We start from the raw sequence: 56,967 nt of genomic DNA, 5'->3' as shown, positions 1-56,967 counted from the left end.
GCTCGTTTTGCCAGGTATCTTTCTCCACCACGGTCGGTTTGAGCATGATCACCAGCTCCACCTTCTTGGTGCTCTCGCGACGATTGGTAAAGGCTTCACCCACCCAGGGGATATCCCCCAGCAACGGCACCTTGCTGACGGTCTCCTGCTTGTCGGTCTTCATCAGGCCGCCAATAACGATGATGTCACCGTTATTGGCCTGCACCACGGTATCGGATTCGCGGATCGAGCTTTTCGCCAACGGCAACACCAGCGTATCGCTGTCTGTCACCTTTATGGTCTTGGTTTGCTCTTCAGTATCGATAACGGAGGGATGGATATGCAGCAGCACCTTACCCTCTTCATCGATCTGTGGTGTTACATCCAAAGAGATACCTGAGAAGAAAGGGGTCAACTCTACATTGGGAGTTGTTCGGTCACCGCTCGTCGTGCTCACGGTTGTTGTCGATGCATTGGTGACAAAATATTCGTCCGTCCCCACCTTGATCACCGCCTTCTGGTTGTTGGTCGCGGTGACACGGGGGCTGGAGAGGGTATTCACATCGCCCTGGGTCTTGAGCAGGTTGACCGCCACATTGAAGTTGCCGTCAGAGACCTTGAAACCGGCGCCGCCACCCAGTGCAGTGAAGATCTGATTAGGGGTGGTGGGTAACTGGGTATTGGCCAGTGAACCGCCACCGGTAATCCCCTTGTTGCCATCCCAGCTGGCAGAGAGACCGCTCCAGTCCACCCCCTGCTCATACCCTTCGTTGAGGGCAACTTCGATGATCCGCGCCTCCAGCACCACCTGCCGCTTGAGGTGACTATCGGATTGATTCAGGAATTCACGCACTGCCTTGAGCTCTTTCGGGTAGGCGCGAATGGTGACCAGACCCGCCTGCGGGCTGGTGATCACGGCGCGACCATCACCCGTGCCAATCAGGGTCTGTAGAGAGTCGCGCAGATCGGTCCAGTAGTCGCTGTTGGTATCGGTCTCGATACGGGTGCCATTGCTGCTGTTGCCGTTCGAGTTGTTGCCGGAGGAGTTATTGGTGCTGTTGTTGTTCGATGCACTGTCAAAACTGCTGTCGCTGCTGTTATTGCTGTCATTGGCCGTCACCCCGCCGGTGCTGACCGAGGTGCGGGAGAGGCCACGACGGGACATCATCAGGTAGTTGACCGGGATGGTTTCGGTGCGCAGACCCGCCGGATAGATATGGAAGACATTGCCCTTGCGCTGCACGTCGAAGCCGTACATGTCGCCCACCACCGCCAGCACTTCCGGCAGAGTCACATCCTTGAGCTCGACGGAGACCAGCCCGGCCACCCCGGGGTGCACCGCCACGCTGTAGCGGGAGCCCTTGAACAGGGAACCGAAAAACTCCACCGCCTCCACGTCGTGAGCCGCGATACGCAGCCGCTTCTCCGGCATGCCGACCGGTATCTGCGGCCGGTTCAACTGCAGCAATTCACTTTGCACCGATTTGGGCAAGGCGGTCAGAGGGGCAGCCTGTTTCTGCTGTTCGTTCATGGCCTGTTTGAGAGCATCCTTCGCCTGGGTCGGCTCGGGGTGCTGATACGTGGTACAGCCTGCAGCCATCATGGCCACGGTGATCAGACAGAGACGGTGTTTTTTCATGTAATTAGGGCACCCTGACTTGCAATTAAACTCGATAAAGCCGATTCACCTCTCGAGAGGCAAGCACGACTCAAACCCGGATCTTGCTGGCAAACAGTGTTACCGCATGGCGTTTTCCCGCTTTTTCCAGCACCACGGCATCGGCATTGATGGCCACCAGCGTATAGCCGTCCACCTGTTGCCCGACCCGATAACTCTTGCCATTGAGTACCGCCAGTGCCGGGCCATTGCCCAGCACCACACTCTGCAGCTTCGGCAAACCGGCACTGCTCTCGCCGGTCGCACGGGCGCCAACCGCCACATCAGCCAGCGGCGCAGTGGGATCCTGCAATACCTCGACCTGCTCCGCCTGTACCAGCAAGCTGAACAGGCAACAGCACAACGCAAACACTCTAGCCACGGATAAACTCCTTGCTGGTACTCAGGGTGTAGATCTCCATCTCCACCACCGCGCCGGGATAGGCCTTGACCTGATAGTCGAACTGCTTCCAGTAGAAGTGACGCGGCAAGGCTTCTAGCGCTTTAAGATATTGATACACATCGAAATAGCCGCCTTCAAGCTGAAGCCGGATACCATGCTTGTAGAGATTGACCTTCTGCTCCCCCGCCATCAGCGGGGTCGGCTCCAGCGAACTGAGGGCCAGCATGTGAAGGTTGGCGGAGCGGGAGAGCAGCGCCTCCAGCACCAGTGGCATCTCGTGCGCCGGGATCAGATCGACGGTCTGTGCCTTCAGCTCATCGTCGATCCGGGCCAGATCCGCTTCGACCTGCGCCAGCTGGTCGCGAACTCCCTGATTGGGATCCCGCTTGAGCCGGGCCTGTTTGCCGAGGTTTTCCAGCTCCATGATCTCGAGGTCGCGCTCGGCGGCGCTCAGGGCCATGCGGTCCTGCTGCAGGCGGGTATCGGCGCCATCGAGCCAGCCGTAGAGTCCGGCCGCGCCCAGTAGCACCAGACCAGTCAGCAGGATCAACACCCGCTCCCGCTGGCTCAACACGGCGATACGCTGGCCCCATGCCTGCCATTGTGTTTTCAGGTGCATCAGGGTTTCTCCCGCGCAATGCCGCTCAACTGGAAGGTCAGGCGACCCTCCTTGTCACGGCCGAGGGTCAGTTCACCAAACTCCTTGCCTACCAGACTCGGGGTCTGCTTGAAGCGGTTGACCCAGGCCGGCACATCCTGACTGCGTCCGGCAAAGCCGGAGAGGTTGATCCGCCCTTCGTTGATCTCGATGCGCTGCAACGAGAGGTTGCTGTTGCGAATGCGGGAGAGATCCGCCATCACGCTGGCGTAGCCCTGGGATTTTTGCAGGGTCAGGCTGCCCAATTGGCGCATCAGCCCCTGCTTGGCCGTCAGCTCATCCTGCTTGTTGACCAGTTGCTGTTGCAGCCTGGGATCTGCCTGATGGCGCGCCAGCTCGGCATCGAGCCGCTGCGCCTCGCTGCGCTTGAGTTCCAGCTCGGCAGAGCGCTGCGCCAGCGCCCGGCTGACCTGCTGCTGCTGCCAGCTGTAACCAACACCCGTCAACAGGATCAGCAGCAGCGCAAAGCCCCATACCAGCGCCATCTGGTTGAGGCTGGCCCACTGCCGCTTGGGGCGAAACTCGGCGCCATAGAGGTTTATCTGACGTTTCATCACGCATCCTCCCCGATGGCGGCTGCGTAGGCAGAAAGGTATTCGACGCCAGCCAGCAACATTGTCTTGTTGACCATGGCAGCAAGGGGGAATAACACTCTCATTGATCATCCCCCAATGCGGCAGCATAAGCCGAGAGGTATTCGACGCCGGCCAGCACCGCCTTGTTGGCCATGGCGGAGACGGCAAAGCCGAAGGTCTGCTCCATGTGGCGCACCAGGGTACCGATAAAGGGCGAGGCGACGGCGAACTGCATCTGCCCCAGCTCGGGCAATTTCAGCTGGCCCGCCAGATAGTCGAGGGAGCGCTGGATCTCCAGCGCCAGTGAATCGAGCAGCATGCTGTCCGGCTCATGTTCGCCAGTCAGGCTGGTAAAACCGCGCAGCTGGCGGGAGAAGCAGAGCCCGCCCTGATGGAAGACCAGCAGTTGCAGATCCTGCCCCTTGGGCTGCCACAGCAGCATGCGCACCGTCTCGTCAGCATCGTAGAGAGAGGTGAGCGCCAATTCGTCGCTGATGATGGATTGCAGGGTCGCGATGCCGTTGATGGCATCGGCCAGCTGCTGCACCCGGCTCTTGGGCAAGCAGATCACATTGATGCGCGGGCGACCGGCAGGCGGGGTGGGCAAGTCCACATAATCCATCGCCAGTTGCAGCACGGGTTCGCTGACATAATCCTTGATGGCCCAGGGGAGCGCCCCCGCCATCTCGGCGTCAGGCACGGCAGGCTTGTCGATCTGGATCTGTTGATAAAGGCTGGCGGCGAGGGCCACCCGCACCGTAGACTTGGCCAGCCCATGACGGCTGAACAGCTCGTTCATGGCCACAGCCCACTCCTGTGGGCCGTTGATGGTGCGCGTCGCGAAGACGGGGGGATTGCCCACCGCAGCCAGCATGATCCTGTCATTGGCCAGCAAGAGCCCGACCTGGCGGCTTGGCGTCGACCGTCTGAACAGTTGTTTCATGTAAGCCCGCCCATCAATAGTGATTAAATGTATGAAATATTAACATAAACAGCAGATTAGCCTCCAGATTAAAAGACGGACTCACCATTGCAAGCCAGCCTTTCCGCCGACTCAGAGGGTCAAGCCATCCTCCCTTCCCCCTGCAACGCCTCCACCATCCGTTGCTGACCCGCTATGGTGTCGAGCTGTGGTGCAAGCGGGATGATCTGATCCATCCGGCCATCTCCGGCAACAAGTGGCGCAAGCTCAAGTACCACCTGCTGCATGCCAAAGAGCATGGCAAACGGCATCTGCTCTCGTTTGGCGGCGCCTACTCCAATCATATCCACGCGCTGGCGGCAGCGGGGTGCCAATCTGGTCTTCGTACTACCGGTATCATACGGGGCGAATATGACGCCGTCAGTAACTCTACCCTGCGGGATGCCCAGCGCTGGGGCATGGATCTCGTTTTTGTCGACCGCCAGAGTTACCGGCGACGGCAGGATCCCGCCTGGCTGGCCCAATTCGATGCCCCCGATACCCTGATCGTGCCGGAAGGGGGTAGCAGCCCGCTGGCCATCCCCGGCGTGGCGGAACTGGTCGGCGAAGTGCCCTTCTCGCCGGATCTCTGGGTACTGCCCTGCGCCAGCGGCGGCACTCTGGCGGGCCTGATCGCTGGCAAGCAGGATCGGGAGCAGATCCTCGCCATTGCGGTACTGAAAGGAGGCGGCTTTATCGCTGACGAGGTGTGTCGCCTCCATCCCGCGGCTGCCCATATCCCCGGCTGGCGCATCGCGCTCGATCACCACGATGGTGGCTACGCCAAATTCAGCCCGGCCCTCTGGCAGTGGGTGCAGGATTTCAGCGCCACGACCGATCTGCCCCTTGAGCCGATCTACAGCGGCAAGGCGATGTGGGGTCTGTTTCGCGAACTGGCGGCGGGCCGTATCGCCCCCGGCAGCAAAATCGTCTTTATCCACACTGGCGGCATGCAAGGGCTCGCCGGGCTGCGGGAGCAGGGGCGACTGTGATCCCTGCCTTACGGCAACCGCAAACAGCATCGCAAACAACAGAGGGTCGCCCCAAGGCGACCCTCTGTTGTTTATCTCAATCACCAGCCGGTTCCAGCACCAGACGCTGGGGCTCGGCAAACCAGGGCCCCTGCCCGGCATGCACCCCGAGGTGGCGCAACATCTTCCACTCGTCGCCACTCTCCACCCCCACTGCCAGCACACGGGTGCGGGTATTGGCGCAGCCCCCCACCAGACTGCGTACCGCCATCTGGTTGACCTGACGGGCATGGATTTCCCGTACCAGACTTGGGTGCAGCTTGAGGAAGTTGATCTCGAACTCCTTGATGTACTGGGTGCTCACCACATCCTGACCGGCATGATCAATGGCCAGCTGGCAACCCAGCATCCGCAAAGAGCGCAGCGGCCGCTTGAGCGCCTCGAAGTGGCGGGTCACCTGGGATTCCGAGAGTTGCAGGATCAACCGCTCGTTGGTGCTGCGCGGCAGCTGGAACAGTGCGAAGAAGAGCCAGCGCTGGAACTCGCGGTTGAGCAGGCTCTGGGCACTGAGGGTCAGGCTGATGGGGCAGCTCTGCTCGGAGCGCTGGCGCAGCAGGGCGAGGGTCTGCTCCGCCACCAGCCGATCCAGTTGCAGCAACAAGCCCACCTTATCCGCCATCGGCATGAAGATCCCCGCCTGCAAAGCCCGTCCCTGCTCGTCGTGCAGATAGGTAAGCAGCTCCTGCTGCAACACCACCTGCCCCCGATCCTGCTGGATCGGCTGAGTGTAAAATTCGATGCCGTGCTCTTCGAGACGGCGGCTGATCAGGGTGCGCCAACGTACCGTGCCCTTGCTGCTCTGCTCCTCATCCAGCTGCTTCTCGTAGAGGAACCAGCCGTTGTGCCCTTGCAGACGGGCGCTCTTGAGGGCCAGCTCCGCCTCCTCCTGCACCTTGAGCAGGCTGTCTTGTGCCTGATAACAGACGGCGCCGAGATAGACCGCAGTCTCGGGGTTGACCTCCTGCGGCCAGTGCAGCCGTTGCAGGCTCTTGAGCAGCTGGCTGGCGCTATCCACCATCTCGCTCTCGGACATATTGGGCAGCAATACCGCAAAAACCTGACCGGCATAGCGGGCCTGCAGGGCACCGTTGTGTTTGCGCACGAAGGCACCGATGGTGGCGCTCGCCTCCATCATCAAATCGTGCCCCAGCAACTCGAACTGATCAGCCTCCAGCTCCTCCAGACAGGCGAGATCGATCAGCAGCACGCCGCCGCTCATCACGCTCGCCTCCATGATGGCGCTCTCCAGCCGGTTGTCGAAAAACAGCCGGTTGCCGATGCCGGTCATCTTGTCGACGAAGGCGTTGCTGCGAATGAAGTTGTCGAAGCGGCTGCGTTCCTTGCGGGCATCCGCCAGCTCGGCGAGCAGATGATCGAGGGCCTGACTGGCGGCCACCGGCCACTCTTCGGCGGGGTCATGACTCAGTTTGGAGAGCTTGTCATCGAGGATCAGCTGGGCGCGAATGCCCAGCAGCTCGGCCCCGCGCAACTGCTGGCGCAGCCAGCGGATGGAGTACCAGAGACCGAACACCACGATAAAGATGCCCAGCGAGATGCCGGACATCGCCTTGATAGAGTATTCCGCCTCCTTGAAGGGGCGCTCCAGTTTGAAGTTGGCCTGCATGCCGGCCTGATGGGGCAGCGGGTGGCTGTATGGCACCAGCAGCTGCTCGTCGACCGGATTGCGCACATCGCGGAACCAGTAGACCCGCTGGTTATTCTGGCGCACCTCCAGCTCTACCACATGGGCAGCCCGCAGCAGGGTAGGCAGCCAGTGGCTCATATCTTCCATGTCGTGAGCAACATCGAGCTGCTTGTCGATCACTTCGACCAGCGCATCGACCTTCTTTTGCTGCAACTCCATGCCCAGCTCGCGAAAGCTGAACACCCCGCCAATCAGCACGGTCGCCATGGCTGCGATCACGCAAAGGGTGATAAATGAGACAAGCTGTGTAGTGAGTTTCATGCGCCTTTCCGTATGCCCAGCATCATCCATGTCGCCTCATGGTAGCAGCGGCGATCGGGCCACAGCTATGGATGAAGATCCCGCTTCTGCAATTTAAGCGGGCAAGCATAACCCAAAGCAGAGGGAGAATACCAAGGATGACGGGCTACAGATGCGGGACAGGGCGGGATGACAGACAGAAAAATGGTCCCTCAAAGGGGACCAAAAGGAACACTCATATCAAAACTAACACTCTGTGCTACTGACAAAAAACAGATACAGGAGTATTGAACACACGGTGAGTCAAACCGCAGGGCTACTCTAATGCAGTTCGGATAAGCTGAGCAATTGTCATTTATGACAGGTCAGCGATTGAATCTAGCCAAAGTTAATAATAAACACATTTAAAATCATGCAGTTAAAAAATCAATCAACAAGTGTGACAACTCGGACTCAAATTGATTGCACTAATGCTCTATGATGGCTAAGTCCATTTGTGTCTCATGAAACTGGCAGGTACTTCCTTTGCGTAAATCACCCGTCTGGATCGCTCTGTTGCTGTTCGTCCTGCCTGTCGTGGGCAGCCAGTTTCTCGGCCTGTGGTTTGCCAAGCCGATGGCCTTTCATCTGCTGGAAGAGAAGGTTGTCGAGCTCAAGGGAGCCATGGCCGTACGCCACCGGGAGCTGGATGCCGCCATCAACAAACAGCTGGCACAATTTGAGTTCAACTGCGGCGCCAAAGACATGGAGCTGCTGCGCGATCCGCGCTTCTACAGCGCTCATATCCGCCTGCAAGGGTTGGAGCTCGCTTCCGGCAACAGCTGCTCCAGCCTGGGGGTGGAGATCCCGCTGATCAAAGAGCTCCAGAATAGCGGGCAGAAGTTCGGCAAACTGGGGATCACCGCCACCGTGGCCAAATACAATACCGAACAGGAGCTGGTGGCCTTTTACCGATCCGGTGACAACCTCGCCTACTGGGTGCTGGATAACAGCTGGAGCCACGACCTGCTGCAACACCCCTGCAGCCACTGCTTCTATCTGGAGTTCAGCCGACAGGATAACGATGCAAGCACAGTCCACTTCCCCCGTGGCGACAAGGAGATCAAACAGGAAGAGAGCAATATCAGCCTCAGTTTCTTCGATCCCAATGAACTCACCAAACAGACGGTCTGGGCGGGAAAAGCGCTGGAGCAATATGCCCATGATCAACTCAATCACTACGGTCTCTGGTTCGGTATCGCGCTCGGCGCCCTGTTAAGCGTCACATACTGGCTGCTGCGCAGCTATCGGCGCTCCCTCAAGGGACTGCTGCAAACAGGGTTGATACGCAAGGAATTTATTCCCCTCTACCAGCCGATAGTGGATGCCCGTACCCACCAAGTGGTGGGATTCGAGGCGCTGCTGCGCTGGCAGCGGGGAAACGAGCTGATCCCCCCGGGTACCTTTATCGAATATGCAGAGGAGCAGGGACTGATCCTGCCGATGACCGAACAGTTGCTGGAGCAGGTGATCACTGACCTGCCGCAGCTGGCACCGGAGCAGTGGGTCAGCGTCAATCTGGTGGCGGCCCATATCGAGCAACCCCTGCTGCGCACCCTGCTCGCTCACAGCCAAAACCCCTCACCCACCCGGCTCACCTTCGAGCTGACGGAGCGCAAGCCGATCCTCGACATCAAGGCGGCCACCGAGGAGATCACCCTGCTGCAACAGATGGGGTATCACTTCAAGCTGGATGATTTTGGTACCGGCTACGGCGGCTTTGCCTACCTGCAGAGCCTAGGGATCCGCCAGATCAAGATCGACAAGATGTTCGTCGATACCATAGGCACCAACGACCTCAAGCGCAGCGTACTGGATGCCATCATCGTCTTCGGTCGGGAATCGGGCATGGAGATGATCGCCGAAGGGGTCGAGAGCCAGCTGCAGGTCGACTATCTGAGCCAGCACGGCGTCTATCTGATCCAGGGCTACTTCTTCGGCAAACCCATGCCGCTGAAGACACTGACCCACTGGCAACGGGAGTGGCAGTCGCAACACCAGAAGGCCAGCTAACACAGAGATGGCAGGATCTGGCCGCGAAACAGTTTGGCCTGCGGCTCGACATCATCAGGTTGATGCTGGCGGTAGCGCCGTAACCCAGCCCAGCCCAGCCATCAGGCGGGTAAATCCCCCTGCAGACCCAGGTCCGGCTCCATGGTGAAATCGAAGCGGCTCCTGCCACCCCTTATTTACATTCAGCAACAAAATGATCTGCCCTGACGGGGATAACAACCTTTATCATAAGGAGCCGGTTATTGCGCAACCGATAACCGAGCAACCTGTTTATGTCATCCGGTCGTCAAGACCCCCAATAGAGAACCATTGCCTATGAAGACAGTTATCCGGCAAGAGATTGCCCTGCCCGTTGGCCTGCTGACCCTGCTCTTTTTCAAGACCCTGGGCAGTGACCTGCTGACAGAGACAACTCCGCTCGGGATCTATCTTCCTGTTTCGGCGGCACTACTGGCCATCGTCACCTGGGCCATCTTCTCGGTGGTGCGCCACTCCGATGCCCTCGCCATCAAGCTGGGCGAGCCCTTCGGCACCCTGATCCTCACCCTCTCGGTCATCTCGCTGGAGGTGGTGATGATCTCCTCGGTGATGCTGACCGGCGAGCCCAACCCCACCATGGCCCGCGATACCATGTTTGCGGTAGTGATGCTGGTGAGTACCGGTCTGGTGGGCTTCACCCTGCTGTTTGGCGGCTGGCGCTACCACACCCAGAGCTTCAATCTGGACGGGGTCAAATCCTATCTGGTGGCCATCATCCCGCTGGCCCTGCTCTGTCTGGTGCTGCCCAACTTCACCGAGGGCGGTGCAATCGGCAGTATGTCGCGCGCCATGTCGTGGATGCTGATCATCATCTCGATCCTGCTCTACGGGGTCTTTCTGCTGATCCAGACCCGCAGCCACAGCCACTTCTTCGTCGACAGCGATCACGAGGATTACGAGGAGCACCACGGCCCGCTGCAGAGCAACGTCTATCACACCATCCTGCTGCTCGCCTACCTGCTGGTGGTAATCCTGCTGGCCAAGACCCTGGCCATCCCCATCAACTACGGGGTGCATGTGATGGAAGCACCCGCCGCACTGGGCGGCTTTATCGTGGCCTGCATCGTGCTGGCCCCCGAAGCAGTCGGCGCCATCAAAGCCGCCTTCAACAACCAGTTGCAGCGGGCAATGAACCTCTACTTCGGCTCTGTGCTGGCCACCATCGCCCTCACCGTGCCTGCCGTGCTCTTTATCGGCTCCATGCTGGATCAGGAGGTACGCCTCGGCCTCTCCCCCGCCGATATGGTGCTGCTGGTCACGACCCTGATGGTCTGTAAAGTGACCTTCAGCAGCGGCCGCACCAATGTGCTCCATGGAGCGACCCATCTGGTGTTGTTCGTGGTTTATCTGTTCCTGATGTTCGAACACGAATAACCGCGTTCAACCAACGTCAGACACGCAAAGACCGCCCGATTGGGCGGTCTTTTGTCATCTGCTCCCGGCTCTCACCGGCGCCTGTGAAGCGGCTTCCCCCTCATCCCCCACCCTTCTCCCGCCAGGGGAGAAGGGTGATCAAGGCTTACAGGCTGGGCAGCACCCCGGCCGGGATCAGGTCGTTGTAGCTGGCACGGCCCAGCAGGGCGGCGGCCGCTTCGATATCCGGCGCGAAGTACCTGTCCTTGTCGTAGAAGCTCACCTCTGCCCGCAGTCGTCCCTTGGCCAGCTCGATCAGCTCGGTACTGCGCAGCGGCGCGCGGAAATCGAGCCCCTGTGCCGCCGCCAGCAGTTCGACTGCCAGAATGCCGCGGGTATTCTCCGCCATGTCAGCCAATCGACGACCGGCGAAGGTCGCCATGGAGACGTGATCCTCCTGATTGGCGGAAGTGGGCAAACTATCCACCGAGGCGGGATGGGCCAGGGTCTTGTTCTCAGAGGCTAGCGCCGCCGAGGTGACCTGAGCGATCATAAAGCCCGAATTCACCCCGCCGTTGTTGACCAGAAACGCCGGCAAACCGGACATCCGCGAGTCGATCAACAGCGCCATGCGCCGCTCGGACAGCGACCCAATCTCGGCGATGGCCAGCGCCAGGTTGTCGGCGGCGAAGGCCACGGGTTCTGCGTGGAAGTTGCCGCCGGAGAGGATCTCCTCGTCATCGGCAAACACCAGCGGGTTGTCGGAGACCGCGTTGGCCTCACACACCAGCACCTCGGCAGCGTGGCGGATCTGGGTCAGGCAAGCCCCCATCACTTGCGGCTGGCAGCGCAATGAGTAGGGATCCTGCACCTTCTCGCAGTTGTGATGGGACATACCGATCTCGCTGCCATCCACCAGCAGGTGGCGATAGCAGGCGGCCGCGTCGATCTGGCCGCGCTGACCTCGCACTTCGTGGATGCGGGCATCAAACGGCCGGCGGCTGCCAAGGGCGGCCTCCACACTCATGGCGCCTATGGTGATGGCACCGGCGTAGAGATCCTCGGCATGGAACAGCCCTTCCAGCGCAAAGGCGGTGCTCGCCTGAGTGCCGTTGAGCAGCGCCAGCCCCTCTTTCGGCGCCAGCGCGATGGGCTCCAGCCCGGCAATTTTCAGCGCCGTGGCGGCGTCGATCAGCTCGCCCTTGTGACGGGCCTTGCCTTCACCGATCAGCAGGCAGCTCATATGAGCCAGCGGCGCCAGATCACCGGAGGCACCGACGGATCCCTTCTTCGGCACAACCGGATAGACTTCAGCGTTGATGAGGGTCATCAAGGCCTCAAGCACCGTCAGCCGGATGCCGGAGAAGCCGCGCGCCAGCGAGTTGAGCTTGAGCACCATCATCAGCCGCACGGTAGCGTCATCCATGTACTCGCCAATCCCTGCCGCGTGGGAAAGCACGATGGAGCGCTGAAGCTCGTCCAGCTGCTCCACCGGAATGCGGGTGTTGGCCAACAGGCCAAAGCCGGTGTTGATGCCATACACCACCCGGTTCTGCTCGATCACCTTGGTAACCACAGCAGCTGAGGCGTGGATCCCCGGCAGCGCGGCCGGATCCAGTGAAACATGTACCGGCTCGCGGCTGACGCGGCGCAGGGTAGCAAGATCCAGCTCACCCGGAGTAATAGTCAATTCAAACATGGTGTTACACCTTTCCTTTGACACCGTTGGCGCCGTCAATCATCGGCAGATCCAGTTTCGCCTCATGAGCACAGTTGATGGCAATCTCGTAGCCGGCATCGGCATGGCGCATCACACCGGTGGCCGGGTCGTTGCGCAGCACCCGACCGACCCGCTTGGCAGCGTCATCGGAGCCGTCGCAGACGATCACCACGCCGGAGTGCTGGGAGAAGCCCATGCCGACCCCGCCGCCGTGGTGCAGCGACACCCAGGTCGCGCCACCGGCGGTGTTGAGCAGGGCGTTGAGCAGCGGCCAGTCGGAGACGGCATCGGAGCCATCCATCATCGACTCGGTCTCGCGGTTCGGGCTCGCCACCGAGCCGGAATCCAGATGGTCGCGACCGATGACGATGGGGGCTTTCAGCTCGCCGTTTTTCACCATCTCGTTGAAGGCCAGACCGAGCCGTACCCGATCCTTGACCCCGACCCAGCAGATCCGCGCCGGCAGTCCCTGAAACGCGATGCGCTCGCGGGCCATGTCGAGCCAGTTGTGCAGGTGAGGATCATCGGGGATCAGCTCTTTCACCTTCTGATCTGTCTTGTAGATATCTTCCGGATCGCCAGAGAGGGCCACCCAGCGGAACGGGCCAATCCCCTCGCAGAACAGCGGGCGGATATAGGCGGGGACGAAGCCGGGGAAGTCGAAGGCGTTCGCAACCCCCTCCTCAAGCGCCATCTGACGGATGTTGTTGCCGTAATCCAGAGTCGCCGCGCCGCGCTCTTGCAGGGTCAACATCGCCTCCACCTGACGGGCCATGGAGCGGCGGGCGGCGACGTTCACCTCCTGGGGCGCGCTCTGCTGCAGCTCGCGCCACTTGGCCACGCTCCAGCCCTGCGGCAGGTAGCCGTGCACCGGGTCGTGGGCGGAGGTCTGGTCGGTCACCACATCCGGTGTGATACCTCGGGCCACCAGCTCGGCGAAGACGTCGGCGGCGTTGCCGAGCAGGCCGACGGAGACGGCGATGCCGCTCTGCTTGGCCTCTTCGACCATGGCCAGCGCTTCATCCAGGCTGTGGGCCTTCTTGTCCACATAACGGGTGCGCAGACGAAAATCGATGCGGGTCTCGTCGCACTCCACGGCGATCATCGAGAAGCCTGCCATGGTGGCGGCCAGCGGCTGGGCGCCACCCATGCCGCCGAGACCACCGGTGAGGATCCAGCGGCCCGCAGGCGAGCCGTTGAAGTGCTGGTTGGCCACCGCGAAGAAGGTCTCGTAAGTGCCCTGCACTATCCCCTGAGTACCTATGTAGATCCAGGAGCCCGCGGTCATCTGGCCGTACATCATCAAACCCTTCTTATCGAGCTCGTTGAAGTGCTCCCAATTGGCCCAGTGCGGCACCAGATTGGAGTTGGCGATCAGCACCCGCGGCGCGTCCTTGTGGGTCTGGAACACCCCGACCGGCTTGCCGGATTGCACCAGCAGGGTCTGATCCTCCTCGAGCCGGGTCAGCACCTCGACGATCTTGTCGAAGCAGGTCCAGTTGCGGGCGGCGCGGCCAATCCCGCCATAGACCACCAGCGACTGGGGATGCTCGGCCACCTCGGGATCCAGATTGTTCATCAGCATCCGCAGCGGCGCCTCGGTGAGCCAGCTCTTGGCGGTCAGCTCGGTACCGCGCGGGGCACGGATCACGCGGTTAGGATCATGACGGGGATCCTGCTGTTGCACAGACATACACACTCCTTGTTGTATCAATAGGGTGCCTTTGGCGACGGGCGGCCAAAGGGTTAACGGGTCAACAGATGAACCAGTCGCGCGGCCACACGGGCACTGCGGTTATCCTGATCCAGCGTCGGGTTGTACTCGGCCAGATCGGCAAGCCTGAGCTTGCCGCTGGCCCGGATATGGGCGATCAGCGGTTCGATCACCGCCAGCTCCACGCCACGGGCGGCGGGGGCACTCACTCCCGGCATAACGGCGCCGGGCAGCACATCAAGGTCGATGGTCAGATAGAGGTGATCACAATCGGCGATAAAGGCGTCCAGCCCGCTTAGCAAGGCTGGCAGCCCGGTCTGGGTCATCGCCTCGTCCAGCACATGCCACACACCCAGCGCCTTGGCGCGGGCAAACAGGGCTTGAGTATTGGCGGTCTCGGCTACCCCGAGGCAGGCGTAGTGAAACGGTGTGCCCTGAGCGGCACACTGCTCGGCAATCTGGAAGAAGGGGGTGCCGGAGCTGGCCTGCTCCTGCTTCATCCGCAGGTCGAAGTGGGCGTCAAAATTGATAATGCCGACTCGCCCCTGACCCGCCAGATGCAGGTTGAGGCCGCTCCAGCTGCCGAAGGCCACCTCGTGGCCGCCCCCCAGCACCAGCGGGAAGTGGCCCAGTTCGAGCGCAGCGGCGACCCGCTCGGCCAGATGGCCGTGGGCGGCGTCGAGATTGCCATCGGTACAGCTCACATCCCCACCATCGTAGACGGGGCGACTCAGATGCCAGGCGGTGTTGGCCAGCAGCTTGCGCACCGCTTGCGGCGCACCAGCGGCACCGACACGCCCCTTGTTGCGGCGTACCCCTTCATCGCAAGCAAAACCGAGCAGTACCACACCGGCGGCCTCTTGTGCCCCGGCGGTCCAGGGCTGCACCTTGTCATGCCAGCGCAGGGCCAGTTCGCCATCTTCCGGATCCTGCCGCCCCTGCCAGAGCGACATGTCGATCGGGTTGAACTTATCCATGGAGGGTCTCCTCGCCGCTGAAGATGCGGCCTGCCAGCTGATCGACGCCGACCATGTAGCTCAACTCAGCCGGATGGGCGCAGTGCCAGATCAGGAAATCGGCCGCCATGCCCGCCTTGAGCTGGCCAAGGCGATCCTGCTCGCCGAGCGCTTTAGCGGCATGACGGGTCACCCCGACCATGGCCTCCAGCGGGGTCAGGCCAAACAGGGTACAGGCCATGTTCATGGCCATCCGCAGCGAGACGATGGGCGCGGTACCCGGGTTGATATCGGAGGATACCGCCATCGCCACCCCCGCCTTGCGCAGGGCGGCAACCGGCGGCAGCTTGGTCTCTTTGAGGAAGTAGAAGGCGGTGGGCAACAGGGTGGCGACCACGCCACGGTGGGCCAGCGCCAGGATCCCTTCCGGGTCCAGATACTCCAGATGATCCACCGAGAGGGCGCCAAAGTTGGCAGCGAGGGTGCTGCCACCGAAATTGGAGAGCTGATCCATATGCCCCTTCACCGGCAGGCCGTATTGATCCGCCGCCAGATAGACCTGCTCGGTCTGGGCCAACGAGAAGCCGATGTGCTCGCAGAAGACATCCACCGCATCGGCCAGACCCGCCTCGGCGGCAGCCGGAATGATCTCCTGACAGATGGTCTCGACCCAGCTGTCGGGATCGTCGCGATACTCCGGCGGAACCGCATGGGCCGCCAGCAGAGTGGTCTTGACCCGGATCGGCAACGCCTCTCCCAGTCGACGGGCCACCCGCAGCATCTTGAGTTCATCATCCAGCGTCAGGCCATAGCCGGACTTGATCTCCACCGTGGTGACCCCTTCGCGGATCAGGGATTTCACCCTCGGCAGCGCCAGCTCGAACAGTTGCTCTTCGCAGGCCTCGCGGGTGGCACGCACCGTGCTGATGATGCCGCCTCCCCGACGGGCGATCTCGGCATAGGGCACCCCCTGCTGACGCAGCTCGAACTCTTCGGCACGGCTGCCGGCGAAGACCAGATGGGTGTGACAATCGATAAGGCCGGGGGTGACCAGCTTGCCCTGCATATCCTGCCAATGGGCGGGATGCGGCCCCTTCAACTCGGCCATCGGCACCAGCGCGTGGATCTTGCCATCCTTCACGCCGATGGCGTGGAGCGGCAGCAGGCCGTAGTCGGCCAGCTCATCATTCAGGGTAGCGGGCGTCACGTTGAGCCAGACCCGCTCGCAGTTCAACAGTTCCTTGTTCATAGTGACCTCAAATGTATATACATATTCTTATAGTCGATCTCTATGACGAAAGGAAGAGCGAAATTCACATCCTGATAACAGCATCAAACTTAGAGTTTAAGCACAAAAAAGCCCACCAGGAGGCGGGCTTTGCAAAATCGAGTTGTATATACATTCACTCCAACTGAGTCTTGGAGCTTAGCTTGTAGCGGGAACCGGGGGAGAGCAAACGGGCATAGGAGACCAGATGCCCCTCCGACCAGGTACGCCGGTGCAACAACAGGCAGGGGGAATCTACGCGGATCTGCAACAATCCCGCCTCACCGGCGCTCGGCAGCACGGCTTCCACCACGTGCTCCATCTCCGAGAGGGGGCAGACATCCATCAGATAACGGTTGGGAGTCTGTTGGGTAAAATCCTGCTCGCCATAGCCCGGCAGGCGCCCGGCATCGACAAAGCGCTCCTCCAGCTGCAACGGCTCGCCATCGGCCTGATGGACGATCAGGCTGTGAAAGATGGGGGCGCCAACCCGTAGCCCCAGTTGTACCGCCACCTTCTCGTCGGCAGCCAGTCGCTGCAGCCGGATCACCCGGGCGCTGTACTCGCTGCCACGCTCGGCGATCTCGTCGGCAATATTGCGAATAGCCAGCAGCGGCGACTCGGTGCGCCTGTCCGCCACGAAGCTACCGGAACCGGCGGTACGCACCAGCCACCCTTCCGCCACCAGCTCCCGCAGCGCCCGGTTGACCGTCATCCGGCTCACGGTGAACTGCTCGCACAGGGCCGCTTCGGTCGGGATCCTGTCCCCCGCCTGATAGTGGCGTTCGCGGATCCCGTCCAGAATGTGCTGCTTGATCTGCAGATAGAGGGCTGGCGCCACGGTGAAGCTCCCTAGCGCCGACGGTGGGGCGGACGCATGTCCGGCCAGGCGCGATAGACATCGGGGATCTGATCCGGGCCGCTGATGCAGAGATCGAGATCGTGCAGCAAGCCATCCTTGATCCCGTAGATCCAGCCATGCACCGCCAGCTCCTGCCCCTTGCGCCAGGCGTTCTGGATGATGGTGGTGTGGCAGACGTTGGCGACCTGCTCGGCCACATTCAGCTCGCACAGGTAGTCGAAGCGCTCATGCTCATCCTCGATGGCCTCGAGCTCTTCACCATATTTGAAGTAGACATCCTTGATGTTGCGCAGCCAGTTGTCGATGAGACCCAGCTCCTGATTCTGCATCGCGGCCTTGACGCCGCCGCAGCCATAGTGACCGCAGACGATGATGTGCTTCACCTTGAGCACTTCTACCGCGTATTGCAGCACGGAGAGGCAGTTGAAATCGGTATGTACCACCAGATTGGCGACGTTGCGGTGGACGAAGACGTCCCCGGGCAGCAAGCCCATCAGCTGGTTGGCGGGGACCCGGCTGTCGGAACAACCAATCCAGAGGTATTCGGGGGCCTGCTGGGCAGAAAGAGTGGCAAAGAAAGCGGGATCTTCGGCTTTGATCCGTTCGGCCCACTCACGGTTGTTGGTAAACAGGTCGTTCAACAGTTTCACTTCTGCTCTCCCTAATGTGGCAGTGGCGGCAACATAACACACTCAAGGGTAACCAAAGCAAGGCCGACCAGATCCTTGCGAAACAAAAACAGGGCCATCAGGCCCTGTTTTTATGAGAGGAAGCATCAGGCTTCCATGGCATCTTTCAGCTTCTTGAGTGCGTTTTTCTCAAGCTGACGCACACGCTCGGCAGAGACGCCGTAGGTATCGGCCAGCTCCTGCAGAGTGGTCTTGCTGTCATCATCGAGCCAGCGGGCGCGGATGATGTGCTGGCTGCGCTCATCCAGAGTGGCGAGGGCCGAGCTCAGACGACGGGTCGCGTGATCGTCCCAGTTGTCATTCTCGATGGTCGCTGCCAGATCGGAGGATTTGTCCTCCAGATAGTGAACCGGAGCGAAACCGCCCTCTTCCTCATCGTCACCCACCAGATCGAACGCCTGATCGTAGTTGGCCATCCGCGCTTCCATTTCGGTCACATCAGCGGCAGAAACGCCGAGATCGGCCGCCACGGCCTGAACCTCTTCGTGGTTCAGCCATCCCAGACGCTTTTTGGATTTGCGCAGGTTGAAGAAGAGCTTGCGCTGGGCCTTGGTGGTCGCCACCTTGACCATGCGCCAGTTGCGCAGGACATATTCGTGGATTTCGGCCTTGATCCAGTGCACGGCAAAGGAGACCAGACGCACGCCGACCGTCGGGTCGAAGCGCTTGACCGCCTTCATCAGGCCGATGTTGCCTTCCTGAACCAGATCGGCCTGAGGCAGACCGTAACCGGCATAACTCTTGGCGACATGAACGACAAAGCGCAGATGCGACATAACCAGCTGACGAGCAGCCTCGAGATCGCCATCCTGCTGCAAACGCTCAGCCAGTTCACGCTCTTCCTCTGCGCTCAGCACAGGAATCGAGTTTACTGCCTGGATATAGCCTTCCAGACTACCTTGCGGAATCAGAGCCATAGTGCGCTGCAATGAAGTTCCCATCTGTTACCTCTTACTTTTCAATCGAATCAGTCTAACACCCTGAGAGGGTCTGTCTACTGACCGGATGCCATTCTGCGGCGTGTATCAAAGAACATGCCCAGTTTTAGACCGGCTTATCTTAAGCCTGCAGGATGAATCATGAATGAACAGTCAAAAAAAGGGGGTCACAATGAAGGACCCCCGAAAAGTAGCATGCTAAGTCCATTGTTGCGGAGCTCGCAACCTTCACATGCTTGCCAAGTCTGACGAGCAAGGCAGAGGGGCCACACCCGTATAAATGCTTCAGCTTTAATAGACTGTTTATAAATCAGAAGGTTCACTGGATCTAGCGAAGATCCGGAAGATCATTGTTATTCAGAATACTCTGACTATGGGGGCCAAGCCAGAAACGGCCCCTCTTTTACTTGATCCGCCTCTCAAAATCCAGCGATTTACTTTGATGACAAAGTAATCAGGATGGTTCGATGTCACGAATGTGGCGATGGACCGAGAACCAGGAGGCAATCAGCCCCAGCAGGGCGCCCAGCAAGATCAGATTGATCCCGTCTACCGCTCCCATGCCAACCAGCCGGAAGTTACTGTTATACAAGCCCGCCAGCTCCTTCACCACCCCTTCGCTCCAGATCACCATCACTTCGGTCAGCCACCAGGCCAGCATGCCGCCGATCACCCCGAACCAGATTCCGGTATAGAGGAAAGGACGATGAATAAAGGAATCGGTCGCCCCCACCAGCTTGAGCACTTCAATCTCGGAACGCTGGTTGAGGATGTTGAGACGCAGGGTATTGCCGACGATCAGCAACACGGCGGAGAGCAGCAGCACCGCAATACCGGTAATGGTGTGGCGCAGCAGGTTCATGATCCCCTGCAGCCGAGTCAGCCACTGCAGATCCAGTTTGCCCTGTTCGACCCCCACCTCGTTGTTGAGCTTGCTGAGCAGCTCGGCGGCCCCTTCCGGGTTCTGCCAGCGTGGATCCGGAATGACGCTCAGCACAGGCGGTAGCGGGTTGCTGTCCAGATAATCGAGGGCATCGCCAAAGCCTGAGATCTCGCGAAACTCCCGCAACGCATCGTCACGGCTCAGGTAGGTGACCGAATCCACCTCGGGATAGAGCAGGATCCTGTGCTGCAGATCGAGAATGCTCTGCTCCGGCAGATCCTTGCGCAGATAAAGAGAGATCTGGGAACTGCTCTGCCAGCTCCCCTCCACCACCTCGGCGTTTTTCAGCAACACGTGGAAACAAGAGGGCAGTGCCAAGCTGACGCCGAGCACCGCCAGCGTCATCAGTGAGGCGAGCGGATTGCGCCACAGCTCCCCGAGACTGGCAAACGCCTGCCGCACATGGTCAACCCCGTACATCATCAGACGGCGCAGCGGCGGTTGTTTATGACGAACGATAGCCATCAGAGCTCCTCCCCGGCCGAATACATGCGGCCCGCCTTGAGGGTCAGGGTGCGATAGCGCATACGGGCGATCAGCCCCAGATCGTGGGTGGCAATCAGTACCGAGACCCCAAAATTGTTGAACTCCTGGAATAGCCGCATGATATCCATGGAGAGCTGGGGGTCCAGGTTGCCGGTCGGTTCATCCGCCAGCAGCAGCGGCGGCTTGTTGACGATGGCACGGGCGATGCCGACCCGCTGCTGCTCACCACCGGAGAGCATCCGCGGCTGGTAGCGCTCCTTGCCGAGCAACCCCACCTTGTCCAGCGCCGCCGCGACCCGCTTGTTGATATCGGCGTGGCTGTAGCCATCGATCACCAGCGGCAGCGCCACGTTGTCGAACACGGTTCTGTCCATCAGCAATCGGTGATCCTGAAAGATCATCCCGATCTGGCGGCGAACATAGGGGATCTGGCTGCGCTGGATATGGCTAACATCATCACCATGAAAGAATACGCGGCCATCGGTCGGGCGCTCCATCACGCTGATCAGTTTGAGGAGGGTACTCTTGCCCGCCCCCGAGTGCCCGGTCAGAAAGGCCATCTCTCCCTTGCGCAGGTGAAAACTGACCTTTTGCAGCGCCTGATGGCCGCCGCTGTATACCTTGCTGACCTTGTCAAAACGAATCATAACGGTTCCCTGAAATTGACAAACCCCGACCGGAGTCGGGGTATGGAACACTTACTCATCACGGCTGAGCTGACTCATCGCGGCCGGACTTATTCATCGCGACTGAAGAGCGCCTCGATGAAGTCGTTGGCAACGAAGGGACGCAGATCGTCGATCCCCTCGCCCACCCCGATATAGCGGATCGGAATCTGGAACTTGTCGGCCACCGCGAAGATGACGCCGCCCTTGGCCGTGCCATCCAGCTTGGTGAGGGTGATGCCGGTCAGGCCAACCGCCTCGCTGAACAGCTTGGCCTGGCTCAGGGCGTTCTGGCCGGTGCCGGCGTCCAGCGTCAGCATGATCTCGTGGGGCGCCTCTTCATCCAGCTTCTTCATCACCCGCACCACCTTCTTGAGCTCTTCCATCAGGTTGCTCTTGTTCTGCAGGCGACCGGCGGTGTCGGCGATCAGCACATCAGCCCCGCGGGAGCGGGCGGCCTCGATGGCATCATAAATGACGGAAGCGGAGTCGGCACCGGTATGCTGGGCAATCACCGGAATGTTGTTGCGCTGACCCCAAACCTGCAGCTGTTCGACCGCTGCGGCACGGAAGGTGTCACCCGCCGCCAGCATCACGCTCTTGCCTTCAGCCTGGAACTGCTTGGCCAGCTTGCCGATGGTGGTGGTCTTGCCGACGCCGTTTACGCCGACCATCAGGATCACATAAGGCTTCTTGCTGGTGTCGATCACCAGCGGCTGCTCGACCTTGGCCAGCATCTCGCCCATGTCCTGCTTGAGCAAACCGTAGAGCGCCTCGGCATCCTTGAGCTGCTTGCGATCCGCGTGCTGCACCAGCCCCTCGATGATGCGGGTGGTGGTGTCGACGCCGAGATCGGCGGTCAGCAACTGGGTCTCCAGCTCTTCAAACAGCTCGTCGTCGATCTTCTTGCCACGGAACAGGCCGAAGAAACCGGAGCCGATATTCTCCTTGGTGCGCACCAGACTGCGCTTGAGGCGAGCAAAGAAGCCCTCCCGCTGCGGTTTGTCCTGGGTGTCGTCGTCTACCTTGGCGGCCAGCGGCAGGGCTGCCAGGGCGGCGGCCTCAGCCTCCATCGCGGCGACCAGGCGCATATCTTCCGCTCGCTGGGCCTCTTTGGCGATACGGGCTTCTTCCGCAGCCTGAGCTTCGGCGGCAATGCGAGCTTCTTCCGCGGCGCGAGCCTCGGCAGCGATACGGGCTTCTTCCGCAGCACGGGCTTCGGCAGCAATACGGGCCTCTTCCGCGGCGCGAGCCTCGGCAGCAATACGAGCCTCTTCCGCAGCGCGAGCCTCGGCAGCAATACGAGCCTCCTCCGCGGCGCGAGCTTCGGCAGCAATACGCGCCTCTTCCGCGGCGCGGGCTTCGGCGGCAATGCGAGCCTCTTCCGCAGCGCGGGCTTCGGCAGCGATTCGAGCCTCTTCCGCAGCACGAGCTTCGGCGGCAATGCGAGATTCTTCCGCGGCGCGAGCTTCGGCGGCGATGCGGGCCTCTTCTGCGGCGCGAGCCTCGGCGGCGATACGAGCATCTTCTGCAGCGCGAGCCTCGGCGGCGATACGAGCATCTTCTGCAGCGCGGGCTTCGGCAGCGATGCGGGCCTCTTCCGCAGCGCGAGCTTCGGCGGCAATGCGAGATTCTTCCGCGGCGCGGGCTTCGGCAGCAATACGAGCGGCTTCAGCGGCACGCTCCTCTTCGGCGATCAGCGCTTCGTTGACGATCACCGGCTCCAGATCGGAGGCGCACTCCTCCACCACCAGCGGGCCGTGGTCGTCCAGCTCGGTCGGCAGACAGCAATCATCTTGCAAAACGGAATTCTGTGCGCTGGCAGGCACTTCGGGGGCAACGGCCGGCGTACTATCGGAAACAGTGGTATCGGAAACAGGAGCGGGGGTAGCAGCGACCTCGGGCTCAACGGTAACGGGGGTGGCTTGGGGTGTCTGTGGTTGGACAGCCTCAGCCTCTTCTTTCTTGCGGCCGAAACCCAGCCAGGAAAACAAACCTTTTGCCATCTAAAAAATACTCACTTCGTTGGCTGACTGCTAAGATAGCCGTCCCTTGGCGGGTCGGCATAAAAATGAACCGCCTTATACTACCACTTTATTTTCTGACGATGAAACGCGATGCCCAGAGTGAAATCCAGCCGTAGCAACCCGAGCAAGAGTCCCGCCCCGCAAGGAAAATCGGGCTTTGTAAGAATCATCAGCGGCCAGTGGCGAGGCCGCAAATTGCCGGTCAAGGATGTGGAGGGGCTCAGACCCACCACGGATCGCGTCAAGGAGACCATCTTCAACTGGCTGGCTCCCCACATCCGTGGCACCCGCTGCCTCGACCTGTTTGCCGGCAGTGGCGGACTGGGACTGGAGGCGCTGTCGCGCTATGCCGAACAAGTGACCCTGATCGAGATGGACAAAGGGGCCGCCGACCAGCTCAAGAAGAACCTGACCGCCCTCGGCAGCAGTCAGGGTCAGGTGATCCAGTCTGATGCGGTGAGCTGGCTGCAAGGCCCCGCCATTCCCTTCGATCTGGTGTTCCTCGATCCGCCGTTTCGCCGCGAGCTGCTGCCGCAAGTGTGCGAGCTGCTGGAGCAGCGCGGCTGGCTGGCACCGGATGCCCTGATCTATCTGGAACGGGAAAAAGAGATGGCCGATCTGGCGCTGCCAGCCAGCTGGCAGTTGCTCAAGGACAAACAAGCAGGTCAGGTCTGCTATCAACTCTATCTGCGGGAGGTAAACAATGAAGCGAGTCTTTAATCTGTTGGCGATGGGGCTGATATTGTTCTTCTGGTTTGGCGTGCTGATGAGCCTGATTGCCCCGCTGCCCGGCAAACTCAACGGCTTTCTGCCGGTCTGCGGCGTGATCGTCGCCCTGCTGCACTGGCTGCAGGCCAGCATGATCAAGGCAGCTTGCAAACGCTACTTCGAGGTCACCAAGACCGAGTTTGTCACTGTGCTGATATTTGGCGTGTTTGGCATGGTCGACATTCGTCAGCGCCTGCAAGAGATCGTCAACGCCGCCCAGCGCGGCAATCTCTCGGAAAAACCATAAAAGAAAAGGGGACGGCGGTAGCCGTCCCCTAGAGTCGTGTCGTCCTGTCCGTAGAACTGCAATGCTCCCTGCAATCCCTGACGTTATCCTAATCCTTTGGAATATCCCCTTTCCAATCCGTTGGCGTGTCCTGCGGCGTTCCCGGCCTGGCAATTCATCCTGAACTGCTTCCCTGTCTCCATCCTGGAGGTGTCCATTACCACGTCCTGTGGGGTTCCTTGCGTCTTCCTGACAGATAACCATCCGGGTTATCTCACTTCATCCTGAAGTATTCCTCTCGCATCCGGCGAGGTCCTGTTCATCCTGAAGAACGATGTTCCGTTCGTTCTGCTCCCATCCCGAGAGTGTCCTGCCGCATCCCGCGGTGTTCCTTTATTCATCCGTGACGATAATCGTCCTGATTATCGAGCTCATCCTGAGGTGTCCCTTGTCCACATCCTGCGGACTATTCCATCTTTATGCGCTGCCCTGCATCCTGCCGGACCAGCTCCGTCCTTGTGAGACCAATACTAAGGAAATGCGCACCCCGAACAAGGGCCATCCGATGATAAAGATCCGATGCAGCTCCCATCTCAAAAAACGAACTTAAAAACTAACCCTTTAATATCAGTCATTTATTTAGTTTCACGGGAAAGTTCGATCATTCTGGCATGGCTTCGCGTACGGCTCAAAGCGCCAGCCTCTTACAGTCGCTATGGCAGATCTCTTACACGGGTTTCGCCCCCAAAAACGAGGCAGGAAAACGGTTCAATCCTGACGTTAAGACTTAAAAATTAGTTGAATAAATATGCTTAAAAAAACCGCAAAAAAAAGAGCCGAGACCAGGCTCGACTCTTCAACATTCCAATTTTTTAATCAGCTCAAGCGATTGGCCGGATTGAGATAGGCCTTGCGCAGCGATTCCGGTGCCAGCACCTCCAGTTCACCTCCGATGTTGTTCAACCAGCTGCGAAACTCCGGGGTGTCCTGCACTTCGGTCTCCACCACCACGCTGCGCTTGTCATAGCGGGTCATGCGCGGATTGTTGCCGGGGATCTGGTTATCCACCAGCGACTGGCTGTTGGCATCGATCCGGCCGACGAAGCGGATCGGACCGCTCACATCCTGATAACCCTGATCGCGGATCAGCTTCTGGATATTGAAATCCTTCGGCTGGGTGGCGCTGAAGTTGGTCAGCTCCACGTTCTTGATATGGTCAAACGGGATGCCGTAGACCTTGGGATCCAACTCGGAGAGGGTGCAGAGCAGGATCGGGCCGTCCGGCTGATTGAGAATGCCGAGCGGGTTGATACGATCGTAGCAGAGCCACACGGTGCGTTCTTTGATCACGCGCTGGATCTCGGCACTGAACTTGCGACCACGCCAGAGCGCATCGCGGATCAGGGTGCTGCGGCGGATCTCCGGGTTGCCGGCAAACGGACGCGGTGACTGATGGACACTCTCCAGCCAGCGTTCGGCCAGTTCGCTCTGGCTGTCGCGGATCACCTGGCTCGCCTTGTCGACCAGCGGATTCAATTCGGTCAGTACACTCGCCGGCAACAGTTGGCTCGCCTGATCACTCCAGGTTTTCAGGGCCACCGCCAGCGAGAGCGGCATGATATTGGCAAAGTCGTTGAGGCCGTGGCGCTCGAAGCACCAGCCATGGGGTTTGCTGCGTTCGTCCGAGGTGAGGTCGAACAGTCCCATGCCGGACATCTCCTCCAGGTCCCGTTGCACGGTACGCAGACTGACGTGGATGCCTTCCTCTTCCAGTTTTACCTGGAGTTGGCTGGCGGTCAGCTTGTAAGGGCGGTGCGGGATGCAACGCGCCAAGGTCAGTTGTCGTAACAGCTTCTTGCTCATGGTGCTTGCCTTCACTGGTTTAGCGTTGACTGTATGCTAGTCGTGACTTGCGACAGTCTATGTCGCAAGTTTTGCTGCGACAACTGTCGCCATTTTCATACAAAACACACTAAACAATTGATTTATAAAGACAATGCACTCAAAAAAGGAGCCGCTAGAGGCTAAAATTAGCCAGAAATCCCTCAAATGAAAGTTCTATCTTGCGATTTATTGTTAGCATAAAACTCCGATTAATTAATTCATCACAGAATATGATTTCAGGGTAGAGCATAGCTCTCCCCTTTTGCTCACATCAGCCACGACCAGGCTGACTTGGTGATGGCCGCGCCGACCATGTAGCCAAACACCGCCAGTGCCGCCACACCGGCCACCAGCTTCTGACCGCGGGCCGGGCGCTTGAGCGCCATGACACCCAGACCGATATAGAGCACCAGTGCAACCAGCTTGGCCATCAGCCAGGGTTGTTGACCAGGGCTCAACTGCAAGGCCACCGCCAGCAACACACCAAACAGCAGCAGGAAGGTGTCGTTGATATGCGGCAGGATCTTCAGCCACTTCTGCTGCAACCGATCGCTGCCAGCAAGCGCCAGACTCCAGCGATAGATAAAGAGCAGCAGACTGACCAGCGCCAGCGTCATATGCAGGTGTTTGAACATGGGGTAATAGGCAATCATTTTGCTTCCTTGTCGTCGTCGGGTAGCCCGCTGTTCCAGTTGTGGGCATGGATACGCTCCTGCCCCTCCTCATCGTCTTGCAACAGATCGGAGAGGATCTCCCGGTATTGCAGGCTCTTGTTGATATAAGTGTGTTCGTCATCCAGATAGTTGACCTGCTCGCGCAACAGCCAGTTATCGTGCTGCTTGAAGGTCTGCCCCGCCCGCCAGGCCTGGTTGGCCCGAAAACCGAGCTGGGTCAGGGCTTCCACCCCCAGATCGACCGCCGAGCCCAGGGTTTCCCGGTGCACGCTCTCGACCCCGTGGCGCAGGATCTCGTGGGCATGGGGTCGATCCAGCGCTCGCGCCAGGATCTTCAGGTGCGGGAAGTGCTTCTGCACCATCTCGATCACCGCCAGCGAGGTAGCCGGATCGTTGATGGAGAGCACCAGCAGCTTCGCCTTGTGCGCCCCTGCGGCATGGAGCAGGTCGATCCGGCTGGCATCGCCATAGAAGACCTGATAGCCGTACTTGCGCAGGGTCTCTATCTGGCTGGCATCCTGCTCGAGGATGGTGGTACCGATGCCGTGACCATGCAGCAGACGCCCCACGATCTGACCGAAACGGCCGAAGCCTGCGATGATCACCGGATGCTCCACCAGCTCAGGTTGCTCATGCTGCGGCGCGTCGCTCTGGTTACGGTAATCGAACCAGGGCTGGATCACCCGATCGTTGAGGATCAGCAGCAGCGGGGTGAGCGCCATCGAGAGTGCCACCACCAGCGTCAGCAGTGAGATGGTCTCACCGGGCAGCACCCGGTTCTGGGCGGCAAACGAGAAGAGCACGAAGGCAAACTCGCCCCCCTGCGCCAACGCCAGCGCGAAGGTCCAACGCTGGCTCGGCGAGATGCGGATGATGAAGCCGAGTGCCATCAACACCAGCCATTTAAGCACCATCAGGCCAACCACCAGAGTGGGTATCAGGAAAGGGTGTTCGGCAAACAGCCCGAAGTCGATCCCCGCCCCCACCGACATAAAGAAGAGGCCGAGCAGCAAGCCCTTGAACGGCTCTATGTCGGCCTCCAGCTCATGGCGATATTCGCTGTCGGCCAACACCACACCGGCGAGGAAGGAGCCAAGTGCAGGCGAAAGCCCCACCGACTCCATCAACACAGCGATAGCGATCACCAGCAGCAGGGCGGCGGCGACGAAGATCTCCCGCATATGGGACTGGGCGATGGCACGAAATACCGGCCGCATCAGGTAGTGGCCACCCAGCACGATGCCGGAGATGGCCGCGACCACCAGCAGACCATGTTGCCACCCCGCCAGCTCGGAACCGCCATTGCTGGCGACCGGCGCCATGGCCAGCAGTGGCAGCAGCGCCAGGATCGGAATGACCGCAATATCCTGAAACAGCAGCACCGCAAAGGCGGAGCGACCGCTCTCGCTCTGCATCAATTTACGCTCCTGCAGGCTCTGCAACACGATGGCGGTGGAGGAGAGCGCCAGAATGAGGCCGATGGCCAGCCCCTGTTGCAGCGGCAGACCGATCAGGTGCGCCACGCCGGTCAGTGCCGCCGTAGTGAGCAGCACCTGCAGGCCACCGGTGCCGAGGATCGGCCCCTTCAGCTGCCACAAGAGGGCCGGACGCAACTCCAGCCCAACCAGAAACAGCATCAGCACCACGCCAAACTCGGCGAAGTGCATCACGTCCTTCTGCTCCCCCACCAGCCCCAGCAGAAAGGGGCCTATGATGATCCCCGCCAGCAGGTAGCCGAGCACCGAGCCCAGCCCCCAGCGCTTGGCCAGCGGCACCGCGATAACGGCGGCGGAGAGGTAGATAAAGGCATCAAACAGGATCCCGTGGCCCATCAGTCAGCCCTCCGTGTGAACATCAGATCCGGCTCATAAGCTCGGCCAGCAAGCTGCCAGTGTTTCATCAGAGCACCTCCAACAAGTCGCGCAGATAAGGGCGCCCGGCCAGTTGCTCCGGGGTCAGCTGATCGTCACGCAAGGCGCAAAGCAGCTGGCGGTAGTCCTGCCCGCAGCGGCGCAGGGCGGCGGGATCCTTGATCTTGTGGAACGAGTGGAGCACAAAGGGCGGTAACCAGTTCATGCCGCACAATCTGGCCGCCTGTTGAAAGGGCAGCAGAAAATCGAGCAGCGGCCGGCTGTTGTACCCCTCGCTGCAGTAGGACTCCGGCGCACCACCGGTGGTAATGGCACTCAGCCACTGCTTGCCCTTGAGGGCATGAGCCTCGGGGCCGTAGGCGTAGCCATACTCCAGCACCAGATCCATCCACTCCTTCATGATGGCCGGGCAGGAGTACCAGTAAAACGGGTGCTGGAAGACAATAATGTCGTGCTCACAGAGCAGCGCCTGCTCCCGCTTCACATCGATAAACATGTCGGGATAGTGCTGGTAGAGGTCGTGAACCGTGACCCCCTCCAGCCCCTCAATCGCCTGCAACAGCTGCTTGTTGGCCCGCGAGCTCTGCAGCGCGGGATGGGAAAAAATAACCAGAATGCGTTTCATGACCACATCACCCGAACAAAGCCTTGCGGTGCAAGGCGAGGTAAACAGAAAAGGGGAGTCTGGGGAGCTGCATCGTAAAGGTGCACAGGAGAGCGACCTTATCAGGAAGCGCCATAGCCTGCCAACTCGGGGATCAGCTCCCGCAGTGCCGGATTGAGGGTCTGGTGAGCGGGATAGCAGAGCCCAATCCGGCGAAACATCCGCGGCCCGCTCACCGGCAGGGTACAGAGCCCCGCCTCATCCTCGACCAGCCCGTCCGGCAGAAAACTGATGCCGACCCCCGCCAGCACCAGCGCCATCACCAGCCCCTTGCTCTCGGCCTTGGCCACCAGATTGAGGGTAAGGCGGTCACAGGCCAGCAGGCCGATAGTCTGCTGATGGGCTTCGCAGGGCGGGCACTCAATAAAATCATAATGTTGCAGCTCGGCCAGCTCGATCCTTTCGCGACTGGCCAGGGGGTGATCGACCGGCACGCAGAGCACGTAATCCTCCTCCCACAGCGGCAGAAAGATCTCGTCCTCCCGGCGCAAGGCATCCAGCGTCAAGCGGCAGTCGGCGGGTGTGGTGTAATCGGAGAGAGTGAGATCCAGCTGCGGCAACACGCGCTGTACTTGCTGCAGCAGCCCGGCCACCCGGCGGCGGCTCAAGTCCGGCATGATGGCGATATTGAGCCTCGCACGCGTCGCTTTCTGGCGAAACAGCTCCGGCAGACGGCGCGCCTCCTCCACCAGCTTGACCGCGTGAGGATAGAGATAGTGGGCCGGATCTTTCGCCACCACCCCCTTCTTGCCCCGGACAAACAGGCTGTCACCGAGCGCCTCTTCCAGCTGGCGCAACCCCGCCGAGAGGGAGGGCTGGCTGACGTGGCAGCGCTCGGCCGCCGCCGTGATGTTCTTCTCTTCATAGATGGCGATGAAGAAACGCAGCAATCTCAAGTCCAGCATAAACCAACCATAGTTTTTTCAGATGATAACCAGCGGAAAACAATATTTATCACTTATAGATGCAGTGACTATAGTGATTGGGTTCCGTGCTGGCCAGCCACCTGTTTGCTCAAACCGACTCTTGAATCAGAAGGAAAGACCCATGTCCAAATCTCTCGTCGTGATCACCGGTGCCTCCGCCGGGATCGGTGCCGCCATCGCCCGTGCCTTCTCTGCCGCCGGTCATCCGCTGCTACTGCTGGCCCGCCGGGTCGAGCCGATGCAGGCACTGAACCTGCCCGATACCCTCTGCATCGGGGTCGATGTGACCGACACCGCCGCCATGAAAGCCGCCGTCCAGCAGGCAGAAGCCAAATTTGGCCCGGTCGGCTGCATGGTCAACAACGCCGGCGTCATGCTGCTGGGTCAGGCCGATGTGCAGGATCCCGCCGAATGGCAGCAGATGCTCAACATCAACGTGATGGGGGTGCTGAACGGCGTCCACGCAGTGCTGGCAGGCATGAAGGAGCGCCGCAGCGGCACCATCATCAACATCAGCTCCATCGCCGGTCGCAAGACCTTCCCGAACCATGCTGCCTACTGCGCCACCAAGTTCGCCGTGCACGCCCTGACCGAGAACATCCGGGAAGAGGTAGCCGATGTCGGCGTGCGGATGGTGACCATTGCACCGGGTGCGGTCGAGACCGAGCTGCTCAGCCACACCACTGACGAGAGCATCAAGGCCGGTTACCACGACTGGAAAGATCAGATGGGAGGCGTCATTGCGCCGGAAGTAATCGCCGATGCCGTGCTCTACGCCTGGAACCAGCCTGCCAACGTCTGCGTGCGCGAGATCGTGCTGGCGGCGACCCGTCAGCAACCTTAATCTTGGCTGACTGACACTATGGGGAGAGCTTGACCCTCCCCCGGGGCACAGGGTTACCATGTGCCCCTTGTTATTTTCGAGTCATTCCATGGTTCTCACCCGTCGCCAACTCGCTCACGCCCGTCGCTGGCTCCCCTTGTGGAGTCTGGTGCTGGTGTTGATGTCGTTTGGCAGCCGGGCCGCAACCGACCTCTGTACCCTGACTACCCACTGCAGCCAGAGCGAGCGCACCCTGGAAAAAGCGATGCCCTGCGGCAGCTTTACCACCGCCCTCTCGATGACGCTGGTAGGCAGCGACAGCCTGACGGTCGCCGTGCTGGAACCGGATACCCCCGACTTCGCCTCCCCCTCTCTCTTTATGCCGGACGCTCCGTGCGAGCGGCTCGAACGTCCCCCACGCACCCGGATCTGAAACGCATCCCGTATCGGGCATCTTTTCTTTCAATCTGAGGTGAGTGATGTACAAACCCCTGTTACTGGCCATGCTGGCCGGTACCGTCAGCTTTTCGGCCCTCGCGGCCGAGAAGATGACCGTCTACAAATCCAAATATTGTGGCTGCTGCCAAAGCTGGAACGAGCACATGGAGCAGAATGGCTTCGAACTGGAGGTCATCGAAACCGAACAGCTCGGCGCAGTGAAGCAGCAATACGGTATCGCGCCTGAACTAGCCTCTTGCCATACCGGTATCGTAAATGGCTATGTGATCGAGGGGCATGTACCGGCCGCCGATGTGCAGAAGCTGCTCAGGGAAAAACCGGCAATCCGTGGCCTGACCATTCCGGGCATGCCCCAGAGTGCGCCGGGCATGGATATTCCGGGCCATCCCTATGAGGTACTGAGTATCAGCAACGAGGGCGCGACCAACAGCTGGTCGAGCTACCCAGGCTGACGAAAACTGGTCATGAGAGGGCACTCCCATATCATGTGAGGCACACCTGAGCGGACTCTTGCCGCTCATGGCCAGAAAGAGGGCCGCTATCACGAGATAGCGGCTTTTTTTGATTACATTTCCTGCAATAACAAGGGATTGCTTGCAACCACCGGCAACAAGGGGCAGATTTAACGCCAATTCATGGAGCCGATGCTCAGGTCTACCAACCCTTTCCAGCGCCAAGGATGCGACATGTTTACCTTTTCCCGAGGAGTTCTGCTGCTAGCCTTTCTGACAGTTCTCCCCCCTACTTATGCCAATGAAGAGCCCGCCATGCTGACAAGCGAACATCCAATCCAGCCGCCCGTGGCCGCCAAACATCCCCGCACCCTGAAAAAACACGGGGATACCCGCATCGACAACTACTACTGGCTGCGTGACGACGAGCGGCAGAAGCCCGAGGTATTGGACTATCTCAAGGCCGAGAACGCCTATACCGAGGCCATGCTCAAGCCGACCCAACCCCTGCGCGAACAGCTTTACAAAGAGATGGTCGCCCGCATCCCCCAGCAGGATGAGTCGGTGCCCTATGTGAAGAATGGCTACCGCTACCAGACCCGCTATGAGCCGGGCAAGGAGTACGGGATCTACTCGCGCACCAAGCTCGGTGAAGAGCAGTCGAGTCTGCTGCTCGACAGCAACCTGCGGGCTGAAGGGCGCGAGTTCTATGCCCTCGGCGCCCTTGAGGTGAGCCGTAACAATCGCTGGCTGGCGGTGGCGGAAGATTTCCTCTCCCGCCGTCAGTACCAGATCCAGTTCCTCGATCTGGAGAGCGGCCAGTGGGCCACCGACAAACTGGAAAATACCTCCGGCAATCTGGTGTGGGCCAACGACAACAAGACCGTCTTCTATGTGCGCAAGCACCCGCAGACCCTGCTGCCCTATCAGGTCTATCGCCATACGCTCGGGACGGATCCGGCCACGGACAAGCTGGTCTATGAAGAGAAGGATGACTCCTTCTACATCAGCCTCTACGCTACCACTTCGGAAGATTTCATCGTCATCGCCCTCTCCAGCACCACCACAGGCGAAGCGCGGCTGATCGATGCCAACCAGCCGGAGCACGCCCCACGCCTGTTCCTGCCCCGTCAGGTGGATCACGAATACAGCCTGGATCACTACCGCGGCCGCTTCTATGTGCGCTCCAACAAGGATGGCAAGAACTTCGGCCTCTACGAGACCAAGGAGAGCCCGGTGGATCGCTGGAAGGCGGTGATCGCCCCCAATCCGGAGGTGCTGCTGGAGAGCTACGCCCTGTTCAAGGATTGGCTGGTACTGGAAGAGCGCAACAAGGGGCTGACCCGACTGCGCCAGATCAACTGGCAGAGCGGTGACGAGAAGGAGATCGCCTTCGACGATCCCGCCTATGTCACCTGGCTTGCCTACAACCCGGAGCCGGATACCAGCGCCCTGCGCTATGGCTACTCCTCCATGACCACCCCCGCCTCCACCTATGAGCTGGATATGGCGAGCGGCAAGCGCACCCTGCTCAAGCAGCAGCCGGTGGCCGGCTTCAAGGCCGACCAGTACGCCAGTGAGCGACTCTGGGTGACCGCCCGCGACGGTGTATCGGTGCCGGTGTCGCTGGTCTATCGCAAGGACAAGTTCAAGAAAGAGCAGGCCGATGCGCCCAAGAATCCGCTGCTGGTCTATGGCTATGGATCCTACGGCGCCAGCATGGATCCCGACTTCAGCAGCTCGCGCCTGAGCCTTCTGGACAGAGGCTTCGTCTACGCCATCGCCCATATCCGGGGTGGTGAAGAGCTGGGCCGTCACTGGTACGAAGATGGCAAGTTGCTGAAAAAGCAGAACACCTTCAATGACTTTATCGATGTCACCAAGGCGCTGGTTGAGCAAGGCTACGGGGCCAGGGATCAGGTCTACGCCATGGGCGGCAGCGCCGGCGGCCTGCTGATGGGGGCCGTCATCAATCAGGCGCCCGAACTCTATCGCGGCGTGGTGGCGCAGGTGCCATTCGTCGATGTGGTCACCACCATGCTGGACGAGTCGATCCCCCTCACCACCGGGGAGTATGACGAGTGGGGCAACCCGAACCAGAAGCCCTACTACGACTACATGAAGAGCTACAGCCCCTACGATCAGGTCAAGGCGCAAGCCTACCCCAACCTGCTGGTAACCACCGGACTGCACGACTCGCAAGTGCAGTATTGGGAGCCCGCCAAGTGGGTAGCCAAGCTGCGCGAGCTGAAGACGGATGATAACAAGTTGTTACTGAACACCGACATGGACGCCGGCCACGGCGGCAAGTCCGGCCGCTTCAAAGCCTACGAGGATATCGCGCTGGAATACGCCTTTATCCTGGATCTGGCCACCCCGACCAACTGATCTCTCATGACTCCGGCCCTTGTCATTCAAGGGCCGCATAAGAATCCTCTCGTAGTTTTTCCCTCTTCCATTTCCCTCCATATCAAATTAATCTTCGGCAAGAAAATGAATGATCGAGGTCATGTTTCTCAAGATTTAACTCCGCTATTTTGCCATTTCGTTTGATTTATGTTGGGTGAATGTGCTTAATCGGAGTGCTTGCAACTTTTTATTTGGCCCCTCAGGGGCCAATTTATCTTCGACCGACAGGAGGTCGGTAGCCTCACCACAGGATGAGGGTGACTGCCGGAAAGGGGGTGATCAACTCCCCCGCTTTCGCGCAACGAGAAGAGCGGGCAAGCCCGGCGCAGAACGGGATTGCCATCAATTTATCCGGGGATCGGATAAACAAAATCAAAGAAAAGGGAGAAAAAATGAAAGGATTAACTTTGGCATGCGCCCTGTCGGCGGCTCTGGTCGGTGTTTCATTCGGTGGTCCGGTACAAGCACAGGAGCGCTTCGTGACCATAGGCACCGGCGGTCAGACCGGCGTCTACTATGTCGCTGGCCAGTCCATCTGCCGCTTCCTCAATCGCGGCGCCGCCGATCACCAGATCAAGTGCAACGCCCCGGCCAGTGGCGGCGGTGTTGCCAACGTCAACGGCATCCGCAGCGGTGAATTCAACTTCGGCATCATGCAATCCGACCACCAGTTCAAGGCGATGAAGGGGCTGCCACCGTTCCAGGCCGAAGGGGCCATGGACGATATGCGCGCCGTCTTCTCCCTGCAGAGCGAAGTGTTCACCATCCTGGCTCGCCGCGATGCCAAGATCGCCAGCTTCGACGATCTGAAGGGCAAGCGCGTCAACATCGGCAACCCGGGCTCCGGCCAGCGTGACACCATGGAAGAGATCATGGCGGTCAAAGGCTGGAAAAAGGGTGACTTCGGTCTGGTCTCCGAGCTGAAACCGGCCGAACAGGCCTCCGCCCTCGGTGACAACAACATCGACGCCATGAGCTACTTCGTCGGTCACCCGAACGGCGCCATTCAGGAAGCTTCCACCACAACAGATGCAGTACTGGTACCTGTGACCGGCGCCGACATCGACAAGCTGCTGGCCGAGAAGAGCTACTACAGCAAGGCCGAGATCCCGGGCGGCATCTACAAGGGCAGCGACAAGCCGACCCCCTCCATCGGTGGCAAAGCGGTGCTCTCCACCAGCGCCAAAACCGATCCGGAAGTGGTCTATCAGCTGGTCAAGTCGGTGTTCGACAACCTGGATCGCTTCAAGCGCCTGCACCCTGCCTTTGCCGACCTGAAAGAGGCCGACATGATCAAGGTAGGTCTCTCTGCACCGCTGCATGAAGGGGCTGCCCGCTACTACAAAGAGCGCGGCTGGCTCTGATTGAAGGCCCCGGGGCCTTTGTCACTCTCTTCGACACCCGTCTGCCGCCTGATTGCGGGGGCGGGTGTCGCTCTTGTTGTACTCGTTGGCACAAGTTAACCCTATGCAAGATAAACAACTCTCTACCGAGGAACTGATCGCTCAAGATGTGGGCGCTCGCCTGCCGCTGGGCATCATGGGCTGGCTCATCACCGCGCTGGCGCTGGCCTGGTCGCTGTTCCAGCTCTGGATCGCCTCGCCACTCCCCTTCATGGTGGGGTTTGGCGTACTCAATGACACCGAAACCCGCTCCATTCACCTCACCTTCGCCCTGTTACTCGCTTTTCTGGTGTTCCCGGCATTTCGCTCCTCGCCGCGGGATCGGGTCCCCCTCGGCGATATCGCCCTCGGTCTGATCGCTGCTGGCGCCGCCTCTTACCTGTTTGTGATGTATGAAGCACTGGCGCTGCGTCCCGGCACCCTCACCACCGCCGATCTGGTGACCGCCTGTATCGGCATTCCGCTGCTGCTGGAAGCGGCGCGCCGCGCCCTGGGGCCGGCACTGGCGGTCATCGCTATCGTCTTTCTGATCTACAGCCTGGCGGGCCCCTGGATGCCGGGACTGCTGGCACATCGCGGGGTAGGCTTTACCGCACTGGCCAACCACCAGTGGATCACTACCGAAGGGGTGTTCGGCATTGCCCTTGGCGTCTCCACCAGCTTCGTGTTTCTGTTCGTGCTGTTCGGCGCCCTGCTGGAGCGGGCCGGTGCCGGTCACTACTTTATCCAGCTCGCCTTCAGCCTGCTCGGTCACCTTCGTGGCGGCCCGGCCAAGGCGGCAGTGGTCGCCTCCGGCCTGACCGGCCTGATTTCCGGCTCGTCGATTGCCAACGTGGTGACCACCGGCACCTTCACCATCCCGATGATGAAGAAGGTGGGCTTCAGTTCAGAGAAAGCGGGGGCGGTCGAAGTGGCCTCCTCGGTCAACGGCCAGATCATGCCACCCGTGATGGGGGCTGCGGCTTTCCTGATGGTCGAATACGTGGGCATCCCCTATGTGGAGATCATCAAGCACGCCTTCCTGCCTGCCGCCATCTCCTACATAGCGCTGCTCTACATCGTCCATCTGGAGGCGTTGAAACTGGGCATGCAGCCCATCGGCAACCATCAACCCAAACCCTGGCTGCGTCGCCTGACCGGTTTTGCCTTTGGCGCGGCCCTCATCAGCGGCCTGTCACTGGCGGTCTACTATGGCCTCGGCTGGCTCAAACCTGCACTGGGTGACTACGCTCTGCCGGGGATCTCGGTACTGCTGGCTGCCACCTATGTGGCCCTGTTGAAGATCGCCGCCAGCAATGAACCACTGCCTGCCGAAGATCCCGACAAGCCGCTCACCGAGTTGCCCAACACCCGCGCCGTGCTGCTCTCCGGCCTGCACTTCCTGCTGCCGGTGGTGGTACTGGTATGGTGCCTGATGGTGGAACGCCTCTCGCCGGGGCTGTCGGCCTTCTGGGGTACCGTGATGCTGGTGATCATCCTGCTGACCCAGCGCCCGCTGCTCAACTGGCTGCGCAAGGACGGCAAGCACGACTACGGCACCGTCGCTGACGGCGTGGTGGATCTGCGGGAAGGGCTGGTCGCAGGCGCCCGCAACATGATCGGTATCGGCATTGCCACCGCCACCGCGGGGATTATCGTGGGTGCTGTCTCCCAGACCGGGGTTGGTCTGGTGCTGGCGGATCTGGTGGAGTTCCTCTCCATGGGCAACCTGCTACTGATGCTGCTGCTCACCGCCCTGCTGAGCCTGATCCTCGGCATGGGGCTGCCGACCACAGCCAACTACATCGTGGTCTCCAGCCTGCTGGCACCGGTGGTAGTGACGCTGGGGCAGCAAAACGGGCTGATCGTGCCGCTTATCGCGGTGCACCTGTTCGTCTTCTACTTCGGCATCATGGCGGATGTGACGCCGCCGGTGGGGCTGGCCTCCTTCGCGGCAGCGGCTGTCTCCAAGGGCGATCCCATCAAGACCGGGATCACGGCGTTTTACTACAGCTTGCGTACCGCAGCGCTGCCGTTCCTGTTTATCTTCAACACCGATCTGCTGCTGATCGACGTGGACTTCGCCCACGGGGTGCTGATCTTCATCGTGGCGACCATCGCCATGCTGATCTTCGCCGCCGCCACTCAGGGCTGGTTCCTGGTGAAGAGCCGCTGGTACGAGAGCGTGCTGCTGTTACTGGTCGCCTTTACCCTGTTCCGCCCGGGTTTCTGGATGGACATGGTGCACGATCCCTATCGCGAGACCCCGCCTGCCCAGCTGGCCCAAACCATGGGTGAAGTGGAGGCGGAGAGCACCCTGCGGCTGCGGATCCTCGGTGAAGATGCAGTGGGCAAGCCACGCAAGTTCACCCTGCTGGTCGCCGTACCGGATGGGGCAAATGGCGAAGAGCGGCTGGCCAATCTGGGGCTGAGCCTCTATGAGCAGGATGGCAAGACGCTGATCGACAACGTCGCCTTTGGCAGCCCGGCCGCCACCATGGGACTAGAGTTCGATCAGGAGATCCTCACCGTCAAGGCGCCGACCGAGCGCTGGACCAAGGAGTGGATGTGGATCCCGGGCTTCCTGCTGTTCGGGGCGATCGTCTGGCTGCAGCGTCGCCGCAGCGTCAAGGCCGGTTAACCCACTGGGCAGATAAGACAGAGGGCCGCTATTGCGGCCCTCTTTTTATTGCCTTGCCCTCTGCGGCTCTTGCGATGAGCAACACTCATGGAAAAGGTAAACGGTGGCGAGCGGCCAAAAAAGTGGGGTGACATGTCCATGTCACCCCCTCGCAAATAGCATGTTCCATATTGGAGTCCGGCCACGCCGGGTCTCTGTTTCACTTTCCGATAGTTCGCGACCCATCTGAAGTGTGCGCCAATTGCAGCAATGCAACCGACCAGCTACCCGTTACAACCTTCATCCACACGGCAGACAAGCCACCGTGTTTGTCCTTGCAACTGAAATATTACGCATAAAAACAAAATAAAAAACGTTTTTATGCTAATTCCATTCACATCAGAGTACAAAAAACAGCCTTATCATCACCACTAAATTGTTATAAAACAGCAAGATAGATTCATGCATGGTTATTCACCCGCAAAGGGTATCAGCAATGGCTTACAAGGCTTTGCGAGATCTCGCACAAAAAATGGCCGCCTCACAGCCAACGGCGCAGGGGCAACCAGTCACTCAGGCGTGCTATCAGTCGCCTTGACCACCCTTCGGGTTTGCGCGGCAATCCACCCGCCTGCTCCTGCCAGCGAGCCAGCCACATTCGCAGCGCCTCGCAGATCGGCGGGCAGTGCAGATGCAGCATCAGCTCGGTATTGAGAAAGAGCGAGCGGGGATCGAGGTTGAGGCTGCCAAACAGCGCCCGCTCTTCCCCCAGCAGGATCAGCTTGGCGTGCAGGCTGCCGTGGCCATGGTCAAACTCGGCGACCCGGATCCCGCGCCGCAGCAACCAGCCGAGATAGCGCTGATAGGCGCCATAGACCAGCGGCACATCGGTGCTGGCCAGCGAGTTGGTGAGAATGTCGATGGCGACCCCCTGCTGGCGTAGCCGCGCCAGACGGTGCCGGAACCCGCGAGTAAGGATGAGGTAAGGGGTCACCAACCCCAGCGAGCCAGGATTGTCAGCCAGCTGGCGCCAGAGCTGACGGGCGGTGGTGGGACGGGAGATAAGCCCCTTGCCGGGACGGTCGAACCACACCTCTGCCCGCCCCTCGTGCCACTGCAGCGGTACATCGCTCTCGTCAAACAGCGCCGCGGGCAGATCGTAGACCGTCGCTACCGCCGGATCCGTCATGGTGAACAGGAAGTCGTTGACCACCTCTATTTCGGCGGGCAGCAACTCGCGGCGCAGCAGATGGCGGATGGGGTGACTCCAGCGGCTGTGCCAGAACTGCTCGAACCCCTGCACCATCTGCTGGCACAGTCCCCCCTGACAGGCGAGATCGAGATCCACGAAGGGAGCCTGCGGATCCAGACCGAAGTAGCGATCGCCTATGTTGCGCCCGCCGATCAGCGCCTGCTTGCCATCCACCAGCAGCAGCTTGTTGTGCATCCGGTGGTTGATGCGGCGAAAGCTGAGCAGCCCCTCCAGCAGCAGTGCCAGCGGGCGCCAGCCCCGCAGCCAGAAGGGGTTGAACAGCCGCACCTCGATCCCCGGGTAGTGAGCCACCATTTCCAGAAAGCGGTTGTCACCGGCATAGAGATCATCCACCAGCAGCTGCACCTTGACGCCGCGCCGAGCGGCGTGAAGCAGCTCGCTCAGCAGCAACTTGCCGCTGCTGTCCTCTTCCCAGCTGTAGTACTGCGCCTGGATCCGCTCGCGGGCATGGCGGATCCATTGACAACGCACCTTCAGCGCCAGCAGAGGATCGTCGATCAGGGCAAAGGATCCGGGGATCATGGTGTCATCCTGCTGTCATGGCCGGGTGTCATAACGCTGGCGAGCCTCTTCACATATTCAAAAGGAGTTGCTGATGGAACTGCATGATACCCCGATGTTGCGCTATCTGGGCCAGCTCAGCCAGCCAGATCTTATCCCGGCCACCGGCCCCGCCCACTGGTTTTTGCAACACAGGGACGGTGGCTGGCAATTGCCGACCGTGCAGGCGACCCTGCCGGTCAACCGGCTCAGGGCTGAGCCGCTTCGATAGCGGCAGCCTTGCCCTCGATCTGGGGCAGGCTGAAACGATAGGCCACGTAGTACTTGTAGATGGTGCCGACATAGTTGATCGGCCCCTGTCCGACTTCGTTGGCTACCAGCTGATCCACGTTGCCGAACCAGACGTTGGGATCGAGCCCCAGTTTCTCCGCCTTGCCTCGCAGCGCCTGCACCCGGTTCGGTCCGGCGTTGTAGGCGGCGAGGGCAAACAGGTGGCGGTTGAGCCGATCCAGCTTGGGATCATTGAAGTAGGTATCGAGGATCAACCGCATGTAGCGGCAGGCGGCCTCCACATTTCCCTCCAGCGTGGTGAGTCTGGCGCCGTTGATGCCGACCTCCCGCCCCGTACTGGGCAGCAGCTGCATGAGGCCCACGGCCCCCTTGGGCGAACGCGCCTTGGGATTGAGGCCGGACTCCTTGTAACCAAGCGCCGCCAGCATCAGCCAGTCAAGATCGTATTTATTGGCGTACTTCTCCAGCACCTTGCGAATGGTCGCGAGGCGCCCTATGGGATCCGGCGCCAGGATATTGCTCATCTGATCGCTGCGAACCAGCAGCCGGCGCAGGGTCATGTCGCTGTAAAGGCTGTTGCGGCTGACACTCGCCAGATAGCCATTGACCGCCTTGAGCAGCTCGGGGCTGTTCTTGCGCAGCGCCCAGGCACTGGTGCCGTTGCTGCGCAGGGGGATCAGCTTGTGGGCCTTGAGGCCGGAGATCATGCCACCCAGCCAGATCCGCCCCTTGTAGCTGTCGGTCACCGTCAGGGGAATAATGCCAGCGGCCACCATCTCCAGCAGATCGCCATCCTGCAGGTATTCGGGCACTGTCTCGATATAGAGGGGGCAACCCCAGTTCGCGAAACAGCCAGTTGAGCTGGCGCAGACTCTCGTAGTAGCTGGAGCTGGCGCGCACCCAGACCCTCCTGCCGGATAGCTGGGTAATGCGGCTGAAGGCGGGCAGGCTCTGCTGGCTCACCACCCACTCCTCTATGGATGAAATGAGCGGCCGGGAGAAGGCCACCTGTTCACGCCGGGTCGGGGTCACCGTCATGGTCGCCGCCACCAGATCGCCACGCCCCTCGGTCAGATAGTCCAGCAGCTTGTCCTGCCGCACCGGGATGTAGACCACCTTGAGTTTGACCTTCTCTTTGGCGAGATAGGTCTTGTTCAGCCAGCGTTCGAACCCTTGCAGCTGATTGACCAGAATGCCGTACTGGGCGCCGCGATCGAGAAAGTAGAAGCCGCGCTCATAGACCACCAGTGCCCTGAGTTCGCGCTTTTGCAGAATGCTTTCGAGGTCCCCGGGTTGGGGCAGACGCTGTGGCTTGAGTTCAGCCGCGAGCAGGGGAAAACAGCAGAGGGCCAGCAGCGCCCAGATCCAGCGTCGCATCACGATGGCTGCCCCTGTGCTGAGGTCACGCCTGCTGCCTGTTGGCAGCACGGATCACGATAGAGGGTGGGATTGGGGGCAGAGATCCATCGCTGCGTCATGATGTTTACGCCTTCTGTTGGCCGACTCGCGCCGGGCAAAAACGTCTGTGGGATAGAGTAACTATAGAACGCCGACCCACAGCAGAAGGGTCAACACGGCAGGCAAACCTGCCGCGTTATCAGACAACTCAGATAGAGCGGGCCCGCATTTCGAAAATCAGTTTTTCGGCGGTGCAAGTGAATTGCAGGCGGGCTTTCAGGATCACGCCGTTGGCGCCCTGGGTCAGTTCGCTGCTCACTTGAGCTTCGGCAGTGACCTGTTTGGCCAGAGCTTCATAGGCAGCCAGCTTGGCGCGGGCATCCGCCTCGGCCGCGGCTTCAATCACCAGATCCATCACATCGTCGCCTTCGCCGATGATGGTGCCGATCTCGGCAAAACAGCCGCAGCTGTCACAGGTTTCGTTCAGTTCAACTTTCTCGTCTACAGACATTTTCTACTCCTACTGCTTATTTCGGATGATTTGCGTCGTCACGCATCGCCTTGCGAAAATCTTTGATGGCGGTACCCAGATCCTCACCTGCAGTGGCAAGACGCTTGCTGCCGAAGACCAGCACAACAACCAGCAAGAGGATCAGCATATGCCAGATATGAATTCCACCGAGTCCCATAGGGATACTCCCTCACAAAGAGATATCTGTTACTTGTATCAAAATAGAGCGCAGGGATTGTTGGGCAAAATCAAGGCAGGTGCAAGTGAGCAAATAAATCATAGCCAAAAAATAGGGCGACCCAAAGGTCGCCATATTGATTGTGCTACATGTCCCCTCAACCGCTACATCCTGTACCAGTGGTTCATGCGAACCTGAGACCATTCGAGGATAAGATCGCCAAGATATGAAAACAAATGGTATAAATTCATCTTAGAATTGAAGAGGATTCATATCATGCTGCTGGAACAACTGGGTCGCATCGACCTCAATTTGCTGATTATCCTGCAGGTGCTGCTGGAGGAGCGCAACGGCAGCAAGGCGGCACGCCGCCTTCATCTGAGCCAGTCCGCCGTCAGCAAAGCCCTCGGCCGTCTGCGCGATACCTTCAATGATCCCCTCTTCATCCGCTCCGCCTACGGGCTGGAGCCCACCGGCCGCGCCCTTGCGCTGCAACAACAGTTGCAACCCATCCTGCTGTCGCTGGACAACCTGATCCAGCCGCCCGAGTTCGACCCCGCCAGCTCGGAGCGAGAGTTCGTCATCGCCAGCATGGACAGCGCCTTCACCCTGTTTGCCCCGCTCTACCTGAGCGAGCTGAAGCGGCAGGCACCACGGATCCGCTTGCGTTACGAGGAGTGGACCGAGAACAGTCTAACCGAGATGAGTCAGGGACAGGTGGACATCGCCTTCGCGGTGCGAGAGAACTGCATCAGCTCCGATTATCGGCTCGATACCCTGCCCGACAGCATCTGTCAGCGAGTGCTGGCGGTCGATGATCTCACCTGTCTGGTGCAGCAGCACCACCCCGCGCTGCGAGAGCCCAACTGGAATCTGGAGCACTACCTCAGCTATCCCCATGTGCAGACTTACTGCGAGGGGCGGGACCGCTGGATGCTGGATCACAAGCTGGCAGAGCAGGATCTCTACCGACGTATCGAGGCAACCGTGCCCTCCTTCGAGGCGGCACTACGGATGGGGATGCACTCCGACATGATAGTAACGCTCTCCCGGCTCTACGCCCGCCACGCCACCCAGGTCTATCCGCTGTTACAGCTGCCGCTGCCCATCGGGTTGGACAGCATCTCCCATCTACTCATCTGGCATCAGCGTCACAGCGAGGATCCGGGCCACCGCTGGCTGCGGGAGCTGCTGCTGTCCCTCATCATGAGCAAACTGGAACCCGCAGCGACCACTCACGAGTGACTGCACGTCCTCTCAACAGCAAAAAAGAACGGGGCTCTGCGTAGCCCCGTTTCATTCACTTCAAGATGTAAACCGCTCAGCCCTGACCGGTCACCGCCAGATAGTGATGCACCCCGTCCAGCAGCATCTGGACCGAGATCATCACCAACAGCATACCCATCAACCGCTCCACCGCAGTGAGTCCCCGCTCACCCAGCAGCTTGTTGAATACCTCGTAGAACATCAGGATCACCGCGCTGGCGGCCCAGGCCAGAAAGAGTGCCAGCGACCAGTCCACCATCCGGGTCGGCTCCTGATTGGCCAGCAGCATCAAAGAAGCCAAGATAGAAGGACCGGCGATCATCGGGATCGCCATCGGCACCAGGAAGGGCTCCTCGCCCGCCGCCAGCCCGGTCACGCCCCCTTCACTCGGGAAGATCATCTTGATGGCGATCAGGAACAGGATAATGCCCCCCGCAATGCTGACCGCCTCCTGCCGCAGGTTGAGGAAACCGAGGATCTGCTGACCGACGAACAGGAACAGCATCATGATGGCCAGCGAGAAGAGCAGCTCGCGCACCATCACCTTGCGACGTCGCTTGGGATCGATATGACGCAGGATAGAGAGGAAGACCGGCAGGTTGCCCAGCGGGTCCATGATCAGAAACAGCATGACTGCGGCAGAGAAAGTATCCATACAACGCCCGGGCTACGCCCTGAATAGGGAAAAGAGAGGGGGCGAAATATAGCAAAGGGCGAAGAATTGAGCGAGCGCCATGATGCGCTCGCAGCGGGATTAACCGTGGTTGCAGATCTTGTCGGCGCGGGTCTGGAAACCCTCGGCCGAGTCGATGAATTTGCCGCGGGCAGCCAGAAAGTCGATCAGCGCTTCCGCATCCATCTCGCTGGCGCTGCAGGTATGAAAACGGGCCTCGGCACCGAACCGCTCGGCCATCGCCTGTTTCAGGCTGGCACGGGTAAATTGCCCCCCTTGCGCCAGCATCATTTCCATCACTTCGTGACCATGAACCGATTGCGGCATCTCTCACCTCAATAATGAACATATTTAATGCCAATTAAATATCTCCACGCCCGGAGGGATCTTGATATAGGCCAATAAATTGCGCATTACCTGGTCAGGGGAGTGGTCACCGCCACCGCTTTGTCGATAATGTGGCAACCCGCGTCAGGGATCGCTACACTGGCGCCCCTTTTTGGCCATCGCAGACAATGTATAAGGATATTGGCGTCATGCTGTTCCATGGAGAGGCTCTCAAGCCCTGGCAGATCTGGACCCGCCGACCACTCTGGCTCAAGACCCTGATCGGTATGCTGACAGGGGTGGGGCTGGGCGTTGGCTTTGAAGAGCAAGCCCTGCTGCTCAAGCCCCTTGGCGTCCTGTTCGTCAACACCATCCAGATGCTGATGGTGCCTCTTATCTTCTGCTCGGTCATCGCCGGTCTCACCTCGCTGCTCAAGGGCAAGGCCCTCGATCGCATCGGCAGCAAGGCGATCTGCCTCTACTTCTGTTCGACCGCCATCGCCATCTGCATCGGCCTGATGATGGGCTGGCTGCTGGAACCCGGCATGGGTGCCGACATGGGCCCCTATGAGCGGGTCGGTATGTCGGAACCACCCACCCTGGCCAGCGTGCTGAGCCATCTGGTGCCGAGTAACCCGGTACAGGCGATGGTGGATGGCAAGATCCTGCAAGTGATCGTCTTTGCGGTGGCGCTGGCGGTCGCCCTCAATGCCAGCGGTCGCCGTGGCCGCCCCGCCATCCTCTTCTTCACCTCGCTGGCCGAGGGGATGTTCAAGCTGACCCAGATGGTGATGGCGCTCGCGCCTTACGGTGTCTGCGCCCTGATGGCCTGGATGACCGGCAAGTACGGTCTCGACCTGCTGCTGCCGCTGCTCAAGGTGATCGGCGCCGTCTACCTCGGCTGCCTGCTGCACGTGCTCGGGGTCTACAGCACCCTGCTGCTCCTGCTGGCACGGCTCAATCCGCTGCACTACTTCAAGAGTATCGTTGATGCCCAGGCGGTGGCCTTCACCAGCAGCTCGAGCAACTCCACCCTGCCCATCAGTCTGGCCTGCGCAGAGAAGCGGCTGGGAGTCTCCCCCGCCATCACCGCCAAGGTGCTGCCCATCGGCGCCACCATCAACATGGATGGTACCGCCCTCTATCAGGGAGTGACTGCGCTGTTCGTGGCTCAGGCATTCGGGGTGGATCTGCACATGGTCGATTACCTGACCATCATCAGCATCGCCACCCTGGCCAGTATCGGCACCGCAGGCACCCCGGGCACCGGGTTGATGCTGCTGACCCTGACCCTGACGGCGGTGGGCTTGCCGCTGGAAGGGGTGGCACTGATTGCAGGCATTGACCGGATCCTCGACATGGCGCGCACCACGGTCAATGTTTCGGGGGATATTCTGGTATCGGTGCTGATCGCCCGCAGCGAAAACGAGCTGGATCTGGCGACCTATCACGATGCCAGCGCAGGGGAAGATATCGAGTTCCCGCCGCGCTAGCGGAAGAGAGATCAGCTGTCGTGGGGATCGTGATGACAGCGCCAGCAGACGTCGAAGTTGGCGCCGTTCTCCTCCCCGCACTGGCCGCACAGCCAGCCGTTACCCTGACGCTGCTGGTAACGCTCGATGACCCGTCCCGCCTTGCTGCGATCCTCGGCTCGCACCATCAGGGTCACCTGCAACATGTCGACCGGCAGCTCGCCAAGGGCGCCAGACAGCCCCTCGCCATTGAGGCGCACCAGCACCCCTTCCGCCTCCAGCGCCCCTTTCAACGCGTGCGCCTCCAGGGTGTGTGAGGCGCGATAGAGATTGATCCAGTTATCCATAGCTCCCCCTTACAACAGCTTGTCGATGCCAAACTCGGCGCCGTTCTCAATCATGAAATCGATGAATGCCCGCAACTTGCGCGGCATCAGTTGCCGTTCCGGAAACAGCAAATAAATCGGCACCCTGGGTTGCTGCCACTCTGGCAGCAGGATCACCAGCTCGCCGCTGGCCAGCTCATCCTGACAGAGCATAGCGGGTAACGAGGCCAACCCCAGCCCCGCCTTCGCCGCCTCCCGGGCACAGGTAATATTATTGACCCGAAAACGGGATGGGGGGTCAACCAGCACCTCTCTGCCATCCAGCTCGAAGCACCAGTGAGAGGCGAGAAACCCGCTGCTCACCGTCACCCGCTCGTGGTTGGCCAGATCCTCCGGCCGCCCGATGACCGGGCTGCGGGCCAGATAGTCCGGGCTGGCACAGAGCAGCCGCCCGGTGCTCCAGAGTCGGCGCGCCGCCAGATTGGAGTCGCTCATGTCGCCAATCCGCACCACCGCATCCAGCCCTTCACTGATGGGGTCTACCACCCGGTTGGTCAGTTCCAGCTCCACCTGCAGGGCGGGATAGGCCTGCAAAAACTTGGCAACCAGGCGCCCGACCACCAGTTGCCCCGTCTCGATGGGCACCGCCAGTTTGAGGGTGCCGGTCACCTCCTGCTGGCTGGCGCTCAGCATCAGCTCGGCTTCGGTCAGGGCATCGACCGCCTTGCTGCAGTGCAGGTAGTACTTCTCCCCCTCCTCGGTCAAAGTGAGCTGACGGGTGGAGCGATAGAGCAGACGCACTCCGAGCCGCTGTTCCAGCTCGGCGATGCGGCGGCTGACCATCGCCTTGGTCATCCCCAGCTCGCGGGCGGCCCCCGTAAACGAGCCCTTGTCGACGATACGCACCAGAATTAACGCGGCATTGAGATCCATTGTTGCACCAGTGAAACTGTATATCTCGTGAACCAATACTAATCGAAACAGTTGACCAGTGTTAGCCTGCGCCCCTTAAGTTCAGGAATCACAAAAATGAGTCAACACAAAAAAATTCCCCTGCTGGCAGCCATGATATTGGCTCTGCTCGGTCTGCTGTTCGCCGGTTACTGGTATCTTCACGGCCGCTATTTTGAAAGCACCGACAACGCCTATCTGCAAAGTGAAGTGACCGGGATCAGCTCCAAGCTGCCCGGCTATATCCGCGAAGTGCTGGTCACCGACAACCAGCCGGTCAAAGCGGGCCAACTGATCGCCCGGCTCGATGATCGCGAATACAAAACCAGGGTCGCGGAGGCCGAAGCCGACCTGTGCCTCAATCAGGCGACGGCCGAAAATCTGGCGGCCACCCGCACCCAACAACTGAGCCTGATCCAGCAGGCCGAGGCCAAGGTCGCCTCCGCCAATGCCGAACAGCTGCGCGCCAGCCAGCAGGTCAACCGGATCAGTCAGCTCAACCAGCGCCACTACAGCTCGCAAGATAGTCTGGACGAGGTGCGTGCCGGCCTGCAGGTCAATCAGGCGCAAGCCCGGGAGGCCCAAGCCGCCCTGCAAGCGGCCCGTGAGCGACTGCTGGTACTGGATGCCGAGCGCAAACAGAATCTGGCCAAGCTGGCATTGAGCGAAGCGCAACTGGAGCAAGCCAAGCTGGAGCTAGGTTATACCGAGCTGCGGGCACCGGCCGATGGCATCATCGGCAAGCGCAGCCTGCGGGAAGGGCTCTACGTCCAGTCCGGTATGCAGGTCGCCAGCCTGGTGCCGCTGCAGCAGGTGTGGGTCGAGGCCAACTTCAAGGAGACCCAGCTCGCCCATATGCAGCCGGGCCAGAAGGTCGAAGTGGTACTCGATGCCTACCCGGATCAACCGGTCGAGGGGATCATCGACAGCCTGGCTCCGGCGACCGGCGCCAAGTTCGCCCTGCTGCCACCGGAGAATGCCACCGGCAACTTCACCAAAATCGTGCAACGGGTACCGGTGAAGATCCGCATCCCCGAGCCGGGCCCGCTGGCAGGCAAGCTGCTGCCGGGTCTCTCGACCGAAGTGATCGTGGATACCCGCACTCCTGATCCCGTGGTGGCTGCCAACTGATGGAACCCATTCCACGTCGCAACTGGATCGCGGTCATGGGGGGCCTTATCGGCGCCTTTATGGCCATCCTCGATATCCAGATCACCAATGCCTCCCTGAAGGACATTCAGGGGGCCCTGTCAGCCACCCTGAGCGAGAGCTCCTGGATCTCCACCTCCTATCTGGTGGCGGAGATGATCGCCATCCCCCTGAGCGGCTGGTTGAGCCGGGGGTTGAGTGTGCGCCGTTACCTGCTCTGGACCACCGGTGCGTTTATCGCCGCCTCCGTGCTCTGCTCGTTCAGCTGGAACCTCACCAGCATGATCGTCTTCCGGGCGCTGCAAGGCTTCACTGGCGGGGCGCTGATCCCGATGGCCTTTTCCCTCATCGTCACCCTGTTGCCGCTACAGAAGCGGGCCACCGGCATGGCGCTTTTTGGCCTCTGCGCCACCTTCGCCCCCGCCATCGGCCCGACCCTCGGTGGCTGGCTCACCGAGCAGATGTCGTGGCACTACATCTTCTATCTCAACGTGCCGCCGGGACTGCTGGTGATAGCCATGCTGGCCCACGGGCTTGATAAAAAACCGGTGGACTGGGCCGTGATCAAGCGGGTAGACCTCATCGGGATTGTCACCATGGCGCTCGGCCTCGGCCTGCTGGAGGTGGTACTGGAAGAGGGCAACCGGGAAGACTGGTTCGGCTCAAGCTTCATCGTGCGACTGGCAGTCATTTCGGCGGTGGCGCTGGTGTTCTTCGTCATCAGCCAGCTGATCCGCCGTCACCCGCTGGTCAATCTGCGGCTGCTGCACAACCCGCGCTTCGCGCTGGCCTGCTTCGCCTATCTGATCCTCGGCATGGCGTTGATGGGCTCCATCTATGTGCTGCCGCTCTACATGACCCAGATCCACAACTACAACGCGCTGGAAATCGGCGAGGTACTGATGTGGATGGGGCTGCCGCAACTGCTGGTGCTACCGCTGGTACCCAGGCTGACCCACAAGATAGACCCGCGCTATCTGGTGAGCTTCGGCTTCCTTATCTTCGCCGTCAGCTGCTTTATGAACGTCAACATGAGTGCAGACTACGCCGGGCCGCAGCTGATCCAGTCGCTTATCGTGCGGGCGCTGGGGCAGCCCTTCATCATGGTGCCGCTCTCCCTGGTCGCCACCGCCAGCCTGAGCCACGACGAGATCCCCTCCTCCTCGACCCTGCTCAACGTGCTGCGCAACCTGGGTGGTGCGTTCGGTATCGCCATCATCGCGACCCTGCTCGACAACGATACCCGCACCCACGTGCTGCAAATTGGCAGCACTCTGGCCGCCAGCAGTATCGAGGGGCAGAGCTATCTGCTGCAACTGGCCCAGAGCATGATGGCGCAGGGTTCAGGCCCAGAGATAGCCCAGCAGCAAGCCCACGCCATGCTGGCCAATACCATCAACCGGGAGGCGGCCATCATGGCCTACAACCAGGTGTTCTACATCATGGGGATCTTCCTGCTGATCGCCAGCGGCCTGATGCTGTTGCTCAAATCCCCCGCCCCACGGGCAGCAGATGCCGAACCGCTAGAGGCGTGAAACAACGCCGGGCATAAAACGAAAAACGGGCTAATGCCCGTTTTTCGTTATCTGTTACCTGCACTCAACCAGAAAGCGTTATCCCGCCAGCGACCCCGCAATCAGGAATTGCGCCGCGAAGTAGCTGCTCATCACCCAGGCACGAGCATGGGGAAAGGGGTGGCGGAAGCGATCGAGCGCCAGCATGCTGTCGGAGAAGAGGAACATCAGTGCCCCCACCAGAGCGGCGGCCGAACCGGCAGTGAGAGAGGCGTGCCAGGCACCGGCGGCCACCCAGGCCATGCCAATGATCACCAGCATGTAGCAGAAGACCGGGATCCGCATCTCCCCAAGCTTGCCCCACAGCAGGCCAAAGACCATGCCGGCGATCAGCAACAGCAGCAAACCATCCACCAGATTGAGCAACAACGGCCCTTGGGCAAAACCGACGATATAGCAGAGATGCGCGACAAGAAATGCCGCCAACCCCTGAATGAAGCGATCACTTGGCAGCATCAGCAGCACATCGCCCGCCAGCGAGAGACAAAGGCCGAGCAGGATCCAGGCGTGGGAACCGTCGTGGTCATAACTCTGGTAGCCGAACGCCAACGCAATGATAAGCAGCATGGTCAGCGGCTTGCTGATATAGAACTGGCGGCAGTCTGAACCGTAGGCAGCACGGATGTGCCACCAACCTGAAGCGATGATCAAGAAACTCAATAACATGCCCTGCTCCTCACCTGTTGCTCGCAGTCATACGGCAACCGTTTTTATCATGGTGCAGGGTAACAAATTCCCTACCCCAGTGGCAGGGGTGCTGATCAAATGGACAGACTAAGCCTAAAGTCTAATTGCCGCCCCGAGTGGTTCAGGGCATAAGTGACGGGTCTGGAGGATCACCATGGAAGAAGCTATGAAGAACTATCTGCCCGCCATCGATATCATGATGTGCCATCTGGGGATCAGCTTTGAGCAGGCCTGTGAACAACTGGGTCTTAGCCAGCAGGAGCAACAGGCACTGGATCAGTTGCAGCAACAGCAGAGCCAAGCCAACTAAGCCCTCCCGTTATTGGATATCATGATGCCCCATCTGGGGATCAGCTTTGAGCAGGCCTGTGAACAGCTGGGTCCCAGCCAGCAGGAGCAACAGGCACTGGATCAGTTGCAGCAACAGCAGAGCCAAGCCAACTAGCTTGAGTTGAATCATAAAAGAGAAGACCGCCAGCAGGCGGTCTTCTCCTTTAGTCTCTGTGATAATCGGACGGCATCATGCAATACCTGCCAGCAAACGACTCCAGTTGCGTTTACCTGCGATAAAGCCGTCCCGCAGGGCCCGGTACTCCAGTTGCAGCTTGAGGCGGTCATAGCGCGCCAGCGCCTTGCGCCTGCGCAGCTCCAGCAGCCGCTTGCGACTGGCGTAATAGTGTTGCAACTGCTGGCTCAGCTTGTCGTACTCCTCCTGCAGCAGCGCCTGCCACAGTTCGCGATCTTCCTGCTTGCGCAACTTGGCTTGTGCCCGTTTCAGCTGCATCTGCAGCCGGGCTTGTTCGATACGCTCCTCCGGCGAGGATCTGAGATCCCCCGCCAGACCACACCAGGAGGCGAGCCGGATCAACCACTTGGTCGGATCGAACTGCCACCAGTGAATGCCGTTGCGGTAGTCATTCTCGAACAGGTGGTGAAAGTTGTGGTACCCCTCGCCAAAGGTGAAAAAAGCCAGGATGCCGTTATCGCGAGCGGTATTGTGGTCGGTATAGGGCTGACTGCCCCAGATGTGGGCCAGCGAATTGATGAAGAAGGTGGTGTGGTGAGTCATCACCATCCGCAGTACGCCCGCCAACAGCAACATGCCGAGCATATCCCCGTGCCACAGGCCGAGCAGCAGCGGCAGCCCCAGATTGGCCGCCAGCGCCAGCGTCAGATAGTGACGGTGCTGAAACGCGACCACCGGGTTGTTCTGCAGGTCACGCACATTATTGTAATCGCCATAGCGATCTCCCTGATGCTCACGCAGCATCCAGCCGATGTGCGAATACCAGAAGCCGCGCCCCGCGCTGTAGGGGTCTTTATCGTTGTCATCCACATGACGATGGTGACGGCGGTGATCGGCCGACCAGTGCAGGGCCGAATTCTGCAGCGCCAACGCACCGCCGATGGCAAACAACCACTGCAAAGCGAGGTGCGCCTTGTAGGCCTTGTGCGACCAGAGCCGGTGATAGCCTGCGGTGATGGAGAGACCACTAAGGCAGAACAACAACAGGAAACTGGCCCACTGCCAGAGATCGTAACCGTGGCTCACGCCGTACCAAGGTACGACAATCAACGCCACTATCCCGGAGAGGGAGAACAGCAGGGTATTGGTCAAAATAATGGGGGGTCTGGCCATTTCATTGCATCCTTTCAGCGAACAGCTGTTAGCCATTTTCTATGGTGATTTCCTCACGGTCAATGGTAAAAAAGTAGGATACAAACCTGATCCTGAGGCGCCTTCGGGTTATCATTTGTCCTCGTTAAGCTGAAGGTGACTGATTTCGTGGGTATTCGCGCTCAACAAAAAGAAAAAACCCGGCGTACATTGATCGATGCTGCATTCAGCCAACTGTGCGCCAATCGGAGTTTCTCCAATCTCAGCCTGCGGGAAGTCGCTCGCGAAGCAGGTATCGCGCCCACCTCTTTCTATCGCCACTTTCGCGATATGGAGGAGCTGGGCCTGACCCTGGTTGACGAAGGAGGTCTCACCCTGCGCCAACTGATGCGACAGGCACGCCAGCGCATTGCCGGTGGTGGTAGTGTCATCAGCACCTCGGTGCAGACCTTTATGGAGTTCGTCGAGAACAACCCCAACATCTTCCGGCTGCTGCTGCGGGAACGCTCCGGCACCTCGGCCGCCTTTCGTCAGGCGGTGGCTCGCGAAATCCAGCACTTCATTGCCGAGCTAACCGATTATCTGGAAGCCACCACCGAAGCACCACGGGAAGATGCCTACATCCAGGCAGAAGCCATGGTTACCATCGTCTTCAGTGCCGGTGCCGATGCGCTCGACATGACCAGCGAAGAGTGCCGGGCACTCTCCGACCGAACAATTCGCCAACTGCGGATGATCGCCATGGGCGCCGAGGTACAAAACCAGAAGCGCCGTGAACCTCACCCATGACCACAGGATGGAGAACGATATGACTGAACAGCTTATGATCCCGAAAAAACCGCTCGCCATGGCCATGCTGATTGGTATCTGTGGCGATGCCTCTCTGGCCGTGCTGACCAACTCGGTCGTGCCTTTCTCCTTCTTTCCGCTGATTGCCCTCTGGCTGGCGGCCTATCAGCTGTTCCAGCACTATCGCCATGAACCCATGGTGGGCAACACCCCCATCTGCACCCTGCTTTGCTTCTTTATCGGTGTCTTCGGCCACTCCGCGCTGCTCAAGGTGCAATACCCGGAGCTTGGCAGCAACTTCTTCTCCCTGATCATGATGCTGCTGCTACTGGCTGCCCTCTCCATCAAGCTCGGCCTGAGCATTGGCAACAAAGAGAAGCGCTGATAAATCGACCGAGTGATGATAATCAGTTGATAGATAAAGCAAAGAGGCCTTCCCGTCGGGAAGGCCTCTTTGCTTGAACGGTACCTGATTAATCCGGCAATCTCGGTATTCCCAGCCTAGCCAAGCTGCTGGGCTTCAAGATCGACGTGCAGATGGAAGCGGAGGTGGTCAATATGGGACTGCCCTGTACTCAGCAAGCAACACAAGCCTGATTTGGCCGCCTCTAGACTCGCTCAAGTGACCTCGAATGAAGCCAACAAGGCTCGGATATAGCCCGAAAATGGTGGAAATAACCGGCTATCTGGCACTCTTACTTGGCAGGTAAAAGCCAGATATTGGCGGTTTAACGCGCTAAAAATACAAAAGCCCGGTCGTGAAGCCGGGCTTTGTATTGGTTCCGATGTGCAAATATGTAGGTCTTATGAGCAAAACCACCCATAGCAAAAAGGCCTTCCCATCTGGGAAGGCCTTCAAATTAGTGGCGGAGCGGACGGGACTCGAACCCGCGACCCCCGGCGTGACAGGCCGGTATTCTAACCGACTGAACTACCGCTCCGCATTCGGTTAGCTTGCGCTAAATTTTCTGCTGCTTCTTCTGAGGTGTCATCCTCGCAGCCAGTGACGTGATTCTTCACATCGCTGTTTAATTGGGTGCCTGGCAGTGTCCTACTCTCGCATGGCGAATGCCACACTACCATCGGCGCTACCGCGTTTCACTTCTGAGTTCGGCATGGGATCAGGTGGTTCCACGGCGCTATGGCCGCCAGGCAAATTCTTAATCCAGAAAGCTGACGTGAGTAACGAGGTTGCCTATTGGCTTGTCGCTATCACTGAATTAGTTAGTAGTTCGCTTGGTATTTGCTACAAGGCCCAGAACACTTCTTGGGTGTTGTATGGTTAAGCCTCACGGGTAATTAGTATGGGTTAGCTCAACACGTCGCCGCGCTTACACACCCCACCTATCAACGTTGTGGTCTCCAACGGCCCTTTAGGACCCTCAAGGGGTCAGGGATGACTCATCTCAGGGCTCGCTTCCCGCTTAGATGCTTTCAGCGGTTATCGATTCCGAACTTAGCTACCGGGCAGTGCCACTGGCGTGACAACCCGAACACCAGAGGTTCGTTCACTCCGGTCCTCTCGTACTAGGAGCAACTCCCTTCAATCATCCAACGCCCACGGCAGATAGGGACCGAACTGTCTCACGACGTTCTGAACCCAGCTCGCGTACCACTTTAAATGGCGAACAGCCATACCCTTGGGACCGACTTCAGCCCCAGGATGTGATGAGCCGACATCGAGGTGCCAAACACCGCCGTCGATATGAACTCTTGGGCGGTATCAGCCTGTTATCCCCGGAGTACCTTTTATCCGTTGAGCGATGGCCCTTCCATTCAGAACCACCGGATCACTATGACCTACTTTCGTACCTGCTCGACCTGTCCGTCTCGCAGTTAAGCTGGCTTATGCCATTGCACTAACCTCCTGATGTCCGACCAGGATTAGCCAACCTTCGTGCTCCTCCGTTACTCTTTGGGAGGAGACCGCCCCAGTCAAACTACCCACCAGGCACTGTCCGCGAGCCCGATTCAGGGCCCTGCGTTAGAACATCAAACATACAAGGGTGGTATTTCAAGGACGGCTCCAGCGCAACTGGCGTCACGCCTTCAAAGCCTCCCACCTATCCTACACATGTAGGTTCAATGTTCAGTGCCAAGCTGTAGTAAAGGTTCACGGGGTCTTTCCGTCTAGCCGCGGGTACACCGCATCTTCACGGCGAATTCGATTTCACTGAGTCTCGGGTGGAGACAGCATGGCCATGGTTACACCATTCGTGCAGGTCGGAACTTACCCGACAAGGAATTTCGCTACCTTAGGACCGTTATAGTTACGGCCGCCGTTTACCGGGGCTTCGATCAAGAGCTTCGCTTGCGCTAACCCCATCAATTAACCTTCCGGCACCGGGCAGGTGTCACACCCTATACGTCCACTTTCGTGTTTGCAGAGTGCTGTGTTTTTGATAAACAGTCCCAGCCATCTGGTCACTGCGACTCCCAACTGCTCCATCCGCAAGGGACTTCACTGTCAAGAGCGAACCTTCTCCCGAAGTTACGGTTCTATTTTGCCTAGTTCCTTCACCCGAGTTCTCTCAAGCGCCTTGGTATTCTCTACCCGACCACCTGTGTCGGTTTGGGGTACGATGACTTGTAATCTGAAGCTTAGAGGCTTTTCCTGGAAGCAGGGCATCAATGGCTTCCACACCGTAGTGTGTTCGTCTCGTGTCTCAGTGTTGTGTCTCCGGATTTGCCTAGAAACACCACCTACGCACTTTCACCAGGACAACCGTCGCCTGGCCCACCTAGCCTTCTCCGTCCCCCCATCGCAATTACAAGTCGTGCAGGAATATTAACCTGCTTCCCATCGACTACGCCTTTCGGCCTCGCCTTAGGGGTCGACTCACCCTGCCCCGATTAACGTTGGACAGGAACCCTTGGTCTTCCGGCGAGGAGGCTTTTCACCCCCTTTATCGTTACTTACGTCAGCATTCGCACTTCTGATATCTCCAGCATACCTCTCGATACACCTTCGCAGACTTACAGAACGCTCCCCTACCACTCACACATAAGTGTGAATCCGCGGCTTCGGTGCCTGGTTTGAGCCCCGTTACATCTTCCGCGCAGGCCGACTCGACTAGTGAGCTATTACGCTTTCTTTAAATGATGGCTGCTTCTAAGCCAACATCCTAGCTGTCTGAGCCTTCCCACATCGTTTCCCACTTAACCAGAACTTTGGGACCTTAGCCGGCGGTCTGGGTTGTTTCCCTCTTCACGACGGACGTTAGCACCCGCCGTGTGTCTCCCGGATATTACTTACTGGTATTCGGAGTTTGCATGGGGTTGGTAAGTCGGGATGACCCCCTAGCCCAAACAGTGCTCTACCCCCAGTAGTATTCGTCCGAGGCGCTACCTAAATAGCTTTCGGGGAGAACCAGCTATCTCCGAGTTTGATTGGCCTTTCACCCCCAGCCACAGGTCATCCCCTAACTTTGCAACGTTAGTGGGTTCGGTCCTCCAGTTGATGTTACTCAACCTTCAACCTGCCCATGGCTAGATCACCCGGTTTCGGGTCTACACCTTGCAACTAGACGCCCAGTTAAGACTCGGTTTCCCTACGGCTCCCCTATACGGTTAACCTCGCTACAAAATGTAAGTCGCTGACCCATTATACAAAAGGTACGCAGTCACCCCGAAGGGCTCCCACTGCTTGTACGTACACGGTTTCAGGTTCTATTTCACTCCCCTCACAGGGGTTCTTTTCGCCTTTCCCTCACGGTACTGGTTCACTATCGGTCAGTCAGGAGTATTTAGCCTTGGAGGATGGTCCCCCCATATTCAGACAGGATGTCACGTGTCCCGCCCTACTCGATTTCACATCAAGGTTGTTTTCGTGTACGGGGCTATCACCCTGTATCGCCGGCCTTTCCAGGACCGTTCCACTAACTTCCAAGATGCTTAAGGGCTAA

At 59.7% G+C, this 56,967-nt stretch carries 49 protein-coding genes, 1 tRNA gene, 2 rRNA genes and 1 pseudogene (2 of these 53 only partly in view); 19 read left to right on the top strand and 34 right to left on the bottom strand.

Features of this window, described 5'->3' with window-relative positions:
- From mshL to ACTG2J_RS01720, 5 genes are all read right to left on the bottom strand, one after another.
- Window positions 1–1,618 carry the 5' portion of a pilus (MSHA type) biogenesis protein MshL gene (mshL, locus tag ACTG2J_RS01740; protein ID WP_439997110.1) on the bottom strand. The gene continues 50 nt to the left of window position 1, outside the view, so 1,618 of the gene's 1,668 nt are visible here — the first part of the coding sequence; it begins with the start codon at window positions 1,616–1,618; the stop codon falls past the left edge of the window.
- A gap of 70 nt (window positions 1,619–1,688) precedes the next feature.
- Window positions 1,689–2,018, bottom strand: a complete 330-nt coding sequence (locus ACTG2J_RS01735) for a SctD/MshK family protein (protein ID WP_005342886.1) — start codon at window positions 2,016–2,018, stop codon at window positions 1,689–1,691.
- Entirely contained in the window at window positions 2,011–2,658 is a 648-nt protein-coding gene (locus ACTG2J_RS01730) for an MSHA biogenesis protein MshJ (RefSeq protein ID WP_439997109.1), read from the bottom strand. The genes ACTG2J_RS01735 and ACTG2J_RS01730 overlap by 8 nt, the downstream gene beginning before the upstream one ends.
- Window positions 2,658–3,251, bottom strand: coding sequence for a PilN domain-containing protein (locus ACTG2J_RS01725; RefSeq protein WP_005348605.1), 594 nt, complete (start codon window positions 3,249–3,251; stop codon window positions 2,658–2,660). The genes ACTG2J_RS01730 and ACTG2J_RS01725 overlap by 1 nt, the downstream gene beginning before the upstream one ends.
- 100 nt (window positions 3,252–3,351) lie before the next feature.
- Window positions 3,352–4,215, bottom strand: a complete 864-nt coding sequence (locus ACTG2J_RS01720) for an MSHA biogenesis protein MshI (protein WP_128834784.1) — start codon at window positions 4,213–4,215, stop codon at window positions 3,352–3,354.
- 86 nt (window positions 4,216–4,301) lie between these two features.
- Here ACTG2J_RS01720 and ACTG2J_RS01715 point away from each other — a divergent pair, with 86 nt between their 5' ends.
- Window positions 4,302–5,225, top strand: coding sequence for a 1-aminocyclopropane-1-carboxylate deaminase/D-cysteine desulfhydrase (locus ACTG2J_RS01715; protein ID WP_439997892.1), 924 nt, complete (start codon window positions 4,302–4,304; stop codon window positions 5,223–5,225).
- A gap of 76 nt (window positions 5,226–5,301) precedes the next feature.
- Here ACTG2J_RS01715 and ACTG2J_RS01710 read toward each other — a convergent pair whose 3' ends face one another.
- Window positions 5,302–7,230, bottom strand: coding sequence for an EAL domain-containing protein (locus ACTG2J_RS01710; protein WP_439997108.1), 1,929 nt, complete (start codon window positions 7,228–7,230; stop codon window positions 5,302–5,304).
- A 504-nt stretch (window positions 7,231–7,734) separates the two neighbouring features.
- Between ACTG2J_RS01710 and ACTG2J_RS01705 the strand changes: the two genes are divergently transcribed.
- Both ACTG2J_RS01705 and ACTG2J_RS01700 read left to right on the top strand, forming a co-directional pair.
- Window positions 7,735–9,261: an EAL domain-containing protein gene (locus ACTG2J_RS01705; RefSeq protein WP_439997107.1), complete on the top strand. Its 1,527-nt coding sequence runs from the start codon at window positions 7,735–7,737 to the stop codon at window positions 9,259–9,261.
- Window positions 9,262–9,576: 315 nt separating this feature from the next.
- A complete protein-coding gene (locus tag ACTG2J_RS01700; protein ID WP_005348596.1) occupies window positions 9,577–10,674 on the top strand; it encodes a calcium:proton antiporter in 1,098 nt (365 codons plus the stop codon).
- Between the two features lie 145 nt (window positions 10,675–10,819).
- On the opposite strand, the gene hutH is transcribed toward ACTG2J_RS01700, so the two are convergent.
- The 10 genes from hutH to ftsY form a co-directional block, all read right to left on the bottom strand.
- Window positions 10,820–12,352: a histidine ammonia-lyase gene (gene hutH / locus ACTG2J_RS01695; RefSeq protein ID WP_259584335.1), complete on the bottom strand. Its 1,533-nt coding sequence runs from the start codon at window positions 12,350–12,352 to the stop codon at window positions 10,820–10,822.
- Between the two features lie 4 nt (window positions 12,353–12,356).
- Window positions 12,357–14,066, bottom strand: coding sequence for a urocanate hydratase (hutU, locus tag ACTG2J_RS01690; RefSeq protein WP_439989083.1), 1,710 nt, complete (start codon window positions 14,064–14,066; stop codon window positions 12,357–12,359).
- 53 nt (window positions 14,067–14,119) lie between these two features.
- Window positions 14,120–15,064, bottom strand: a complete 945-nt coding sequence (gene hutG / locus ACTG2J_RS01685) for a formimidoylglutamase (RefSeq protein ID WP_439997106.1) — start codon at window positions 15,062–15,064, stop codon at window positions 14,120–14,122.
- Window positions 15,057–16,292 carry an imidazolonepropionase gene (gene hutI / locus ACTG2J_RS01680; protein ID WP_439997105.1) on the bottom strand — a complete coding sequence of 412 codons (1,236 nt, stop codon included), beginning with the start codon at window positions 16,290–16,292 and terminating at the stop codon, window positions 15,057–15,059. Before hutI ends, hutG begins: the two co-directional genes overlap by 8 nt.
- Before the next feature lie 154 nt (window positions 16,293–16,446).
- Window positions 16,447–17,151, bottom strand: a complete 705-nt coding sequence (hutC, locus tag ACTG2J_RS01675) for a histidine utilization repressor (RefSeq protein ID WP_026035093.1) — start codon at window positions 17,149–17,151, stop codon at window positions 16,447–16,449.
- 11 nt (window positions 17,152–17,162) lie between these two features.
- On the bottom strand, window positions 17,163–17,822 hold the full coding sequence (can, locus tag ACTG2J_RS01670) for a carbonate dehydratase (protein WP_005339998.1): 660 nt from the start codon (window positions 17,820–17,822) through the stop codon (window positions 17,163–17,165).
- Window positions 17,823–17,947: 125 nt separating this feature from the next.
- On the bottom strand, window positions 17,948–18,802 hold the full coding sequence (rpoH, locus tag ACTG2J_RS01665; RefSeq protein WP_005339997.1) for an RNA polymerase sigma factor RpoH: 855 nt from the start codon (window positions 18,800–18,802) through the stop codon (window positions 17,948–17,950).
- Window positions 18,803–19,253: 451 nt separating this feature from the next.
- Window positions 19,254–20,207, bottom strand: a complete 954-nt coding sequence (ftsX, locus tag ACTG2J_RS01660) for a permease-like cell division protein FtsX (RefSeq protein WP_005339996.1) — start codon at window positions 20,205–20,207, stop codon at window positions 19,254–19,256.
- Window positions 20,207–20,875 carry a cell division ATP-binding protein FtsE gene (ftsE, locus tag ACTG2J_RS01655; RefSeq protein ID WP_005339995.1) on the bottom strand — a complete coding sequence of 223 codons (669 nt, stop codon included), beginning with the start codon at window positions 20,873–20,875 and terminating at the stop codon, window positions 20,207–20,209. Before ftsE ends, ftsX begins: the two co-directional genes overlap by 1 nt.
- Window positions 20,876–20,964: 89 nt before the next feature.
- A complete protein-coding gene (gene ftsY, locus ACTG2J_RS01650) occupies window positions 20,965–22,899 on the bottom strand; it encodes a signal recognition particle-docking protein FtsY (RefSeq protein ID WP_439997104.1) in 1,935 nt (644 codons plus the stop codon).
- A 111-nt stretch (window positions 22,900–23,010) separates the two neighbouring features.
- Here ftsY and rsmD point away from each other — a divergent pair, with 111 nt between their 5' ends.
- Together rsmD and ACTG2J_RS01640 are read left to right on the top strand one after the other, a co-directional pair.
- Window positions 23,011–23,640 (top strand): 16S rRNA (guanine(966)-N(2))-methyltransferase RsmD, encoded by a 630-nt coding sequence (gene rsmD / locus ACTG2J_RS01645; RefSeq protein WP_439997103.1) that lies wholly within the window; start codon window positions 23,011–23,013, stop codon window positions 23,638–23,640.
- Complete coding sequence (locus ACTG2J_RS01640; protein WP_439997102.1) at window positions 23,624–23,935, top strand: DUF1145 domain-containing protein; 312 nt, start codon at window positions 23,624–23,626, stop codon at window positions 23,933–23,935. The genes rsmD and ACTG2J_RS01640 overlap by 17 nt, the downstream gene beginning before the upstream one ends.
- A gap of 855 nt (window positions 23,936–24,790) precedes the next feature.
- On the opposite strand, the gene ACTG2J_RS01635 is transcribed toward ACTG2J_RS01640, so the two are convergent.
- From ACTG2J_RS01635 to ACTG2J_RS01615, 5 genes are all read right to left on the bottom strand, one after another.
- The gene (locus tag ACTG2J_RS01635; protein WP_005339987.1) at window positions 24,791–25,777 is read right to left on the bottom strand and encodes a helix-turn-helix transcriptional regulator; all 987 of its coding nucleotides are present in this window, start codon (window positions 25,775–25,777) and stop codon (window positions 24,791–24,793) included.
- A gap of 287 nt (window positions 25,778–26,064) precedes the next feature.
- Entirely contained in the window at window positions 26,065–26,451 is a 387-nt protein-coding gene (locus tag ACTG2J_RS01630) for a SirB2 family protein (protein WP_005339984.1), read from the bottom strand.
- The gene (locus ACTG2J_RS01625) at window positions 26,448–28,304 is read right to left on the bottom strand and encodes a monovalent cation:proton antiporter-2 (CPA2) family protein (RefSeq protein WP_005357666.1); all 1,857 of its coding nucleotides are present in this window, start codon (window positions 28,302–28,304) and stop codon (window positions 26,448–26,450) included. The genes ACTG2J_RS01630 and ACTG2J_RS01625 overlap by 4 nt, the downstream gene beginning before the upstream one ends.
- 67 nt (window positions 28,305–28,371) lie before the next feature.
- Entirely contained in the window at window positions 28,372–28,968 is a 597-nt protein-coding gene (gene kefF / locus ACTG2J_RS01620) for a glutathione-regulated potassium-efflux system oxidoreductase KefF (protein ID WP_335841734.1), read from the bottom strand.
- A 101-nt stretch (window positions 28,969–29,069) separates the two neighbouring features.
- Entirely contained in the window at window positions 29,070–29,912 is an 843-nt protein-coding gene (locus ACTG2J_RS01615) for a LysR family transcriptional regulator (RefSeq protein ID WP_005339957.1), read from the bottom strand.
- Between the two features lie 142 nt (window positions 29,913–30,054).
- Between ACTG2J_RS01615 and ACTG2J_RS01610 the strand changes: the two genes are divergently transcribed.
- The 6 genes from ACTG2J_RS01610 to ACTG2J_RS01585 all read left to right on the top strand — a co-directional run bounded on the left by ACTG2J_RS01610 (window position 30,055) and on the right by ACTG2J_RS01585 (window position 38,099).
- Window positions 30,055–30,777 (top strand): SDR family oxidoreductase, encoded by a 723-nt coding sequence (locus ACTG2J_RS01610; protein ID WP_005348556.1) that lies wholly within the window; start codon window positions 30,055–30,057, stop codon window positions 30,775–30,777.
- An 88-nt stretch (window positions 30,778–30,865) separates the two neighbouring features.
- The gene (locus tag ACTG2J_RS01605) at window positions 30,866–31,189 is read left to right on the top strand and encodes a hypothetical protein (RefSeq protein ID WP_005339955.1); all 324 of its coding nucleotides are present in this window, start codon (window positions 30,866–30,868) and stop codon (window positions 31,187–31,189) included.
- 46 nt (window positions 31,190–31,235) lie between these two features.
- A complete protein-coding gene (locus ACTG2J_RS01600) occupies window positions 31,236–31,667 on the top strand; it encodes a DUF411 domain-containing protein (RefSeq protein ID WP_101531249.1) in 432 nt (143 codons plus the stop codon).
- 234 nt (window positions 31,668–31,901) lie between these two features.
- Window positions 31,902–34,055, top strand: a complete 2,154-nt coding sequence (locus ACTG2J_RS01595; protein ID WP_439989087.1) for a S9 family peptidase — start codon at window positions 31,902–31,904, stop codon at window positions 34,053–34,055.
- Between the two features lie 413 nt (window positions 34,056–34,468).
- Entirely contained in the window at window positions 34,469–35,440 is a 972-nt protein-coding gene (locus tag ACTG2J_RS01590) for a TAXI family TRAP transporter solute-binding subunit (protein WP_005339950.1), read from the top strand.
- A 103-nt stretch (window positions 35,441–35,543) separates the two neighbouring features.
- Window positions 35,544–38,099: a TRAP transporter permease gene (locus tag ACTG2J_RS01585; protein ID WP_005357644.1), complete on the top strand. Its 2,556-nt coding sequence runs from the start codon at window positions 35,544–35,546 to the stop codon at window positions 38,097–38,099.
- A gap of 520 nt (window positions 38,100–38,619) precedes the next feature.
- Here the strand turns inward: ACTG2J_RS01585 and ACTG2J_RS01580 are convergent.
- The gene (locus ACTG2J_RS01580; RefSeq protein ID WP_425856124.1) at window positions 38,620–39,873 is read right to left on the bottom strand and encodes a phospholipase D-like domain-containing protein; all 1,254 of its coding nucleotides are present in this window, start codon (window positions 39,871–39,873) and stop codon (window positions 38,620–38,622) included.
- 73 nt (window positions 39,874–39,946) lie between these two features.
- Between ACTG2J_RS01580 and ACTG2J_RS01575 the strand changes: the two genes are divergently transcribed.
- The gene (locus tag ACTG2J_RS01575) at window positions 39,947–40,123 is read left to right on the top strand and encodes a hypothetical protein (protein ID WP_005339947.1); all 177 of its coding nucleotides are present in this window, start codon (window positions 39,947–39,949) and stop codon (window positions 40,121–40,123) included.
- Here ACTG2J_RS01575 and ACTG2J_RS01570 read toward each other — a convergent pair.
- From ACTG2J_RS01570 to tatA, 3 genes and pseudogenes are all read right to left on the bottom strand, one after another.
- Window positions 40,101–41,520 (bottom strand): annotated as a pseudogene (locus ACTG2J_RS01570) (transglycosylase SLT domain-containing protein). The gene ACTG2J_RS01575 and the pseudogene ACTG2J_RS01570 overlap by 23 nt on opposite strands.
- A 229-nt stretch (window positions 41,521–41,749) precedes the next feature.
- Complete coding sequence (locus tag ACTG2J_RS01565; RefSeq protein WP_005339945.1) at window positions 41,750–42,052, bottom strand: YfcZ/YiiS family protein; 303 nt, start codon at window positions 42,050–42,052, stop codon at window positions 41,750–41,752.
- A 16-nt stretch (window positions 42,053–42,068) separates the two neighbouring features.
- On the bottom strand, window positions 42,069–42,230 hold the full coding sequence (tatA, locus tag ACTG2J_RS01560; RefSeq protein WP_047434601.1) for a twin-arginine translocase TatA/TatE family subunit: 162 nt from the start codon (window positions 42,228–42,230) through the stop codon (window positions 42,069–42,071).
- A gap of 276 nt (window positions 42,231–42,506) precedes the next feature.
- Between tatA and ACTG2J_RS01555 the strand changes: the two genes are divergently transcribed.
- Window positions 42,507–43,475 (top strand): LysR family transcriptional regulator, encoded by a 969-nt coding sequence (locus ACTG2J_RS01555; protein WP_005348538.1) that lies wholly within the window; start codon window positions 42,507–42,509, stop codon window positions 43,473–43,475.
- A 76-nt stretch (window positions 43,476–43,551) separates the two neighbouring features.
- Here the strand turns inward: ACTG2J_RS01555 and ACTG2J_RS01550 are convergent, their stop codons facing one another.
- Together ACTG2J_RS01550 and ACTG2J_RS01545 are read right to left on the bottom strand one after the other, a co-directional pair.
- Window positions 43,552–44,151 carry a YhgN family NAAT transporter gene (locus ACTG2J_RS01550; RefSeq protein ID WP_013724175.1) on the bottom strand — a complete coding sequence of 200 codons (600 nt, stop codon included), beginning with the start codon at window positions 44,149–44,151 and terminating at the stop codon, window positions 43,552–43,554.
- A gap of 99 nt (window positions 44,152–44,250) precedes the next feature.
- Window positions 44,251–44,496 carry a YecH family metal-binding protein gene (locus ACTG2J_RS01545; protein WP_257687261.1) on the bottom strand — a complete coding sequence of 82 codons (246 nt, stop codon included), beginning with the start codon at window positions 44,494–44,496 and terminating at the stop codon, window positions 44,251–44,253.
- A 209-nt stretch (window positions 44,497–44,705) separates the two neighbouring features.
- On the opposite strand from ACTG2J_RS01545, the gene ACTG2J_RS01540 reads away from it, so the two are divergent.
- Entirely contained in the window at window positions 44,706–45,989 is a 1,284-nt protein-coding gene (locus ACTG2J_RS01540) for a dicarboxylate/amino acid:cation symporter (protein ID WP_005357632.1), read from the top strand.
- An 11-nt stretch (window positions 45,990–46,000) separates the two neighbouring features.
- On the opposite strand, the gene ACTG2J_RS01535 is transcribed toward ACTG2J_RS01540, so the two are convergent.
- Together ACTG2J_RS01535 and ACTG2J_RS01530 are read right to left on the bottom strand one after the other, a co-directional pair.
- On the bottom strand, window positions 46,001–46,315 hold the full coding sequence (locus ACTG2J_RS01535; RefSeq protein ID WP_005339933.1) for a putative signal transducing protein: 315 nt from the start codon (window positions 46,313–46,315) through the stop codon (window positions 46,001–46,003).
- 9 nt (window positions 46,316–46,324) lie between these two features.
- Window positions 46,325–47,227, bottom strand: coding sequence for a LysR family transcriptional regulator (locus ACTG2J_RS01530; RefSeq protein WP_257687262.1), 903 nt, complete (start codon window positions 47,225–47,227; stop codon window positions 46,325–46,327).
- A 96-nt stretch (window positions 47,228–47,323) separates the two neighbouring features.
- On the opposite strand from ACTG2J_RS01530, the gene ACTG2J_RS01525 reads away from it, so the two are divergent.
- On the top strand, window positions 47,324–48,376 hold the full coding sequence (locus ACTG2J_RS01525) for an HlyD family secretion protein (protein ID WP_439989089.1): 1,053 nt from the start codon (window positions 47,324–47,326) through the stop codon (window positions 48,374–48,376).
- Entirely contained in the window at window positions 48,376–49,929 is a 1,554-nt protein-coding gene (locus tag ACTG2J_RS01520; RefSeq protein WP_439997100.1) for a DHA2 family efflux MFS transporter permease subunit, read from the top strand. Before ACTG2J_RS01525 ends, ACTG2J_RS01520 begins: the two co-directional genes overlap by 1 nt.
- Before the next feature lie 78 nt (window positions 49,930–50,007).
- On the opposite strand, the gene ACTG2J_RS01515 is transcribed toward ACTG2J_RS01520, so the two are convergent.
- Window positions 50,008–50,634 (bottom strand): lysoplasmalogenase, encoded by a 627-nt coding sequence (locus tag ACTG2J_RS01515; protein WP_113740353.1) that lies wholly within the window; start codon window positions 50,632–50,634, stop codon window positions 50,008–50,010.
- A 175-nt stretch (window positions 50,635–50,809) separates the two neighbouring features.
- On the opposite strand from ACTG2J_RS01515, the gene ACTG2J_RS01510 reads away from it, so the two are divergent.
- Complete coding sequence (locus ACTG2J_RS01510) at window positions 50,810–50,965, top strand: hypothetical protein (protein WP_005348505.1); 156 nt, start codon at window positions 50,810–50,812, stop codon at window positions 50,963–50,965.
- Window positions 50,966–51,175: 210 nt separating this feature from the next.
- Here ACTG2J_RS01510 and ACTG2J_RS01505 read toward each other — a convergent pair whose 3' ends face one another.
- Entirely contained in the window at window positions 51,176–52,294 is a 1,119-nt protein-coding gene (locus ACTG2J_RS01505) for an acyl-CoA desaturase (protein WP_113740352.1), read from the bottom strand.
- Between the two features lie 147 nt (window positions 52,295–52,441).
- On the opposite strand from ACTG2J_RS01505, the gene fabR reads away from it, so the two are divergent.
- Window positions 52,442–53,062 (top strand): HTH-type transcriptional repressor FabR, encoded by a 621-nt coding sequence (gene fabR, locus ACTG2J_RS01500; protein WP_005339921.1) that lies wholly within the window; start codon window positions 52,442–52,444, stop codon window positions 53,060–53,062.
- Window positions 53,063–53,081: 19 nt separating this feature from the next.
- Window positions 53,082–53,447 carry a YijD family membrane protein gene (locus tag ACTG2J_RS01495; protein ID WP_019444675.1) on the top strand — a complete coding sequence of 122 codons (366 nt, stop codon included), beginning with the start codon at window positions 53,082–53,084 and terminating at the stop codon, window positions 53,445–53,447.
- A 479-nt stretch (window positions 53,448–53,926) separates the two neighbouring features.
- Here ACTG2J_RS01495 and ACTG2J_RS01490 read toward each other — a convergent pair.
- The 3 genes from ACTG2J_RS01490 to ACTG2J_RS01480 all read right to left on the bottom strand — a co-directional run.
- A tRNA-Asp gene (locus ACTG2J_RS01490) sits at window positions 53,927–54,003 on the bottom strand.
- A gap of 97 nt (window positions 54,004–54,100) precedes the next feature.
- Window positions 54,101–54,215, bottom strand: a 5S ribosomal RNA gene (gene rrf / locus ACTG2J_RS01485).
- Window positions 54,216–54,340: 125 nt separating this feature from the next.
- Window positions 54,341–56,967 (bottom strand): 23S ribosomal RNA (locus ACTG2J_RS01480) (it continues 263 nt past the right edge of the window).

The organism is Aeromonas sp. 6P, assembly GCF_051919525.1.
In the GTDB taxonomy this organism is placed as follows: domain Bacteria; phylum Pseudomonadota; class Gammaproteobacteria; order Enterobacterales; family Aeromonadaceae; genus Aeromonas; species Aeromonas veronii.
This window is presented reverse-complemented; position numbering and strand designations above follow the sequence as displayed.

Bases quoted from the DNA above. Each gene is read 5' to 3' on its own strand.
- ACTG2J_RS01730 (WP_439997109.1), bottom strand. From the start codon at position 2,658: ATGCACCTGAAAACACAATGGCAGGCATGGGGCCAGCGTATCGCCGTG.
- ACTG2J_RS01725 (WP_005348605.1), bottom strand. From the start codon at position 3,251: ATGAAACGTCAGATAAACCTCTATGGCGCCGAGTTTCGCCCCAAGCGG.
- ACTG2J_RS01720 (WP_128834784.1), bottom strand. From the start codon at position 4,215: ATGAAACAACTGTTCAGACGGTCGACGCCAAGCCGCCAGGTCGGGCTC.
- ACTG2J_RS01710 (WP_439997108.1), bottom strand. From the start codon at position 7,230: ATGAAACTCACTACACAGCTTGTCTCATTTATCACCCTTTGCGTGATC.
- ACTG2J_RS01700 (WP_005348596.1), top strand. From the start codon at position 9,577: ATGAAGACAGTTATCCGGCAAGAGATTGCCCTGCCCGTTGGCCTGCTG.
- hutH (WP_259584335.1), bottom strand. From the start codon at position 12,352: ATGTTTGAATTGACTATTACTCCGGGTGAGCTGGATCTTGCTACCCTG.
- hutU (WP_439989083.1), bottom strand. From the start codon at position 14,066: ATGTCTGTGCAACAGCAGGATCCCCGTCATGATCCTAACCGCGTGATC.
- hutG (WP_439997106.1), bottom strand. From the start codon at position 15,064: ATGGATAAGTTCAACCCGATCGACATGTCGCTCTGGCAGGGGCGGCAG.
- hutI (WP_439997105.1), bottom strand. From the start codon at position 16,292: ATGAACAAGGAACTGTTGAACTGCGAGCGGGTCTGGCTCAACGTGACG.
- rpoH (WP_005339997.1), bottom strand. From the start codon at position 18,802: ATGGGAACTTCATTGCAGCGCACTATGGCTCTGATTCCGCAAGGTAGT.
- ftsX (WP_005339996.1), bottom strand. From the start codon at position 20,207: ATGGCTATCGTTCGTCATAAACAACCGCCGCTGCGCCGTCTGATGATG.
- ftsE (WP_005339995.1), bottom strand. From the start codon at position 20,875: ATGATTCGTTTTGACAAGGTCAGCAAGGTATACAGCGGCGGCCATCAG.
- ftsY (WP_439997104.1), bottom strand. From the start codon at position 22,899: ATGGCAAAAGGTTTGTTTTCCTGGCTGGGTTTCGGCCGCAAGAAAGAA.
- rsmD (WP_439997103.1), top strand. From the start codon at position 23,011: ATGCCCAGAGTGAAATCCAGCCGTAGCAACCCGAGCAAGAGTCCCGCC.
- ACTG2J_RS01640 (WP_439997102.1), top strand. From the start codon at position 23,624: ATGAAGCGAGTCTTTAATCTGTTGGCGATGGGGCTGATATTGTTCTTC.
- ACTG2J_RS01635 (WP_005339987.1), bottom strand. From the start codon at position 25,777: ATGAGCAAGAAGCTGTTACGACAACTGACCTTGGCGCGTTGCATCCCG.
- ACTG2J_RS01630 (WP_005339984.1), bottom strand. From the start codon at position 26,451: ATGATTGCCTATTACCCCATGTTCAAACACCTGCATATGACGCTGGCG.
- ACTG2J_RS01625 (WP_005357666.1), bottom strand. From the start codon at position 28,304: ATGGGCCACGGGATCCTGTTTGATGCCTTTATCTACCTCTCCGCCGCC.
- kefF (WP_335841734.1), bottom strand. From the start codon at position 28,968: ATGAAACGCATTCTGGTTATTTTTTCCCATCCCGCGCTGCAGAGCTCG.
- ACTG2J_RS01615 (WP_005339957.1), bottom strand. From the start codon at position 29,912: ATGCTGGACTTGAGATTGCTGCGTTTCTTCATCGCCATCTATGAAGAG.
- ACTG2J_RS01610 (WP_005348556.1), top strand. From the start codon at position 30,055: ATGTCCAAATCTCTCGTCGTGATCACCGGTGCCTCCGCCGGGATCGGT.
- ACTG2J_RS01605 (WP_005339955.1), top strand. From the start codon at position 30,866: ATGGTTCTCACCCGTCGCCAACTCGCTCACGCCCGTCGCTGGCTCCCC.
- ACTG2J_RS01600 (WP_101531249.1), top strand. From the start codon at position 31,236: ATGTACAAACCCCTGTTACTGGCCATGCTGGCCGGTACCGTCAGCTTT.
- ACTG2J_RS01595 (WP_439989087.1), top strand. From the start codon at position 31,902: ATGTTTACCTTTTCCCGAGGAGTTCTGCTGCTAGCCTTTCTGACAGTT.
- ACTG2J_RS01590 (WP_005339950.1), top strand. From the start codon at position 34,469: ATGAAAGGATTAACTTTGGCATGCGCCCTGTCGGCGGCTCTGGTCGGT.
- ACTG2J_RS01585 (WP_005357644.1), top strand. From the start codon at position 35,544: ATGCAAGATAAACAACTCTCTACCGAGGAACTGATCGCTCAAGATGTG.
- ACTG2J_RS01580 (WP_425856124.1), bottom strand. From the start codon at position 39,873: ATGATCCCCGGATCCTTTGCCCTGATCGACGATCCTCTGCTGGCGCTG.
- ACTG2J_RS01575 (WP_005339947.1), top strand. From the start codon at position 39,947: ATGGAACTGCATGATACCCCGATGTTGCGCTATCTGGGCCAGCTCAGC.
- ACTG2J_RS01565 (WP_005339945.1), bottom strand. From the start codon at position 42,052: ATGTCTGTAGACGAGAAAGTTGAACTGAACGAAACCTGTGACAGCTGC.
- tatA (WP_047434601.1), bottom strand. From the start codon at position 42,230: ATGGGACTCGGTGGAATTCATATCTGGCATATGCTGATCCTCTTGCTG.
- ACTG2J_RS01555 (WP_005348538.1), top strand. From the start codon at position 42,507: ATGCTGCTGGAACAACTGGGTCGCATCGACCTCAATTTGCTGATTATC.
- ACTG2J_RS01550 (WP_013724175.1), bottom strand. From the start codon at position 44,151: ATGGATACTTTCTCTGCCGCAGTCATGCTGTTTCTGATCATGGACCCG.
- ACTG2J_RS01545 (WP_257687261.1), bottom strand. From the start codon at position 44,496: ATGCCGCAATCGGTTCATGGTCACGAAGTGATGGAAATGATGCTGGCG.
- ACTG2J_RS01540 (WP_005357632.1), top strand. From the start codon at position 44,706: ATGCTGTTCCATGGAGAGGCTCTCAAGCCCTGGCAGATCTGGACCCGC.
- ACTG2J_RS01535 (WP_005339933.1), bottom strand. From the start codon at position 46,315: ATGGATAACTGGATCAATCTCTATCGCGCCTCACACACCCTGGAGGCG.
- ACTG2J_RS01530 (WP_257687262.1), bottom strand. From the start codon at position 47,227: ATGGATCTCAATGCCGCGTTAATTCTGGTGCGTATCGTCGACAAGGGC.
- ACTG2J_RS01525 (WP_439989089.1), top strand. From the start codon at position 47,324: ATGAGTCAACACAAAAAAATTCCCCTGCTGGCAGCCATGATATTGGCT.
- ACTG2J_RS01520 (WP_439997100.1), top strand. From the start codon at position 48,376: ATGGAACCCATTCCACGTCGCAACTGGATCGCGGTCATGGGGGGCCTT.
- ACTG2J_RS01515 (WP_113740353.1), bottom strand. From the start codon at position 50,634: ATGTTATTGAGTTTCTTGATCATCGCTTCAGGTTGGTGGCACATCCGT.
- ACTG2J_RS01510 (WP_005348505.1), top strand. From the start codon at position 50,810: ATGGAAGAAGCTATGAAGAACTATCTGCCCGCCATCGATATCATGATG.
- ACTG2J_RS01505 (WP_113740352.1), bottom strand. From the start codon at position 52,294: ATGGCCAGACCCCCCATTATTTTGACCAATACCCTGCTGTTCTCCCTC.
- ACTG2J_RS01495 (WP_019444675.1), top strand. From the start codon at position 53,082: ATGACTGAACAGCTTATGATCCCGAAAAAACCGCTCGCCATGGCCATG.